Source organism: Chitinophaga sp. (genome assembly GCF_036569185.1).
Classification (GTDB): Bacteria; Bacteroidota; Bacteroidia; order Chitinophagales; family Chitinophagaceae; genus Chitinophaga.
On sequence record NZ_DATCRD010000201.1, the window covers coordinates 1 to 55,323 of the forward strand.

Annotated in this window: 39 protein-coding genes and 1 other RNA gene; 20 read left to right on the forward strand and 20 right to left on the reverse strand. The window is 46.6% G+C overall.

The window, feature by feature from the left end:
• Window positions 1-33: 33 nt before the first annotated feature.
• Window positions 34-4,089, reverse strand: a complete 4,056-nt coding sequence (locus tag VIM72_RS15215; RefSeq protein ID WP_332003680.1) for a PKD domain-containing protein — start codon at window positions 4,087-4,089, stop codon at window positions 34-36.
• Between the two features lie 476 nt (window positions 4,090-4,565).
• On the opposite strand from VIM72_RS15215, the gene VIM72_RS15220 reads away from it, so the two are divergent.
• Window positions 4,566-5,906, forward strand: a complete 1,341-nt coding sequence (locus tag VIM72_RS15220) for a lipopolysaccharide biosynthesis protein (RefSeq protein ID WP_332003681.1) — start codon at window positions 4,566-4,568, stop codon at window positions 5,904-5,906.
• An 11-nt stretch (window positions 5,907-5,917) separates the two neighbouring features.
• Window positions 5,918-6,763 (forward strand): beta-1,6-N-acetylglucosaminyltransferase, encoded by an 846-nt coding sequence (locus VIM72_RS15225; RefSeq protein WP_332003682.1) that lies wholly within the window; start codon window positions 5,918-5,920, stop codon window positions 6,761-6,763.
• A gap of 58 nt (window positions 6,764-6,821) precedes the next feature.
• On the opposite strand, the gene VIM72_RS15230 is transcribed toward VIM72_RS15225, so the two are convergent.
• From VIM72_RS15230 to VIM72_RS15260, 7 genes are read right to left on the reverse strand one after another with little or no spacing between them, the layout of a single operon-like run.
• The gene (locus tag VIM72_RS15230; RefSeq protein WP_332003683.1) at window positions 6,822-7,592 is read right to left on the reverse strand and encodes a class I SAM-dependent methyltransferase; all 771 of its coding nucleotides are present in this window, start codon (window positions 7,590-7,592) and stop codon (window positions 6,822-6,824) included.
• Window positions 7,593-7,613: 21 nt separating this feature from the next.
• Window positions 7,614-8,741, reverse strand: coding sequence for a glycosyltransferase family 4 protein (locus VIM72_RS15235; RefSeq protein ID WP_332003684.1), 1,128 nt, complete (start codon window positions 8,739-8,741; stop codon window positions 7,614-7,616).
• A 1-nt stretch (window position 8,742) separates the two neighbouring features.
• Window positions 8,743-10,644: an asparagine synthase (glutamine-hydrolyzing) gene (gene asnB / locus VIM72_RS15240; RefSeq protein WP_332003685.1), complete on the reverse strand. Its 1,902-nt coding sequence runs from the start codon at window positions 10,642-10,644 to the stop codon at window positions 8,743-8,745.
• Window positions 10,632-11,555, reverse strand: a complete 924-nt coding sequence (locus tag VIM72_RS15245; RefSeq protein ID WP_332003686.1) for a glycosyltransferase family 2 protein — start codon at window positions 11,553-11,555, stop codon at window positions 10,632-10,634. Before VIM72_RS15245 ends, asnB begins: the two co-directional genes overlap by 13 nt.
• Window positions 11,539-12,747 (reverse strand): glycosyltransferase, encoded by a 1,209-nt coding sequence (locus VIM72_RS15250; protein ID WP_332003687.1) that lies wholly within the window; start codon window positions 12,745-12,747, stop codon window positions 11,539-11,541. Before VIM72_RS15250 ends, VIM72_RS15245 begins: the two co-directional genes overlap by 17 nt.
• Window positions 12,747-13,898 (reverse strand): sugar transferase, encoded by a 1,152-nt coding sequence (locus VIM72_RS15255; protein ID WP_332003688.1) that lies wholly within the window; start codon window positions 13,896-13,898, stop codon window positions 12,747-12,749. Before VIM72_RS15255 ends, VIM72_RS15250 begins: the two co-directional genes overlap by 1 nt.
• 41 nt (window positions 13,899-13,939) lie before the next feature.
• A complete protein-coding gene (locus VIM72_RS15260; RefSeq protein ID WP_332003689.1) occupies window positions 13,940-14,332 on the reverse strand; it encodes a response regulator in 393 nt (130 codons plus the stop codon).
• Window positions 14,333-14,754: 422 nt separating this feature from the next.
• Between VIM72_RS15260 and VIM72_RS15265 the strand changes: the two genes are divergently transcribed.
• From VIM72_RS15265 to VIM72_RS15300, 8 genes are all read left to right on the forward strand, one after another.
• The gene (locus VIM72_RS15265) at window positions 14,755-15,939 is read left to right on the forward strand and encodes a glycosyltransferase family 2 protein (RefSeq protein WP_332003690.1); all 1,185 of its coding nucleotides are present in this window, start codon (window positions 14,755-14,757) and stop codon (window positions 15,937-15,939) included.
• 371 nt (window positions 15,940-16,310) lie between these two features.
• Window positions 16,311-22,424 carry a fibronectin type III domain-containing protein gene (locus VIM72_RS15270; RefSeq protein ID WP_332003691.1) on the forward strand — a complete coding sequence of 2,038 codons (6,114 nt, stop codon included), beginning with the start codon at window positions 16,311-16,313 and terminating at the stop codon, window positions 22,422-22,424.
• A 390-nt stretch (window positions 22,425-22,814) separates the two neighbouring features.
• Window positions 22,815-25,001 carry a hypothetical protein gene (locus tag VIM72_RS15275; RefSeq protein ID WP_332003692.1) on the forward strand — a complete coding sequence of 729 codons (2,187 nt, stop codon included), beginning with the start codon at window positions 22,815-22,817 and terminating at the stop codon, window positions 24,999-25,001.
• Between the two features lie 9 nt (window positions 25,002-25,010).
• Entirely contained in the window at window positions 25,011-26,090 is a 1,080-nt protein-coding gene (locus VIM72_RS15280; protein ID WP_332003693.1) for an acyltransferase, read from the forward strand.
• A gap of 120 nt (window positions 26,091-26,210) precedes the next feature.
• Window positions 26,211-27,644, forward strand: coding sequence for an O-antigen ligase family protein (locus tag VIM72_RS15285; protein ID WP_332003694.1), 1,434 nt, complete (start codon window positions 26,211-26,213; stop codon window positions 27,642-27,644).
• Entirely contained in the window at window positions 27,641-28,357 is a 717-nt protein-coding gene (locus tag VIM72_RS15290; RefSeq protein WP_332003695.1) for a TolC family protein, read from the forward strand. The genes VIM72_RS15285 and VIM72_RS15290 overlap by 4 nt, the downstream gene beginning before the upstream one ends.
• A 58-nt stretch (window positions 28,358-28,415) precedes the next feature.
• On the forward strand, window positions 28,416-29,183 hold the full coding sequence (locus VIM72_RS15295; RefSeq protein ID WP_332003696.1) for a prolyl oligopeptidase family serine peptidase: 768 nt from the start codon (window positions 28,416-28,418) through the stop codon (window positions 29,181-29,183).
• A gap of 6 nt (window positions 29,184-29,189) precedes the next feature.
• Window positions 29,190-30,131: an alpha/beta hydrolase gene (locus VIM72_RS15300; protein ID WP_332003697.1), complete on the forward strand. Its 942-nt coding sequence runs from the start codon at window positions 29,190-29,192 to the stop codon at window positions 30,129-30,131.
• Between the two features lie 70 nt (window positions 30,132-30,201).
• Here VIM72_RS15300 and VIM72_RS15305 read toward each other — a convergent pair whose 3' ends face one another.
• From VIM72_RS15305 to VIM72_RS15320, 4 genes are all read right to left on the reverse strand, one after another.
• Window positions 30,202-31,608 (reverse strand): right-handed parallel beta-helix repeat-containing protein, encoded by a 1,407-nt coding sequence (locus tag VIM72_RS15305; protein ID WP_332003698.1) that lies wholly within the window; start codon window positions 31,606-31,608, stop codon window positions 30,202-30,204.
• Between the two features lie 555 nt (window positions 31,609-32,163).
• Window positions 32,164-33,420: a methionine adenosyltransferase gene (gene metK, locus VIM72_RS15310; protein ID WP_332003699.1), complete on the reverse strand. Its 1,257-nt coding sequence runs from the start codon at window positions 33,418-33,420 to the stop codon at window positions 32,164-32,166.
• A 21-nt stretch (window positions 33,421-33,441) separates the two neighbouring features.
• Window positions 33,442-34,803 (reverse strand): DUF4270 family protein, encoded by a 1,362-nt coding sequence (locus tag VIM72_RS15315; RefSeq protein ID WP_332003700.1) that lies wholly within the window; start codon window positions 34,801-34,803, stop codon window positions 33,442-33,444.
• Between the two features lie 97 nt (window positions 34,804-34,900).
• The gene (locus VIM72_RS15320; protein ID WP_332003702.1) at window positions 34,901-35,719 is read right to left on the reverse strand and encodes a glycogen/starch synthase; all 819 of its coding nucleotides are present in this window, start codon (window positions 35,717-35,719) and stop codon (window positions 34,901-34,903) included.
• Window positions 35,720-35,829: 110 nt separating this feature from the next.
• Between VIM72_RS15320 and panC the strand changes: the two genes are divergently transcribed.
• The 9 genes from panC to VIM72_RS15365 all read left to right on the forward strand — a co-directional run bounded on the left by panC (window position 35,830) and on the right by VIM72_RS15365 (window position 46,455).
• A complete protein-coding gene (gene panC, locus VIM72_RS15325; protein ID WP_332003703.1) occupies window positions 35,830-36,693 on the forward strand; it encodes a pantoate--beta-alanine ligase in 864 nt (287 codons plus the stop codon).
• A 114-nt stretch (window positions 36,694-36,807) separates the two neighbouring features.
• On the forward strand, window positions 36,808-37,152 hold the full coding sequence (gene panD / locus VIM72_RS15330; protein ID WP_133811105.1) for an aspartate 1-decarboxylase: 345 nt from the start codon (window positions 36,808-36,810) through the stop codon (window positions 37,150-37,152).
• A 47-nt stretch (window positions 37,153-37,199) separates the two neighbouring features.
• On the forward strand, window positions 37,200-38,237 hold the full coding sequence (locus tag VIM72_RS15335) for a lysylphosphatidylglycerol synthase transmembrane domain-containing protein (RefSeq protein ID WP_332003704.1): 1,038 nt from the start codon (window positions 37,200-37,202) through the stop codon (window positions 38,235-38,237).
• Between the two features lie 274 nt (window positions 38,238-38,511).
• On the forward strand, window positions 38,512-40,659 hold the full coding sequence (gene ppk1, locus VIM72_RS15340) for a polyphosphate kinase 1 (protein ID WP_332003705.1): 2,148 nt from the start codon (window positions 38,512-38,514) through the stop codon (window positions 40,657-40,659).
• Window positions 40,660-40,703: 44 nt separating this feature from the next.
• Window positions 40,704-41,591, forward strand: a complete 888-nt coding sequence (locus tag VIM72_RS15345; protein WP_332003706.1) for an exopolyphosphatase — start codon at window positions 40,704-40,706, stop codon at window positions 41,589-41,591.
• Between the two features lie 95 nt (window positions 41,592-41,686).
• Window positions 41,687-42,502, forward strand: coding sequence for a 3-methyl-2-oxobutanoate hydroxymethyltransferase (gene panB / locus VIM72_RS15350; RefSeq protein WP_332003707.1), 816 nt, complete (start codon window positions 41,687-41,689; stop codon window positions 42,500-42,502).
• Window positions 42,503-42,925: 423 nt separating this feature from the next.
• Complete coding sequence (locus VIM72_RS15355; RefSeq protein ID WP_332003708.1) at window positions 42,926-43,996, forward strand: saccharopine dehydrogenase family protein; 1,071 nt, start codon at window positions 42,926-42,928, stop codon at window positions 43,994-43,996.
• An 18-nt stretch (window positions 43,997-44,014) separates the two neighbouring features.
• Window positions 44,015-44,905 (forward strand): DUF1338 domain-containing protein, encoded by an 891-nt coding sequence (locus VIM72_RS15360; RefSeq protein ID WP_332003709.1) that lies wholly within the window; start codon window positions 44,015-44,017, stop codon window positions 44,903-44,905.
• A gap of 23 nt (window positions 44,906-44,928) precedes the next feature.
• Window positions 44,929-46,455: an aldehyde dehydrogenase family protein gene (locus VIM72_RS15365; protein WP_332003710.1), complete on the forward strand. Its 1,527-nt coding sequence runs from the start codon at window positions 44,929-44,931 to the stop codon at window positions 46,453-46,455.
• Between the two features lie 349 nt (window positions 46,456-46,804).
• Here VIM72_RS15365 and VIM72_RS15370 read toward each other — a convergent pair whose 3' ends face one another.
• A complete protein-coding gene (locus tag VIM72_RS15370) occupies window positions 46,805-47,338 on the reverse strand; it encodes a histidine phosphatase family protein (RefSeq protein ID WP_332003711.1) in 534 nt (177 codons plus the stop codon).
• Window positions 47,339-47,696: 358 nt separating this feature from the next.
• Between VIM72_RS15370 and VIM72_RS15375 the strand changes: the two genes are divergently transcribed.
• On the forward strand, window positions 47,697-49,394 hold the full coding sequence (locus VIM72_RS15375; protein WP_332003712.1) for a S8 family peptidase: 1,698 nt from the start codon (window positions 47,697-47,699) through the stop codon (window positions 49,392-49,394).
• Window positions 49,395-49,472: 78 nt separating this feature from the next.
• On the opposite strand, the gene VIM72_RS15380 is transcribed toward VIM72_RS15375, so the two are convergent.
• The 7 genes from VIM72_RS15380 to VIM72_RS15410 form a co-directional block, all read right to left on the reverse strand.
• Window positions 49,473-49,883 (reverse strand): DUF4870 domain-containing protein, encoded by a 411-nt coding sequence (locus VIM72_RS15380; RefSeq protein WP_332003713.1) that lies wholly within the window; start codon window positions 49,881-49,883, stop codon window positions 49,473-49,475.
• Between the two features lie 68 nt (window positions 49,884-49,951).
• An RNA gene (rnpB, locus tag VIM72_RS15385) (RNase P RNA component class A) lies at window positions 49,952-50,326 on the reverse strand.
• A 24-nt stretch (window positions 50,327-50,350) separates the two neighbouring features.
• Window positions 50,351-51,400: a Smr/MutS family protein gene (locus VIM72_RS15390; RefSeq protein WP_332003714.1), complete on the reverse strand. Its 1,050-nt coding sequence runs from the start codon at window positions 51,398-51,400 to the stop codon at window positions 50,351-50,353.
• A 229-nt stretch (window positions 51,401-51,629) separates the two neighbouring features.
• Window positions 51,630-52,094: a DoxX family protein gene (locus VIM72_RS15395; protein WP_332003715.1), complete on the reverse strand. Its 465-nt coding sequence runs from the start codon at window positions 52,092-52,094 to the stop codon at window positions 51,630-51,632.
• A gap of 47 nt (window positions 52,095-52,141) precedes the next feature.
• Window positions 52,142-53,776, reverse strand: coding sequence for an amino acid permease (locus tag VIM72_RS15400; protein WP_332003716.1), 1,635 nt, complete (start codon window positions 53,774-53,776; stop codon window positions 52,142-52,144).
• 182 nt (window positions 53,777-53,958) lie between these two features.
• Entirely contained in the window at window positions 53,959-54,930 is a 972-nt protein-coding gene (locus VIM72_RS15405; RefSeq protein WP_332003717.1) for a polyprenyl synthetase family protein, read from the reverse strand.
• A gap of 24 nt (window positions 54,931-54,954) precedes the next feature.
• Window positions 54,955-55,323 (reverse strand): hypothetical protein (locus VIM72_RS15410; RefSeq protein ID WP_332003718.1); only part of this gene is annotated, 369 nt, incomplete at its 5' end.

Consider the following 55,323-nt stretch of genomic DNA (forward strand, 5'->3'; position numbering starts at 1 on the left):
GTATCAGCCATCCAGTGGTACCTGGGAAAAAATCTAGTTGCTTATTTTTATAAAACGTCCTTTCTTATTATAGCTGTTGTCCTGCGACTTCACCTCCACTATAAAATGTCCGTTTGATAAATTACTGATGTTTACATCCGACTGGAATGAGTCGGGCGTGGTAAACATTAACTGTTGCCGTATGCGGCCATTCATATCAAAAATCCTGACCTGCAAAGGCTGTTCGCTCTTGCGGACAATCTTCAGGCGTATGAAGTTTGTTGCAGGATTGGGAGATATGGCCAGCGAATCATCTGCATGAGAAATGATATCGTTGCCTATTACCGTTAAGTTAAAGGTAGTGGTAGCTGTTGCGTCCCTGTCATCTGTAACGGTGAGCCGGAACTGGTACAGCCCTGCCTGCAGGCCATTGATCAGGGTTTGTACCTGGTCGGGGCTCTTCAGATTAGCGCTGGTGGGACCGCTTACCTGCGTCCATTCATACTTCACAATAGTACCATCCGGGTCATAAGAGGAGCTGCCATCGGCAATGAATGAATTCATAGGCTGCTGAATGCTCCTGTCGCCCTGTGTTTGTGCCACCGGCGCTTTATTCTCTGCCCGTAATACCGTAATCTTAATGGTGGCATTGCTTGTAGCGCCGTTGTTGTCTGTAACCGTAAGGCGGAAAGTGTATGTTCCCTCCTGCAGGTTAGTCACGTTTGTTTTAGCGGTAGCTGCACTGGCAATGTTGCCACCGGCAGGACCGGCAGTTTTCTCCCACTGCCAGGTGGCGATTTGCCCATCGGCATCACTGGAAGCACTTCCATCCAGGGCGGCGCTGCTTACCGGCAACTGTACGGTAATATCAGGGCCCACAACAACTACCGGCGGCTTGTTAACAGGGGCCGCTGTTACCACTACATTTACAGTGGCGGTACTTGTAGCGCCGTTGTTATCTGTAACCGTAAGGCGGAAAGTGTATGTTCCCTCCTGCAGGTTAGTCACGTTTGTTTTAGCGGTACCTGCGCTGGCAATGTTGCCACCGGCAGGACCGGCAGTTTTTTCCCACAGCCAGGTTACAATTTGTCCGTCCGCATCTGTGGAGGCACTGCCATCCAGGGCGGCGCTGTTTACGGGCAATTGTATGGTAATGTTATTGCCGGCATCTGCTACCGGCGATTGGTTGGGCGCTGCTGCCAGCACCAATATGGTTACAGTAGCCGTGGCGGTAGCGTTATTATTATCTGTTACGGTTAGCTGGTAAGAGTAAGTGCCCACAGCAAGATTGTTCACGGCAGTTTGCGCAGCATCGGCTGTGGCCAGGTCGCCACCGGCAGGACCGGCAGTTTTCTGCCATAACCAGCTTACGATCTGTCCATCGGCATCCGTAGAAGCGCTGCCATTAAGCGTGGCAGTGTTTACCGGCAATTGTACCTGGATGTTTTTCCCTGCATTGGCTACGGGTGGTTTATTAGCGGCAGCCAATACCGTCACTTTCACGGTGGCGGTATCTTTTGCACCGGCATTGTCTGTAATAATGAGGCGATAGGTATATGTGCCCGCTACCAGGTTGCTTACATTCGTTTTTGCGGCGTTGGCAGCGGAAAGATCCCCCCCGGCCGGGCCGGCGGTTTTGGCCCAGGCCCATGTTGTGATCTGACCATCCGCATCGGAAGAAGCGCTGCCATCCAGCGAAGCAGTGTTTACCGGTAACTGTACCTGGATATCGCTTCCTGCGCTGGCTACCGGTGGTTTATTGGCGGCAGGCTTAACGGTAACGGTTACACTGTCGGCATCCGTAAGGCCGTTTTGATCGGTTACCGTTAATGCATATACGTAGCTGCCCTGGGTAAGATCGGTTACATTTGTTTTCACTGTATTGGGGCTCACAATTGTTCCCGCTGCCGGGCCGGAGATCTTCTTCCAGGCATAGCTTTGAATGGCACTGCCGGAAGAAGCGGTGGACAAAGCGCCATCAAGCGTTGCATAGTCAACCGGTAAGGTGATGGTTATATCACTGCCTGCATTTGAAACAGGCGGGGAAGTGGTGCCGCCGGACTTAAATTCAAACGCGCCAACATCGTATTTACTTTGCTGGGGCCTTGCGGTATTGTCAAAATCCGTTTTCAGTGCAAAGTCGCTCATATCCCTGCCCGTGTTTACGGCAGTGGAAGTAGATAGCAACCGGTAGTTTTTAGCTGCGCCATCCACGAAATTAGCGGAGGCTACATCGGTATAACAAAGGTTGTTTCCTGAAGTGAGCTTAATCGGCTGATCTCCTTTTATATACAATCCTTTTGAAGGGTAATCGAAGGCAGTTCCGGTTTCCACCAGGAGGTTATTATATACCTGGTGACCGATGGGGGTTAAATAGGCAAATATTTTGATACCGTTCTTACCTGCATCTGTATTAACGATGGTGTTATTGTAGATAATAGCAGCGGGAGGTGGAAAAAGATCTGCGGTGGTATTTTCGGGTATCTTATCTGCCACATTGATCCCTTCATAAAAAATATCGGAGATCACGTTATTATATATTTCGCTTACACCTGAACCGAAAACGGTTATTCCCGGCATGTAGCCTGTGGTGATCGTATTATTATACACTTTCAGGCTGGAGCCGGAACCGATGAGGATACCGTAGCCATGTGCAGAATTTTTTGACGTGGCATAATTTACGAGGCGGTTATTAAACACGCGGTTATCGCCGTTTTTAGCCATTGATATCTGTATCCCGTCGCTCCCGATATTCTCCAGGTCGTTGTCGTACACCCAGAGGTTTTCAATCCAGTGCGATCTCATATCCACACAGGTGCCTTCCGTCCAGTAATAATGCGTGTTACCAATGTAAAAGCCTTCACCTGAAGAGTTGCGGCATTTAATATGATGCAGTTTCACATTCTTCATTACGAAGGCGCCTTCAAGATACTGCGGCTGGGCGCAGGTTTGCAGGGTTTTAGCCTGTAACAGGATGTTGCCGTCGTGGATGTAAATATTATGTACGTCGAAGTCGGATGCTCCTACGCCCAGTGTAAGACCGAATATTTTAAGACCGGAAATGTTAGTGCCGTTGAGGTCAAAACCAAATTCATAATTCTTATCCCCGCTCCCGCTGATTTCTACAAACCGGCAGGTAGGCGCATTGAACACTGCCGCAGTGCCCTGGTTCTTTACGCCCAGTTTTACCTGGCCACCGCAGTTGATGATCACAATAGGTTTATCGGCTGTTCCGGTAAGATTGCCGAGATGCAGGTATTCATATTCCCCTGCCGGTATGCATAAAGTATCGCCCGGGCTTACATTAAATGTTTTCATGGCGTCGGGGTAATATATTTCCGCCCTGCCATTGGCGCTGTTGCTCATGGGCACCACGATGCGCTTCCCGCCTGTAACAGGAGGTGTTGTTACCGCCCCATTTTTGGTATACTGCAGCATCCACTCATACATGTTCTTACCATCTTCCTTCGTATCGGGATCATAGGCTTTGGTCCATGCATCATGCGAAGCGGAATTGTAAATAGTAAGCTTTGCCAGCGGATTGGGAGCCGGTACAGTAGCGTTGATATATTTTACCCAGTTCTTTGAATAGTCGGAAGGCACAGTGGGATCGGCATCATTGTGAAATGCCCATACAGGCGTGTTATTGGAAGCCACCACTGCTGCAAGCGTAGTGGTAGGGGGATACATACCGCAAACAACAGCGGCGCCGGCAAAAGCCTTTGCCTTCGTTTTATCTTCACAGAGTGCGCCCCAGGTTAATCCACCGCCCATACTTAAACCGGTGATATAGATACGATCGGGATCAATATCATATTTTGTAAGCAGGTAATTCTTAAACAGTGTTACATCGCCCGAACCTGGCCAGGTATTGAACTGGGGTGATATTACTATGAACGAATAGGTTTGATTATTCACCGTAAACGTGTTGGGAAATCTGCCATCTGCAATCACACGGGGCAAACCATTTCTAAGAACGGAAGATAAAGGGGAACCATAGCTGGCCAATTCGCCGTTGCCATGAAAGAACATAATCAGGGGATATTTCTTACCACTTCCCTGGCTGTAACCTGCGGGAAGATATTCATAGAAGCCTTTTATGTTAGACATGGTCGGATCACTGAAAGATCGCGCTGTCTGCACCTGGCTGAAAACAGGGACGGATCCGAAACAGGATATTATCAGTATAGCGCCTAGCCTATAAATATTGCGGCAAAAAAATTGCCTAAGCAATAGCAGATGGTTTATCATATAAATATATGGCTTGTGCAGTAGTTTTTAAAAGTCTATTCTCATACACGATACTTAAAAGTTCCCGGGAAAAGGGTTTTAATTATTGCAAAGAAAGCTATTTTTTTAATTCACATAAGAAAAAAAATTAACATATATCATTACAATAAATAAAGTATAAATATTTTATATCTATATTTATTTGTCTATTTTAAATATAACATCTCCCGGAATCTTATTATTATCAATAAAAAAATTACCTTTGCCCTTCCGGATATATCTGATATTCCTTCTTTTTTAACCTCATCCTGTAAAAAGCCATTATTATTCATACTACTTGATGTAATTAATGGTTCATGGCATTTAAACTTCTGGCGATTGTTCGTAACAGGCATTTCCATTCTCTTCTTGGAAATGTTATAATGGCTTTTTTCAACGTACTTTCCTTTGCGCTGCTGGTCAGGATGCTTTCCCTGAGCGCTTTTGGAGAATGGGTATTGTTCCTGGCCACTTATAATATCCTGGACCAGGTACGCACGGCCATGCTGCAATCAGGCATTATAAAATTCAGCGCCGGCACCGATATTACAACCAGCAGGCAGGTAACCGGGGCCGCCTGGTATATTTCCCTGCTGCTTACCTTATCCTTTATTTTATGTTCCCTCCTGGTATATGCCGTTGCTTATCCTTACTTCAGCCCTACCTGGCATTTCTTCCTGGGCTGGCTGGGCATCATGACCTTACTTTCGCTACCCTTTAACTTTGCTACATGGGTGTTGCAGGCAGCGCACCGCTTCGATAAAATTGTGCAGATCCGTATGTTGCAGAACGGGTCATTCCTGGTGTTGCTGGGTATCTTGTTTTTTATGAGACAGGTGACGCTTCATAATGTATTGTATACTTATTCATTATCCCTGCTGATCACCAGTATTTACTGCATGATATTCCGCTGGACCGCCTTAACCACTATGGCTGCCAGAACAAAGGCGCAGGCTATAGAATTGTTTCATTATGGAAAGCTGATTGTAGGCAGCATGTTTTCTTCTGCCCTGCTGAATTACTCTGATAACCTGGTGCTCAGAACTATGCTAAGCCCTACTGCGGTAGCGGTATACAGTATTCCCCAGAAATTTATGGAGGTGATAGAAATTATATTGCGCAGCTTTGTTGCTACTTCGCAGCCCACTATTTCTGCGGCCGCCAACCGGAACGACTGGAAAGAAGTGTCCAGGGCTTTTTGCAGGTACACCGGCACCGTTACTATTCTTATTCTTCCGTTTGTGATAGGGTTGCTTTTATTTACAAAACCGCTGATACTTTTGCTGGCCGCCAAAGCTTATCTTCCTGCTACGGATATTGTAAGGATATTCCTGTTTTCCGCCATCCTCTATCCTATCGACCGGTTTATTGGCGTAACGCTGGATATGATCAACAAGCCGCTGATCAATTTCTATAAAAATCTCATCAAGCTGATATTGAATATTGTGCTGGATGTTGTGCTGGTATTACTCTTTGCAGATATACGCGCTGTAGCCATCGCCTCCAGCCTGAACCTGTTGTTTGCAGTGGTATTCGGATATATCTTCCTGCGGCGTTACCTTCCTGATGTGCACCTGAGAAGCGTCATTTATTACGGTTGGCTGGAATGCAAAATATTGTTATCAAAGATTAAACTGTTCCGTTTACAGTATAAATAATTTTCAGTTTTATGAAACTAGCTTTTATTATACTGAGTCATAAAAATCCGGCACAGCTGTGCCGGTTGCTGAACAGGCTGCAGCACCCGCTCATTGATTGCTATGTACATCTTGACGCCAAATCTGATATCAATGAATGGCAGGCTGCGATGAATTTGCCGCAGGTATATTTTGTAGAGAAACGTGTGGATGTAACCTGGGCGGGATACGGCACCATACAGGCTGCCCTGAATGGCATAGAGTTCATTGAAAACTCGGGGAACCAATATGGCTTTATCCATCTTATCAGTGCGCAGGATTACCCGCTTACAGCGATGAATGTATTTTATGATTTTTTCAGCAAACGCGCAGGGCAGCAGTTCCTGGACCTGCTTCCCCCCGATGCGCTGAAGCTGATGATGCCCAAAATTACCGCTTATCATTTTGAAGATCTCCGGCTGCCGGGAAAATACCGGATCACTACGTGGATCAATAAACTGCTGCCGAAAAGAAAGCATCCCCTGAACCTGGAAGTGCATGGAGGGTCGCTCTGGTGGAGCCTTACACAGGAATGCGCCACCTGGTGTTTACGTTATATAAAAGCTCACCCTGAGTTGGAGCGTTTTTATAAATATACCTGGGGAGGAGATGAATTTATTTTCCAGACGGTGATCATGAACGGGCCGTTTAAAAACACCGTGCAAAATGATTATCAACGTTACATCGACTGGTCCGAGGGGCACGCACATCCCAAAACATTTACCATGGCCGATCTGCCCGCAATACTGCAGTCGGGTAAATTACTGGCCCGCAAATTCGATATGAGTAAGACGCCGGAGCTGCTTGACCGTATAGATGCCGCAGCGGACCGCGGATAAAAAGATAAGGCTGATCATCGCTGATCAGCCTTTCTCTTTTTTGTACCAACATTCGAAATCAACCGGCGCTTTTTCTCCATAAGGTATTAAAGCCACCGGTAAAATTGTAAGGCAATATTTCTGCTACCTGGCAATCGAGCGATTGCAGGAATTTAAGCCGTTTTGTAAGCAGGGAAAAAGGAAACACATCTTCCACGAAATTGGTTTTCGCAAACCGCACGATCTTAAAATCACTTGCCTGCGCCAGTTCCTGGAGATCTTTCCGCGTGAAGAACTGCACATGGTCCAGGTTATCGGCCTGCGACTGGGCGGTAGTACCTTTAAACCCGAGCGCGCGTTTCACTTTATTGATGTTCTTCCATAAAACCGGGTTGTTGCGCGCTTTAAGCATGGGCCTTGTTACACACAATTCCCTGGGGCCATTGCCGTTGGGCACAGTTACCACCAGCAGGCCATCATCCTTCAGCGACGCATGAATGGTATTCAGCAGCAGCTGCGGCTGATCAAGATGTTCCAGTACTTCGCTGCAGATCACGGCATCATAGGTTTCCCCCTGGGCTGTAAGCGCTTCCGCGCTGATGGCGGCAAATTTTACATTGGGGTAAGTATTGCGCTGCTGTGCTACTGCAATTGTTTTTTCGCTGATATCTATTCCCAGCACTTCATAGCCAAACTGCCCGAGATGCCGGCTGATAACGCCATTACCACATCCTACATCCAGCACACGGCCTCCATCTGGAATGTTGCTTTTCAAACTATCCGTTATAAAATTCAGTCGTTTTATATCGGTAATCCGGTCGTATTCGTAGGTGATCACGGTTTTTGTCATTTTGCAATTGATAAAATGTTATTATTTACAAAGCTGTTGATATACAGCCGCAATTTTTTCTGTCATGCCCGCCACGTTAAAATTCGCTGCAATGGCGGCTTTCGCATTGTTCTGCAACCTGGCTCTCAGTGCGCTGTCGCCCGCTACCTTCACCATCGCCGCAGCCAATGCCGCCGGGTTGCCTGATGGTACCAGCAGCCCGTTCTCTCCATCCTGCACTGCTTCTTTGGTACCATCCACATCGCTGGCAATAACGGCTTTTCCCATCGCCATTGCCTCGAGTACGCCAATGGGGAAGCCTTCCCACAGGGAGGGTAAGCAATAGATGTCGGCTGCATGCAGCACTGCCGGTACATCCTGTCGGAAGCCGGCAAATGTTACCTGCTTTTCAATGCCTGCTGCCGTCGCAGCAGCTGTTGCAGCGTCCATCAACTCTCCATCACCTATCATCAGCAAATGTAGCTGTGGCGCCTGTTGCAGTGCCGCGGCAAAACCCCTGATCATCCCTACCGGGTCTTTCTGGTAAGTCATGCGTGCAATAAAACAAACCAGCAGCTTATCTTCCGGTATGCCATATTCCGCGCGCAGATCGGGGTATTGCGCATCCGGATTAAACTTCTGCAGGTTGATCCCGTTCCTCACCACGATACCGGAAAACCCTTTCAGGGCTTTGATACCGGTTTGCCGGTTGGATTCAGACACACAAATATTCACCTGCGTTTTACGGGTAATAAATTTTTCGGCGGCAATACGTAAACGTTTTGCCAGCGGATGTAATCCATCGTGAAAAGACCAGCCATGAATAGTGTACACCACCGGTAAACGCAGCTGGCGTGCAGCCCACAGCACATTTGTATTGGCGCGGGTACCGTGCACATGCACAATGTCTATCTGCTGGTCTTCCATCAATTTCTTCACCTTTTTCCATACGCTGATATCAAATGCTTTCTCACTTTCGATAACAAACGCAGGAATATTCATTTTCTGTAAAGCCGTTATCATAGGGCCTTCTGTAAAGGAAAGCACAATGGGATCAAATGCTGTTTTATCCAGCGACGCCACCAGGTCAAGTACATGACTTTCTCCCCCGCCGATCTTACCCTGGCGGATGGTTTCAAGTACCCTTGTTTTGCCATTCATGTTGCCCATACTATAATTTTTCTATCCAGCGGCTGTACCATAACTGGAAAACCAGCATATTCCATAATTTCTGATGACTCACTTTACCACCCGACAGGTAATTCTTCAACAAACCTTCCACATGCGGCACATTGAAAAGCCCTGATTTTGCCAGGCGCTCCCCGGAAAGATAATATTGCATCTGCTCCTTCAGCTCATCCCTGAACCATTCCTGCAACGGCGCAATAAAAGGTCTTTTGGGACGCTCCATCAAAGACTTTGGAATATACTTATGTACAATTGTTTTCAGGATATATTTATTGATACCGTCTTTGACTTTAAGCCCTGCGGGCACCTTTGCCAGGAACTCCACCAAACGGTGATCCAGCATCGGTTCGCGGCCTTCAATACTTACCGACATGGTGGCCCGGTCTACCTTCACCAGGTTGTTATCTACCAGGAAAGTTTTATAATCCACTGCCAGTAAACGGTTCAGCGGATCGTTCATGCTGTCCAGTTCCCCGTTCATGTCGAAGTTGGTTTTATATCCATCTGCCGGTACGGCGGTATAATAATTCACTTCATTTTCAGTAAGGTACTGGCTGATATATTTCAGGGCATGCTGCGGCTTACCGCTGGCCCATATCAGTTTCATTTTCTCATAGCGGGAAGCGAAGTTATACTGCTTGTTAAAATAAGGGATCACTTCCGGCGATACTACCGACATGGCCGCGCTGAGCGTGCGTTGCAGTGGTTTGGGAAAGCTGCCGGTATAGCGGAGCGACTGGTTAAATTTATTATATCCTGCAAACACTTCATCTCCCCCATCTGCAGAGAGCACCACTTTTACTTCCTTACTGGCAAACCTGCTCACCAATGTGGTAGGTACCGTGGAGTTATCAGCAAATGGCTCATCGTATATTTCCGGCAGGTGATGCAATACCTCTTTTGCTTCAGCCGGGCCAACTATCCATTCATGATGTTCCGTACCCAGGTGCATGGCGATTTTCTTTGCTTCTCTCGACTCATCCCACTGTGGCTCCTTGTAGCCAATGGTAAAGGTTTTGATGCGGCTGGAAGTATCAGACTGCAACAGGGCCGCAACGCTGGCACTGTCGTATCCCCCACTGAGAAACACCCCCACCGGTACATCGGACACCATGCGGTAATTGTATGCACTATGCATGAGTTGCTCCGTATGTTTGATCACATCAAATTCAGACAATCCAGTAAGCGGCTGCCGGTAAGCATCCAGCACATTCCAGTACTGCAGTTCTTTCACCGAAGCATCGTTCAGCGACAACTTCAACAGGTGGCCGGGTTTCAGCTTATGCGTGTTCCTGTAAATAGTATAAGGAGCAGGAATATAACTGTATTGGAGAAAGAGGGATAAACTTTTTTCATCGATCTCTTTCCTGAATGCGGGGTGTTCACAAATGCCTTTCAGTTCGGAGGCAAAAAGCAGGGTGCGGTTATGCCAATAATAATATAATGGCTTAACACCGGCACGATCGCGGAAAAGGGTTACCTCTTCCGCCGTGCGGTCATAAATCACAAAGGCAAACATGCCGATGCATTTATCGAGGATCTTTTCCTTCCATTGCGCATAGCCTTTCAGCAGTACCTCCGTATCGGCGCCGGAATGAAAGTGGTGGCCCAGCTTTTCCAGCTCTGTACGGATCTCCTTGAAGTTATATATCTCGCCATTGAAAATAATGGAATATTGTTCGAAGTGCATGGGCTGGTGGCCGGACCGGGAGAGATCCAGGATGGACAAACGGCGCTGCCCCAATCCTACAGCGGCCCGGGGATGTTCGTATACTTCATAGCCGGCATCATTTGGCCCGCGATGCGCCATTACATCTGTCATGCTACGCAGGATGTCTGCGTCTGATTTTTGGGTAAAATCAATAAACCCTGCTATGCCACACATAAATTATCCGGTTTTGGGTGTTTAAGATTCCAGAATATTCCTTTCCAGAATGCATTCATATGAACTGATTCCCTTTTTAGTAAAAACTGAACTGTGTTTTTGGGAATAGTGAGAAAAATAAAATACAGTATGAAGAACATCCTGGCAGGAAGCTTTACGTTCCGGCGCATGAATAATATCCTGTTACGTGTAATATAATAAGTTTTCAGGGGACTGTTCTTACCAGTGGTCATAGACTCTTTATGATAGATCAGCGACTTGTACTGGTAGTAAATTTTGTAGCCCTGGCGTTTGAACTGCTCGCACCAATCGAATTCCTCGTAATAGAGGAAATATACTTCCGGCATCAGTCCTACTTTGGCGAGGGCGCGCGCAGATACCATCATCGCTCCCCCGTGTGCATAATGCGTTTCCGATATTGCGTCGTACTGGCCATTATCCTGTTCCCGGCAGCCTATCATGCTGTTTCTGCCGGTAAGCGTATCTACTGCTTTATAACCTGCGTACTCTATGGTTCCTTTCTGGAAAAAGTAATGAAACTTAGGGCTTACCACACCAGCGTCGGGATGTTTGGCAAATACTTCCAGCAGCCCTTCTATCAATCCTTCGGTAAACTCTGTATCATTATTCACCAGGAAAAGATATTCGCCGCGGGCGGCTTTAATACCCAGGTTATTTCCTCCTGCAAAACCCAGGTTATCTTTGCTTTCAATAACGATAGCCGATGGGTATTCGTTCTTTATGGCCGTAGCAGGGCTTTCTGCAGAGGCGTTATCCACTACAATCACTTCCAGGTTAGGATAGCTGATCCTGTTAAGGGAGGCCATTAGCTCCACGGTTACCTTTGCATTGTTATAATTAACAGTGATAATGGATACCAGCGGATAATATGTATTACTTTCTGGCTGCATCTAATAAAGGATTATCAATACCTGTTTGTGTATGGGTAGTGTGTATAAATGTTTTATCTGCTCCTTTCAGGCGGAACAGCAATAATATCATGATGCCAACAGCGCGTGGTAAGGTAACCATGGCTGTAAGAAGATATTTTGTAAAGAACTTTCCCGGGATGGGCAGTAAGAGGCTAAGTATATTCAGTATAAACAAAGCCACCCACCAGTAAAAAGGAACAGGCGAAAAACGCTGCAGCAGGAAACCGGTGGCCGTACAAACCGTTAATGCTGCCAGCAGCAGCATACGCGGCAGTAATGCGTTCTGGCATACCGCCAGGTTAAAATAATTCACGTTGCCTTTGAATAAAGCAGCCCATCCCCTGCCCCAGAATGTGCGCAAATATACCAGCTGGCTCGACATCCAGCGTTTCCGCTGGTTTTCAAATACGGCCGCATGTGTAATCTTTTCATCATACACATAAGCATCTTCCAGGTATAAAATACTATGTCCTTTTGCGATCACCAGTAATTGCAGCACTTTATCAAACCCGCCGGTAGCCTGTATTTCACTAAGAATCTGTTTGATAAGCGGGTAATGAAAGGCCATACCGGAACCAATTACAGAAGACGACAGCCCCAATGCGTTGGCGCCTTTGCGGTAAAGATGATTGGCAATGATTTCATTGGCAGCATCCAGGATGGCAAACGGTGTATTCAGGTTCTTGGCAACCCTTTGCCCCTGGATAGCATAATGCCCCTGCTGGTAAGCATGATTGATCTTTAAAAGAAAATCTGCTTCCAGCATATTATCCGCATCACAGATCAGCGCCAGGTCGTAATTGTCTCCTAATCTTTCAAAAGCCGCATTCAGCGATTTAGCCTTGGTGCTTTTATCGAACTTAACCGGTATCACGTTCACACCAGTAGCCGCCAGCTCCTCCATGGTCCGTGACTGCAGGGAATCTGCAATCACTACTACTTCAAACTGGTGTAAAGGATAGTGCAGGCGGTTATAACTGTTAACAGTGGATAAAATAATACTGTCTTCCTTATAAGCCGGGATGAGAATGGCAATCTTCGCATAAGTAACCGTTTCCTCATATGCAATCTTCTTTTTCCGGCTCAAGCGGCCGGCGATGGCTAACAAAAGATTGTACAGTACGCAACCGGCCAGGTAAACAAACAGTATTACTGCTATAATCGTTATCATTATACATTGTCTTTTTGTACAAGCGCGAATGGCGTGCTTGCCATCAGCCACATATCGTATCTCAGCGAGCGTTTATGGGCGTAATCAATATCCAGGTCTATCCTTTCTTTTACGGACATATCTTTCTTACCTCTTTTACTTACCTGCCATAAGCCTGTAATACCGGCGGGGGCGAGGAATCTTTCCACCCATTCGTCGGTAGTGAGGGTATTGGCTTCATATAAAGGCAAGGGGCGGTTCCCTACCAGCGACATATCTCCTTTCAGTACATTAAGCAACTGCGGGATCTCATCCAGGCTGGTATTGCGCAGGAAGCTTCCGAGTTTGGTTACCCTTGGATCGTTGGATACTTTTATGAAAACAGGACCGTTTGTTTGTCCGTCGTATTGGTTGAGGTGTTTGATTTTATCCAGCTGCCTGTCTGCATCCGGTACCATGGTCCGGAACTTGTAAAACTTAAAGACCCGGTAATTCCTGCCGGCGCGTTTGGCGGCGTAAAATACGGGGCCTTTGGATTCCAGCCTGATAAGGATAGCAATTACCAGCATTACAGGGCTCAGCACCAGTAAGCCTCCACCTGCCAGCGCTATATCAAGGGAACGTTTCAGGAAGTTGCTGTAGAACCTGCGGGTATATAACCGTGTACGCAGGCTGCTGCTTTTATATACCGGGAAGGTGCGCATACGTTTTACCTTACTCACGATGGCGATTTTATTCCCCAGCACATGCCAGGCATCCTGTGTGATAATATCATCAATAAAGGCATGCCTGCTTACCAGCGATTTCATTTCATCAAACCCTTTATCTGTATATACAAAAAAGGGAATAGAGCAAAGGAACTGGTGTGTTTTAAAATAGGTATTCCATTCCGACAGGGCCGATTCATAGCCGCTGTCGAACCGGTAAATAATGGCTGCGGGCACTTTCTTAAAAATGTGCTGCAACTGGTTGATCACTTTCTCTGCATCTGCTACATCCTCCGTCACTATACATCTGAATTGGTTGTTTTCAGCCTGCATCCCTTTATGCGGTGCTCCTACAAAAAGTAAGATGCTTTCTGCATCCGGACCTTCGTAAAGCAATGTGCTTTCACCGGTATCGGTTCCTCTGATGCTTTCTACCTGCAGTGAATTTTGGGTAAAGATATTCATCGGTTAAAAATTAGTAGTGTATTCGTAGGTGACAATAACATTTATACAGCAGCCGCAGTCAATTGTTTTTCCAGTATAAAATTTACTTTATCCAACAATTGCATCGGGTCGAAAGGCTTTTGGAGCACTTCTCTCACATTGTTATATTTTGTTGACAGATCATTTATTTTATCGGGATAGAACCCGGAAAGCACCACCACCGGTGTATCCTGGTAAAGATAGCTACCAGACAGGTAATCCAGTAATTCCCAGCCATCAATATTTGGCATCTGCAGGTCTGTAATGATCAGGTCTGCTTTATTACCTTTCAGCAGCCAGGTAATTGCTACCAGTCCGTCCTGTGCGGAAACCACGGAATATTCTTTTCCTAAAAGCGCCTCCAGCAAATAACGCATTGGCATACTATCATCTATTATCAAAATTGTCTTTTTCATTTATACCTTCTTTACAAACAATTACTTAAAACCGTTAATATGGGCTATGCAAAAAAACATGCAAGCTACCGAAGGCTTTTGATGGGATGTGGTCAATTATTAGTCAGGTAAGTTACCTTCTGCGGTTTTAGCAAGGGGATATGAGAGAGGAAAAATGGTTTTTACATTTCAATGTTCGTTACCGGATTTGTTACCAGATGAACATGGAAGCAAAAGTATTATTTTCAGGATATCATAAATACTTTTTTTGGTAAACGACTTAATTTTTAGGGTAAGTGTTGGAATTTTTACTGTAAACGGTGACGAACATCTCAAAAAAAGGGATAAACAAACATCCGATACAAAAATTCAATTGTGTATGACCCAAATTATGATACTTTTGCATTGAAAATATACGTACCCCCATAAAAGTATCGTCCGCTATGTCAATTTTGTCTGTGATCTTCTGGCTAAGTGTTTTTATTGTATGCTACAGCTATATAGGATATGGCGTGCTCCTTTATCTTGTTATCCTCGTAAAACGTTTACTACAGGGCAAACCAGCTGATAAGCCTGCAGCATTTGTGCCGGATGTTACCTTTCTGGTAGCTGCCTATAATGAAGAAGATTTTATCGGGGAAAAGATAAAAAACAGCCTGGCCATGGATTATCCTGCCGGGAAAATACAGTTCATTTTTGTGACAGACGGATCTTCCGACAACACCAATGAAATTATTTCGCAGCATCCGCAGATAACGTTATTATATGAGCCTCAGCGAAGGGGAAAAATGGCTGCCGTAAACCGTGCGATGGGATTTGTGAACACGCCGTTTGTAGTATTGTCGGACGCCAATACATTGCTGAACCCCGCTGCTGTATCATTGCTCATGCAACGCTTTGCCGACGAACGGGTGGGTGCGGTAGCCGGCGAAAAAAAGGTGATGCCCACTACCGGGGGCGCAGAAGCGCAGGGCGAAGGCATGTACTGGAAATATGAGTCCCTGTTAAAGAAATGGGATGCGGAACTTTATAGTGTAATGGGCGCTGCCGGCGAACTGATAGCTCTACGTACCAGCCAGTACGAACATCAGCTGGAAGATACCATACTGGACGACTTCATGATCTCTTTCCGGATAAATATGAAAGGCTATACCGTGATGTATGAGCCTGCCGCCTACGCCATGGAAACCTCATCAGCGTCCCTGCAGGAAGAATATAAACGTAAAGTACGGATCAGTGCAGGCGGTTTTCAATCGATGGGCAGGCTGCTTCCTTTGCTGAATCCTTTCAGGTATCCAAAAATCACCTGGCAATATATCTCCCATCGCGTGCTGCGCTGGACGCTGGCGCCTTTATCTCTTTTACTGGCGCTGGTTTCCAATATTTTTCTTATCATGTCAGGAGCTGGTACCATATATATGGCCACGGGTATTTTGCAGTTACTTTTTTATGCCGCAGCGCTTACCGGCTATCTGCTGGCCAGGAAGCAGATCAAGGCTAAATATTTCTACATCCCTTTCTATTTTGTATTCATGAACGTAGCGGTTTACATCGGTTGCATACGCTTTTTCAGGAAACGGCAATCAGCAGTTTGGGAAAGGGCGCAACGTAGTATCGCAGTTCAATAAGGGTTCGCCTCTATATTTCACCCGATAAAAATTTGCGTTTACCAGCAAAAAAACGCCGTTTGCAAAAAAAATCATAATATATAGAACCAGTTATTTACTTTAGCGGTGAATATATAAAAACCAATTGTCGTAAATGGGCTGAGAATACAAATATGCCATCAATAAAGTGATGATTTACCTACAGCCATTTTCTCCAAAGACCTCATCCTTCGATAAAGCCACGTTTGCTTTGGATCTATATCCCGAGCGTATTTAATTTTACCATCTCCTCTGAATTACAGGTATTTCCGGCTTCCCGGATCAGTGCTTGTTTATACTTTTTTCCTGCAGCAACCGAATAACTGCAGGATAACCATACATAATATATGTCCATGAATCGAACTTTACACCGCATGCTCCTTTTGATGCTTTTGGCATTATGCTGCCTTCCGGCAGTAAAAGCCCAAACAGCATTAAACCCCAGTGATCCCGTAATCACTTACAACGCTGCCAATCCTCCTGCAGCCCCTACCTACGACAAGATCACCAAATGGGTGAGAACTGTCCGTATGAGTTACAATACGGACTCTTATAAATCCTACATTTATAAGAACATGGCGTTTCGCCTAAAATTCCCTAAAACCTATGCCCCTGGCGTAAATGACGGGAAAAAGTATCCCATTTACCTGTTCTTTCATGGCGTGGGTGAAAAAGGAACGATCTATGATAACGAATACCAGTTATTATGGGGAGGACAAACATGGGCAAACCGGGTTGATAACGGAACTTTCGACGGCTATCTCATTTATCCCCAGAGCCAGGGCGGCTATTGGGGCCCCAACGATTATGACAACCTGAAAGAGGTGATCGATTCTATTGTGACCAGCGCAAAAGGAGATCCCGACCGGTTGATCGTAAATGGCTTGTCCGGTGGCGGATGGGGCACCTGGGAATTCACCATGCGCTACCCGCAGTTAACCGCAGCCTCCCTCCCTATGAGCGCCATGGCAATTGACTATGGCAATCATATTGATACCTACAAGTTCACGCAGATGTGGCTTTTCCAGGGAGGTTTAGACGGCAACCCCGCCCCCTATACCACCAACCAGGTGGTAGCCCTCATTAATGCCGCAGGCGGTAATTTTAAACTCACTACTTATCCCAACGATGAGCATAATACCTGGATCGATGCCTGGAATGAGCCGGACTTCACCCCCTTCATGCTGAGGGCCAACAGGCTGAATCCTTACCCGTTATTTGGCTCGTCCACTTTTTGCCCGGGTGAAACTATCACCGTTGGTATAGCCCCGGGATTCCAGCAATATGAATGGCAGAAAGACGGTGTTACTATCTCTACCGGTACCTCCAATTCCATCGTGGTAACCGCGCCTGGCAGCTACCGCGTAAGAGGCCAGCTGCCAAACGGATGGACAGGATGGTCGCCTACGCCACTGGTGATCAGCTACAAGCCTGCTTCTCCCAAACAAACCATTACTACATCGCCGGCACTCGCCAGTAATGTGCTCCCTGCTCCGGACGGATCTACCAGCGTTACGCTGCAGGTACCTTCCGGCCTGATCAGTTATGAATGGATACGTGGAGGCAGCACTACTGTGCTCAGTACTACCAATACCTTAACCACTTCTACCCCGGGCGCTTATGTAGTGCGGGTAACCACACAGGGAAATTGTATCGGCACTTATTCCGATACTTTCAGAGTGATAAACAGCACCGGTGTAAATGGCCCTGATCCTATCAGCAGCCTGGCGGTAAACAGTTTCACCAAAACGCAGATCGTTTTGTCGTGGACAGAAAACGCTACTCCTGCTTACAACGAAAAATACTTCGAAGTATACCGTGCCACCCAGGCCGGTGGCCCGTATACGCTTGTAGGAAGGAACAATGCCAACGTGGTTACGTTTACAGATAATAACCTGGTTCCAAACACCAACTACTTCTATAAGGTACGGCCTGTAAACGATAATGCAGCCGGACCTCTCTCTGCAGAAGTAAAAGGCACTACTGCATCAGACAGCTCTGCTCCTTCTGCTCCTCCGTCTCTGACCCTCGGCAGCTATACCAACAACCAGGTAATACTGAACTGGCTGGCCGCTACAGATGATGCAGGTATTGCAGGCTATGATATATACGCCAACAACGCATTGAAAATGTCGGTTGGCAACGTGCTTACCGCTACGGTAACAGGGCTTGCAGATGGTACCCTGTACAACTTCTATGTAAAGGCAAAAGATGTGTCGGGAAAATCATCTACCCCTAGTAACCAGGTAACGGTGAGAACCAAAAAGGCTAATCTTTCCTATAAATATTATACTGGCAGTTACAGTAACCTGCCCAACTTTACCAATCTTACGCCAGCCCAGACAGGTAAGTCTTACGTGCCGGATCTTTCCGTTGCACCCGCAGGCGTTGCTAACTACGCGGTGATGTGGACTGGTTACATCCGCATCCCGGTTACCGGTACTTATAAGTTTGAAACCTATTCAGACGATGGCAGCAAGCTATACTTCAATAAAACGTACAGCAACAGCGCTACGGCTACCGTGAATAACGACGGCTCACATGCGGCCACTTACGCATCAGGTAGTGTAACTGTAAATGCAGGCGTATACCCGATTACGGTTACTTACTTCCAGGGAGGCGGCGGTTCCGCCATGGGCGTATACTGGACCAGCACTGCTGCCGGTATCAATACCCGCACACAGATCCCGGCTGAAGCCTTTGTGGATACATCTGTTGTAAACGGTACGGCACCAACTGCTCCAACCACCCTGGCAGTGGCAGTAAACAATTACAGTAAGCTGAACCTTACCTGGGCAGACAAGAGCAACAACGAAACCGGCTTCGAAATTTACAGAAGCACCAGCAGCGGCGGAACCTACACAATTGTTGCTACTACCGCAGCCAATGCTGTAAGCTATACAGATACTGCGCTGAACGCCTCTACTGCTTACTATTATAAAGTAAGGGCTATCGGCCTCTATGGTGAATCTGCTTATACCAGTGTAGCAAATGCCACTACAGCGGCGAAACCGTTGCCACCGGCAGTACCTACCAACCTGGTTACACAGGCGCTTTCCACACAGGTGGTGAAACTGACCTGGACAGATAACAGCACCATTGAAACAGGTTATGAAATACAACGCTCCCTTGCAGACAGCCTGCATTTCAGCGTGCTGAAGAGCGTAGGCCCTGTGGCATCCGGACAGGGAACCTTCTCTGATTCTTCCCTCGCAGCCAATACAGTAGTGTACTATAAAGTAAGAGCTTATGGAGAAGGCGGCTACTCTGCCTTCACAAAAGCAGTGATGGCAAAATCACTGAATAATCCGCCGGTGATAGCTGATATCAGCAGCCGCACCATCCGCTATGGTACCACCCAAAGTATACCATTATCGGCTACTGATCCGGATAATGATGCCATTACTTTCAGTCTTTATAATGCACCGGCATTTATTACACTGCAGCAAAACGCCGGCGTTACTTCCCTGAACCTGGCGCCAACTGCTGCACAGCAGGGCACTTATAACGGCGTGGGGGTAATTGCCACAGACGCCAATGGCGGAAAGGATACTGCATTGTTTAATCTCATTGTAAATGATAACTATCCGCCGGTGATAGATTCTGTTGCAGGATGGAGTGTAGATGAAGGCACACAGAGAACCGTAAAGGTATCCCTGCACGATCAGAACCCTGGTAATACCTTCACCTGGACAGCGCTTCAGATTCCTTCTTTTGCTTCAATAACCAGCAATAACGACACCTGCTTAATTACCCTGCAACCGGGCTATGGCGCTTCCGGCACCTATACCGTTAAGTTACAGGCAACAGATAACCAGGGTGGTATTGATGTTCGGAGCTTTGTATTAACCGTGGTGGATAAACCAACACCAAACTACAAGCTGCTCCTTAACTTCACATTGAACGCCCCTGCACCTGCACCGTGGAATAATATCACCGGCGCTACCTCCAACCTGAAAGATGACAACGGACAAACAACCAGCGTTGGCTTGTCGTTCGACGAATCATGGTGGGCCGCAGGAACAGAAGGCGCTACCACCGGTAACAACAGTGGTATATACCCTGATGTGGTAATGAGCCAGTATCTCTACTTTGGTTCGCTCCCTGGCTTCTTTACAGGAGCTCCATCTATGCACGGGCACATCACCGGGCTGGAAACCAACAGGACTTATTCTATCAAGTTCTTCTCCAGCAGCAAATGGTGGGCGCCACAGCCGGATAACGGCAGCACTCAATACACTATTAACGGTGTGAGCAAAACCCTGAACGTTCAGAATAATACGACCAATGCAGCGGTATTTGAAAACCTGACTGCAGATGCCAACGGCGAAATTAAATTTACGCTCAGCATACCTGCCGGTGGACAGGTAGGTTACCTGAATGCGATGGAAATAAATGCAGGCGGAGCAGGCGATACCAATGTGGTAGTAAACCAGCCTCCTGTAATTACGGCCATTCCGAATAAAACATTAACAGCCGGAGACACCCTGCACGTAGCGCTTTCAGGTACAGATCCTGAAAATGACGCGATCACTTATACCGGTTATAACCTTCCTGCCTTTGTTTCCGTGGTACAGTCGCCAGGTGCGCCTTATCTCCTGGTGTCTCCTGCTACCAACAATGCGGGCCAGTACAACAACATCGGTGTAATTGGCGCAGATACGCATGGCAACAGCGATACAGCCGTATTTAATCTCACGGTAAATGCACCGGCAGGTGGAGATACCAGTGGTTATAAACTGCTTATCAGTATCAAACAGAATTCTACGGCACCAGCGCCATGGAATAACGTAACCGGAAGAGTGACCAACAACCTGAAAAATGACCAGGGACAAACAACTGCATCCAGCCTGGTATTTGATGAAAGCTGGTGGGCTACCAACGGCGAAGGCGCCATTACCGGCAACAACAGCGGTGTGTACCCGGATGCCGTGATCAACGACTTCCTCTACTTCGGCTCATTGCCTGGCTTCTTCACAGGAGCGCCAAGCATGACCGGTCATATCACAGGACTGGAAGCCGGTAAGAAATTTACCGTTAAGTTCTTCTCCAGCAGTAAATGGTGGGCGCCACAGCCAGATAACGGCAGCACCAAGTTCACCATCAATGGAGTGAGCCAGACCCTGTATGTACAGAACAATTCCCAGAGCGTGGTGAGCTTCGCCAACCTCAGCCCTGATGCAAATGGTGAGATCGTATTTACGCTGAGCATCCCTGCTGGCGGACAGGTAGGTTACCTGAATGCCATTGAAGTAGTGGCAGGTACTTCTACAGCACCAACAGTCAATCACGCACCGGTAATAGCAGATATTGCCAACCAGAGCCTGGAGGCAGGTTACAGCCTGAATATCCCTGTGACGGCAACAGACCAGGACAACAACCCGATTACGTACAGTACCGTCAACCTGCCTTCCTTTGTGACCCTGGTACAATCAGGTGGTAACGTATCACTTTCCGTGGCGCCAACCATCAGCGATGCAGGCACTTACAATAACGTAAAAGTTATTGCCAGAGACAGCTACGGCGCTGCAGACACCACTACGTTCAATATTACCGTAACGCCTCCGCCTAATACCAGCGGCAGCTACAAACTGTTACTGAACTTCAAGCTCAATAACACTGCACCGGCGCCATGGAATAATATCACAGGCGCAACATCTAACCTGAAAAACGACCAGGGCCAGACCACTACCGTTGGATTAAGCTTCGATGAAACATGGTGGGCAGCAGGCGTAGAAGGCGCTACTACCGGTAACAACAGCGGCGTGTACCCGGATGTGGTACTGGCTGAATACCTCTACTTTGGCTCACTGCCAGGCTTCTTTAGCGGCGCACCGGTAATGCACGGCCACCTTACAGGATTAAACGCCAATACCACTTACACCATTAAGTTCCTGTCGAACAGTAAATGGTGGGCGCCTCAGCCTGATAACGGCAGCACCCAATTCACTATCAATGGTGTAAGCAAAACCCTGAGCGCACAGAACAATACCAGCAACACGGCAGACTTTACCAATCTTACTGCTGATGCCAACGGTGAAATTGCCTTTACACTCAGTATTCCTCCGGGCGGACAGGTAGGCTACCTCAACGCCATGGAAATAGTAGCTACCACCAACATCCAGAACCTGAACAACAATACCCAGGCGATGGGATTAGGCAACAATATCATAACCACCAACAATGCCCTGAAAGGCAGCATGGAGGTGAACGTTTATCCTAATCCTTATGTAGATAACCTGGCGATAGATATGACACTGCAGAAAACAGCACCTGTAATGCTCATTGAAATCATGGACCTGAGCGGCAAACGCCTCTACGGCGAAACAAGGAAAGAAGTTCCGCAGGGTAAAAACCTGATCAGGATCAATACCCAACGCACGGTTACCTTGCCAGGCGTGTATTTCCTGAAAATCACTTCTTCTACCGGTGAAACGAAGAGCGTTAAACTTGTCAGGCAGAATTGAGTTGTAACTGAATGATTATGATAAAAATAAGACCGTTCCGGGGAATATTCCGGAACGGTTTTTTTATAAAATATTCGCTTTACCCGGAAAACTTCAACGGTTACCAACTAAATTTTATGTTTCGCTTAAAAATAAAGTGTCTTTTAATATAATCTTTTACCTTTGAGCCATAACCGGATATACCAGGATAGCTTTGCTCCCCGGATATCTCTCCATTAACCTCATCCTCGCCAAAAACCTGATATATTGTAAGGCATCTTGCCAAACATTATCTTTTTTTTACCATCTCCTCTGATATGCCAATCATCACGCCGGGACAAGGCAGATATACAGCAATGTATGTATATCCCCCCTCTGCGTATCAATTAAAGTTTAAAGGAAAATTTCTATATGGACATCGTGTATTTTATAAAGGCATTGCTTAAAAAGAAATGGTGGATATTATTCAGCACCATTGCCGCTGTTGCAGCAGCTTTTGCCTTTACCATCGGCAAACCCAAATTGTACGCCTCCACCGCCCAGATGGCAACCGGATTCACTACCAATGAACAGATCAAACTGCGCGACGAAAATGTAAACCTTTTTGAAGCAGACGTTAAATTTGATAACGTTATTGAAACCATGAATTCCCCAATGGTGATCGGGCTTCTCGCCTGCGACCTTATAATACATGATCTTACCAGCAATAAACCATTCCGGAACCTTTCAGAAAAAGACCTGAAGGATCCTCATTATACCAGCGCCAATAAAGAAGAAGTAGTACGCATCTGCCGGCAGAAAATTGACTCCCTGCAGATACTCTCTTCTTCCTTGCCAAATGAAAGAAAAGTACTGGAGTTTATGAAGGTGTACCGGTACGACTATGAGTCTATCCGCAAAATGATGTATGCAACACGTCTCTCCCGTACAGACTACATCAATATTATCTGTTATTCAGATAACCCCGATCTATCTGCCTACACCGTTAACACCCTTTATAAAGAATTTATCCGCTTTTACCGCAGCTCACGTTCAGAACGCTCTGTTGAAAACGTGGAAACATTTGAAGCGTTGGTAAACCAGAAGAAACGGGAACTGGATCAGAAAGTGGAAGCACTCAGGGGTTATAAAACGCAACAAGGTGTATTAAACGTAGAAACTGCCAGCGGTAACGAATGGGACCTGATCAAACAGTTTGAAAAATCTGTATCAGATGAAAGGGCCAATTACAACAACCTGCAGGCATCTCTTAATAATATCAACACACAACTGGCACAGGTTGGCAGTGGCAAACCCGCCTACTCCAATTCAAATGGGGAAATAATTGCCCTGAGAAAACAGATCAACGATCTGAATGACCAATACGTAAACTCCGGCTCCACTGATAATGTATTAGCAGAAAAGATAAAGACCCAGCGCGCCAGGTTGCAGAAAGTACTGCTGGATGCATCCAGTCCCACCGGCAAAGTAAGTACCCGCGAAGAACTGATCCAAAGCAGGGATGCACTGGAAGCGCAGTTAAGCGCATCAAAGCTCAATATCAGTACCCTGGAAGGAAAGATCCGCAACCTCCGTTCTTCCGTTGGCTCTTATGCCAATAAAGAAGCCACTGTTACCTCCCTGCAGCAGGAAGTGGAACTCGCGCAGGATGAGTATAACAAACTGAAAGAAAAACTGGGCTCCGCACTGGATAACAGGAATGTGCCACAGGATAACTTCCGCCAGACGTTGAAAGGACAACCTGCTTTTACGCCTGAATCATCCAAGCGACTGGTGATTATGGGCATGTCCGGCATGGCGGTGTTTATGATCTGCTGTATCGGGATCCTCTTCAGGGAGTTTATGGACAACTCACTGAAATCGCCTTCCGTGTTTAACCGCAACTCTAACCTGAAGCTGATTGCCACTATCAATCATACTAATCTTCAGCGCTATAAACTGCTGGAAATATTACAGCGTAAAACTGATGAAGCACAGTGGTTAAAAAGACAAAATGTTTTCCGTGAATTGTTGCGGAAACTCAGGTATGAGCTGGAAAGCAGCGGCAAGAAGATCTTCCTCTTTACCAGTACAGAACCGCAGCAGGGCAAAACCACGCTGTTGCAGGCCGTTGCCTACAGTCTTAGTTTAAGCAATAAGAGAGTACTGGTGATTGACACCAACTTCTGTAATAATGATGTGAGCGTACAAATGGAAGCAAAACCAACACTGGAATATTTTTCAGTACCACCTTCCGAGTTCACTATTGAAAAGGTAAAAGCAATTACCACTACTTACGAAACACCAGGTATTGAAATCATTGGTTGTAAAGGTGGCGACTATACGCCATCAGAGATACTGCCTCCCAACCACCTGCTCAATTACCTGCCCGAACTGAAAAAATATTATGATTATATACTGATGGAAGGCGCGCCGCTGAACGATTTCACCGACAGCCGTGAACTGTCTGCCTACGCAGAAGGCGTGGTAGCGATCTTCTCCTCTCATCTGAAAATGAAACAGATCGACAGGGAGTCTTCTGAATTTCTTGAGTCGCTTGGCGATAAGTTCCTGGGAGTTGTTTTGAATAATGTAAAAGAAGATTATATCGAGCTTTGATTTTTAAACATGCATCAGCTGACTTTTAAAGACATATTTAGTTTGCGCCCCGAAAAAAGCGAATCGCGTTATGCCTGGATCGACTATGCCAAGGGAATAGCCATTATACTGGTGGTTTACCGGCATTTGGCCTATGGTCTGGTTGCAGCAGGCGTATCTATGCCCAAGGGAGTGCTGGCTACAAATGATATGCTTTACAGTTTCAGGATGCCTTTGTTTTTCCTGCTGTCGGGTTTGTTTTTCGGGAGAAGTGTTGCCAAGCGGGGCGCGTTGAATTTTGGAATATCGAAGGTGAACACCCTGCTGTATCCCTACCTGCTTTGGGCAGTGATACAGATCAGCCTGCAGATTTTCTTCCCGGAATATTCCAATGCAGACCGGTCGCGCAGGGATTTCATGAATATTATCCTGCAACCCAGAACACTGGATCAGCTATGGTACCTGTTTGCATTATTTAATGTAACCATGCTGTACCTGTTTACATCACAGTTGATCAAGGGAAAGAAGGGCTGGCAGTTATTGGTTGGACTGGCATTACTTGGCGTGGCTCCTTTTGTGCAGAGCAGCAGCGCACTTTACGACATTGCATTGCATTACATCTACTTTGCCATCGGGGATATTCTTGCCGTATATTTTTTCCGGAGCGAAATACAGGACATGCTGTCCAACCCGGTGAACCTGCTTTTGCTCACGCCCGTTTTTTGTTTACTGCAATGGTATTACCTGTATCATCAGCAAATGAACCTATATATACTAATGCTCATTGCGCTTAACGGATGTTTGTTTGTGATCATGCTGGCGTCGTGGCTGGCAAAGCTGCAGAAGCTGCAGTTCCTGAATGTAATTGGTCATTATTCTTTGTATATCTACCTGCTGCATGTTACCATATTTGCAGGGCTGCGGGCCGCACTGATGTCTATTGGCATTACCAACGGCATCACGCTGCTGCTGATCTGCATACCATCGGCTATCCTGCTTTCCATCATCGCATACCGTATACTGGTAAGGGTTGGATGTAGCTTCCTGTTCAAAGGTAAATTTGGTATTGGCCGTTTAAATAAAAATATAATGACGCATAGTTTTATATGAAAATGCAACCAAAGAAAAAGCCGATAGACCAACATCTTCACCAGGTGCTGATTCTCATCTTTATAGCGCTTACAATTATCGCTATGGCTGTTAAAATAGTATTCTTATAAATTGGCTTAAGTGGAAATTGCTAAAAAAAATATCTTCAACATATTTATCATTACCGGCTGGGTAATACTGATCCCGGCAATTGCCTACATCAGCGCACAGGAGATAAAATATGTTGCATTGCTCATCGGGCTGGTGATAGGAAGCACCGTGGCAGCTGTTTCCCTGCTGAATTACCGTGCAGGTTATTTTATATCCTGTACCGTGGCGCTGACCGTACGCTTACTGGAACGGATGTCCGGCACCGAAATACCTGTGGGCGTACTGATAGATGCCATCCTTCTAATAACGCTGCTGGGCAGCCTGCTGAAGGCCGGCGACGACAGTATTAAAAAAGTGGATTTTCTCCGGGACCCGGTGCTGATCAGCTTCTACATTTACGCCGGCTATATTGCGCTGCAGTTCTTTAACCCGGCGTTTGTATATGACCGGCATGGCTGGACCACCTTCGCCAGGGTGTTTGTGCGGAACATGATCTTTATGTACCTGATCATGAAAATGATCCGCAACATGAACGATCTGAAACTATTCCTGAAGTTCTGGATCATCATACTTACCATCGCGGCGTTTTACGCGTGTATCCAGCAATGGTTTGGATTAATGCCCTTTGAAAAGGCGTTTATTGCAAAGTATCCTGAAAAATTCAAAACAGTTATTATTCTCACCGGCATACGTATTTTTTCGTTCGTGTCTGATCCCGCTGTATTCGGTGTGATCATGGCCTGTGGCTGCATAATCAATATTGTATTGCTTACCAGCTCCAGCAAAATGATAACAATGTCAAAGAAAATATTCCTGGTGATATCTCTGGCGCTCCAGTTTATGGCGTTGGGTTTTTCAGGTACCCGCACGGCTTATATCATGGTGCCTATGGGTCTTATTATGATGCTGTTCGTAAACCTGCGGAACAGGAATACGGTGATAGGCGCTGTGGTGTTTGTATTTGCTTTTCTTGTACTGATGTTTGGCCCTTTTCACGGCAACTCAACCGTGGTCAGGATGAGAACCGCCTTTTCCGGTTCGGAAGACGCATCCCTTAATGTGAGGGAAGTGAACAGGCACCGTATACAACCTTATATCTACAGCCATCCTATTGGCGGCGGTTTCCTGAGCTGTGAGCCAGGGTCCGGCAGTGAGCTGGATGGGTTTCCTCCGGATAGCGGTTATCTGCGCACCGCACTTGAACAGGGATGGGTAGGCTTATTGCTCATCATAGCAAATATTTACCTGGTTATGCAATACATGGTGAGCAATTACTTCGCCAGCAGAACAGAAATGGAAAAACAGTTTACACTGGTGATCCTTTGCGTAATGTTTGCACTGGTAGTAAGTATTTACGCCCAGGAGTCGTCTGGCCTCATCGAATCAGCCCTGCTTTACTATGCCCTCAATGGCATCTCTATAAAATTAAAATATTTATTATCATCTCCAAATATCACAACATGAAACGAGTACTATTCTTTTTATTAGTAGCATTAACAGGTACAATGGCAAAGGCCCAAAGAGCCGATACCAGCATTGTGCTTCGCCTGCCGGCCGACCTGCCAACAGTGGCCAGGTTAAAAACAAGACTGGTGGAACTTGCCATGGAAAATCCACAGATCAAAGCACTGGACATAAAAAAACAGATCACCAAATACGATGAGAACAGGGCCAAAGCCGGCTGGCTGGATATGATTGTGGCCTCTGGTAACCTGAACGAATTCACGATTAAAGGAGGCGGCACTACTACCAACAATACTTTATACCCCAGGTATAACTTTGGTATCAATGTACCGCTCGGTCATTTAATAAGCATTCCTAACGAAGTAAAAACAGCAAAAGCCAACGGTAAAGTTTTTGAACAGCAGAAAGAAAGTGAAAAACTGGCGCTGAAATCTGCTGTACTGCGCGCTTACGAAGACTACTCCACCAACAAACAACTGTATGAGCTGCAGCTGCCTTTACTGGAAGACGCTTATAACCATTACAAACAAACCGAACAGAAATTCTCTAAAGGAGACCAGAACACTGCTGTAGAAGGTTTGAACGAAGCATACCGCATTTATAACGCAGAAATGGTGCGCAAGGTAAACCTGGAGAGAGATGTAAAACAATCGAAGTTGGTACTGGAAGCCATTATCGGCACTACTATGGAAGAAGTATTGCTGCATTTATAATATAGTGGTTAGTGAACATGGTATCCGGCAATGCGGATCACTGAAAATAAAATCAAGAATGAGAGTATTTCTTATTATCGCACTTATGCTGCAGACAATATCAGCGTCTGCGCAGGATTTAAAACCATTCAAACAGATTGAGGTGCAGATCACACCCTGGCACCATATACCGGCGTTGTTAAAACTGCCGGACAATCCGAAAAGTGGGAAAAGATATCCGCTGCTTATTTGTCTTCATGGCAGAAGCATAGCCGGTACTGATGTTACGAAGATCTTCAGACAAGGTGTGGCAAGACAAATGCATGAAGGAAAGAATATTGATGCTGTGAATAAACTGGACGGCAAAAAATATGAATTCATTGTAATGGCGCCACTGGCCACCAGCTGGTCGCTCGGTCCTGAACACCTGGATGTCGCTATTACAGATGTATTAAAAAGATACCCGATCGACTCATCCCGTATTTATATCACGGGATACAGTGCCGGCGGATGGTCTGTAGCGATGGCCGTAACTGATAAAAGGACAGCAAAAAGGGTGGCTGCAGCAGTAAATATGTCGCCTGCCACTATTGATGCAGAAAACCTGAAGAGCTTCCAGGTAACTGCCCAGAACAATATTCATGTGTGGTATTTTGGAGGAAGTGATGAGCCGGTTTTCCTGGGCAACTGTAAACTTTATGCCGACAGTACAAACAAGTACAAACCGGGGCTTACAAAACTGAGCATCGGGAATCATAAACACTGCTGCTGGGAACAGTATTACAACCCCTCCTACCGGGAAGACGGGATGAATATTTACGAGTGGCTGCTGCAGTTTAAAAGATAAACAGGAATGGCTGCGCGCACTAAATGGACCTTAATATTAACAGGGGGTGCAGCGCTGCTGCTGGCGGGGGTTTTCCTGTTCATTAAACAGCAACAGGAAACCACTCCCCTTAACGATATCACGCGCAGGGCGGCGCCGGGCTCATTTATACAGCTGAAGCAGGGAACCGTTCATTACAGCCTGGCTGGTCCGGACACTGCGCAGCTACTGGTATTGATACATGGAGGCGGCTGCACCGGTATAGAAGTATGGAAGAACAATATTCCGTATCTCCTCTCCAAAGGTTACCGGGTATTGTGTTACGATCTTTATGGGCGGGGGTATTCCGACAGGCCGGAAACGGTATATGATCTCAAACTGTACCGGGAGCAACTGGTGGCCCTGCTCGATACGTTACAGCTCCGGCAGCCGTTTGATATGATTGCAATGTCGATGGGAGCGCCTATAGGATTGGACTATGCAGCGGGGCATCCGGATCGTGTGAAGCAGATTATACTGTTGGGCCCCGCAGCCAGCGGGGATCTTCAACCGAGTAAGTTACTGCGGTTCCCGGTAATAAGAGATCTGCTGATGAGCGGTTACTGGTATCCCCGTGCGGTAGAAAACCAGCGGAAAGAATTTGTGAACCAGCCATTGTTCAACAGTTATGCAGAGCGATTAAAATACTTTATGAATTTCAAGGGGTATAAACGCATCACGCTTTCATCCTGGATGAATATGTTGAATCAAAGCCAGCTTTACCTGCTGGAAAAAATTCCGCCCAAAAAAATATTCCTCATCTATGGGAAGCAGGATCCCTTCTTCCCAAAAGAGAAATTAAGTTCTTATACTGCTTTATACCCAACTTTAGAAGTACATGAAGTAGACAGCGCCGGGCACATGCCTCATTATGAGCAGCCACAGGAAGTAAATGCACTGATGTGGAAGTATCTCGAAGGGAAAAAATAATGCCCGGTAAAAAGAAAACAGCCGTTCCGGTAAAACCGGGCGGCTGTTTCATTATCTGGTGATAGTATTATCAGTTGGTTCTGTAACCGGTGGTCAGCAGTGCCGAACCGGATGTAGGCTGGTAGAAATTATTGGTATCTACACCTGCAGCCGCCACGGTTGCGAATTTGGAATTGGCATCAGCACCGGTTCCTTCTGTAACAGAAGCGCCGTTTTCTGTATAGATATATGCGTTAAGCGCGATGGTGCCACCATTTACCCTTGGCTGGATAAAGGCATTGTCTTTCACGATCTGCGCTGCGGTCATACCAAAGTAACCATTTACACGAAGCGATACGCCGCCTGTTCTGGCAATGGTATTGTTAGTGATCTGAACAACCGCTTTATCAGTTCCTCTCAGGCTCACGCCATCTCCCTGGTTATCTCTTAACAGGTTGTTGTGAATGATGTGGGTAGCGCCATTTTCGCCGGATCCGTAAAACTGGATCAGTTCACCCCAACCATCGTGTACGTAATTGTCGTGCACATTGGTATTGGTAGTACGGCCCCCGATCAGGATACCGCCGTTATGGCCTGAGTTATGCTGACCGCCCCAGCTGGTAACGGTGTTGCCATAGATCTCCAGTTTATCAATAGCAGCAGTTTGGATACCATCTGCACCGCCGTTTGACACGCTGTTGTTATAGATCTTTACATTGCGCCATTTGATGGGCTGTACATACTGCTGTCCGCTTACAAAACCGGAAGGATCGCCGTAGTAAGGCGCGTTAGCAGTCAGGTTCCAGTAAAGGGCAGTATGGCCAATGTAAAACGCCTCGTTGTTGGTACCGCTGATAGCCACATCGTGGATCAGCAGGTTGTCCATATAAGAGTTAGGATATTGGGTAGACAGATCTCCTTTTACCGGGTCTGTTTTAGCCCAGATACCTGTTCCGCCGTTATGTATGGTAACATTGGCGATCTCGAAGTTATCGGTATGCTGGCTGAGGGTAAAGTCGAAATATGCTTCTCTTCCTGCCTGGGTGCTTCCTTCTATTACAAATTCAGATTTGGATTTTTCACCGCCTGCTTTTACATAGTGGCAGTTTACAAAACTGATGGCAGTAGCCCAGGAGCCACCGCTCCAGGATGGATTGCCAATTTTAACTACGGTGCCGCTGGCGTTTTTAACTATAATAGGACTGCCTGCAGCGCCTTTCAGGTTATTAAAAACGATAGCGGAAAACGTTCCCTTCAGATTCAGGATTTCACCTGCTTTATAAATGCTGCCGTCTACCACCAGCCTGCCGTCCTTATCAGGAACAAGCGTATACTGCTTCCCGCCAACAGGGGGCTTCGCTGCAGTTTCAGTTGGATTATTTTCTGGTACTAGCTGGCTTATTTGATCCTTATTGCAACTTTCTGTTGTGATAACTAAAGCCAGTGCAACGGATACGAATGTGAACATAGACAATCGTGCGGTAATGTTGTGCCTCATGGTTTTTCAGATATTATATGGTTTCAATAAAAAGCTCACAATTACGCTAAGTAACTGCAATTGATTCAAGTGATATGGATTCGGTCATTCAAGAAATAATGCACTGCATACAATTGTCTCCGGAAACAATTTCAACGGTCCATCTTAATTTATGGCTGCGAATATCCAGAAAATCCGGACATAAAACAGCATCTAAACGGACGTCCTCCGCGAAATATTATATGCCCGAAACGGGGCAATATAAGTTATAACGGATTTCGGTAATCCAATTGGCGCCACCATGCATTTAACGGCAAATAGACCGAACCTACAATGCGCTTATCTGGCCTGAAACGCAGGCCAATCAATAATATTACTATTAAATATACTATATTTTTAACAGTAATATGTAACTTTTTTTGAAATCTTTAGAAAAAAAATGAAAAACTTTTCCACATTTATAAAACGTGGTAAAAAGAGGCATCAAAATGAATAAAAAGATACAAGGCTTTAAACAAAAAAGCCGTCTCAAAAGTTGAAACGGCCAGTTTGTAATTATATATACTTCCGGGGCGATTATAAACCGAAAGCGGCTTTTACTTTGTCTACATAGTCCAGCTTCTCCCAGGTAAACAGCTCAACTTCCACGCTCTTTTCGTGCTTTTTGCCTTTGTTGAACACCTTGGTTACCACCTTTGGTTCGCGGCCCATGTGGCCATAGGCGGCAGTTTCGCTGTAGATAGGATTACGGAGTTTCAGTCGTTGTTCGATAGCATAAGGGCGCAGGTCAAAGATCTCTTCGATCTTCTTAGCAATTTCACCATCAGTCAGTTTCACTTTGGAAGTACCGTTGGTATTCACATAAATACCACAGGGCTTGGCCACACCAATGGCGTAAGATACCTGTACCAGTACTTCATCGCACACACCGGCAGCTACCAGGTTCTTCGCAATATGACGGGTGGCATAAGCTGCAGAACGGTCTACTTTGGAAGGATCTTTACCGGAGAAAGCGCCACCACCGTGGGCACCTTTACCACCGTATGTATCCACGATGATCTTGCGGCCTGTTAAGCCGGTATCGCCATGAGGACCACCGATCACAAATTTACCGGTTGGGTTGATGTGGTGATTGATATCGAAGCCTTCGAACAGTTTTTGCAGTTCCGGTTTCAGCTGGGCTTTCACGCGGGGGATCAGGATATTGATCATATCGTCCTTGATCTTTGCCAGCATTTTCTCGTCGCTGTCAAAATCATCGTGCTGGGTGGAAATCACGATAGAATCGATTCTTACCGGTTTGTTATCATCAGAATATTCAATAGTTACCTGTGATTTGGCATCGGGGCGCAGGTACTTGATATCTTTATTTTCGCGGCGGAGCACTGCCAGTTCCAGCAACAGTTTATGAGCCAGGTCCAGTGCCAGCGGCATATAGTTTTCTGTTTCACGGGTAGCATAACCAAACATCATACCCTGGTCGCCCGCACCCTGTTCTTCAGGGGATTTACGATCCACACCCTGGTTGATATCCGGAGACTGCTCATGTATGGCTGAAAGAATTCCACAGGAATTCGCTTCAAACATATACTCACTCTTTGTATAACCAATTTTACGGATTACTTCTCTTGCAATATCCTGCACATCGAGGTATGCCTCTGATTTCACCTCACCTGCCAAAACAACCTGGCCGGTAGTTACAAGCGTTTCACAAGCTACTTTAGATTTTGCATCATATGCCAGAAAGTTGTCGATCAAAGCGTCAGAAATCTGATCAGCTACTTTATCAGGATGTCCTTCTGAAACGGATTCAGATGTAAATAAATAAGGCATAAAAAACTGGGATTAGTAGTTTTATGGTTTAGTGTAAATAATTCTGAGCTTGATATTATACTGGGAGAGGTTGCTGCCTCCAACTTTCACACGGTTCAGGTCCATGTACAGGGGCGAGTATCCTTCGAGCCTGAAACCTTTGTTGGCATCCAGTTTCCTGATAAACCGCTGTACGGTGTTGGCAAGGTTAAAGGTATACTGAACTACCTGTACGCCTCCAAAGTTGGTAATCACCTGGCGGGTGCCGCCAAAATAGGCTGCGCCTCCTCCTGTATAATAATCTGCGGGGATCTTGGTGGTATCACCGTTTGTATACTGGCGTAAAGATAAGCTTCCTGGTTCAATAAATATATTATTCATATCACCCGGCCCGGAAGTTATTTGTGTGATCACCAGTTCCGCTTTATTGATCAGCACATTCGGGAAGTTCTCAAGCCCAGGTATGGTCAGGTTAGTGAACAGGCCGGGAGCAGCGTTCAGGAAGAGGATACTGTCGCCGTTCGGGTTATTGGTATTAATAAACCTGGAAGCCTGTGATCCGTTATAATTGCGGGTGAAATAATTCGCATGGGCGCTGGCATACTGATCGAACGCCATGGTGGCACGGAGCGAATCATCGGTGCTGTTTTTATAGAACACCGTGAGTTTGGTATTGGTATTATTAAGATTCAGGTAGATCATGTTCCGGTTGGTACCAAGATTGGTATCAGGAACAATCGCAAAACCTTTCAGGTAGGCACGGAAGGCGGAATCTGTGGCGAAAGCGCCATCTGATTTCTGGGCGAGCAGGTCATTACCGAAGGCATTGCTCAGCTTAATACGCAGCTGGGCGGTTTCCTTGGTGCCGTAAACGCTTACAGAGTCGCGGAGCGACAACGGCGTAACGGTAGCAGTACCCAGCAGCTCACCGGGGTTATAAGCCAATGGCTTGTTATATGGATAGCTGGAATCAATCTTGAAATTGGTTTCAGTCATCCGGTAAACCCGGAAAGTCTGAGGTGCAGCAGAATCGCCGGTATAACCGGTATAGCTCAGCGACAGCACCACGGAATCCAGCGTTTGCCCGGTACCTTCAAATGTAAAGGCGCTTTTTGGCAGTGATACCTGCGTATATACGAAGGCGTGGGTTCTGCCAAAAACCGGGTCGGTGGTAACTGATCCCAGGATCTTGTTATAGGCGTTTTGTCCGTTTAAAATGGAGGAATCATACCGGAGTATGTTGTTGGCGATAATACCGTTGAGCGTTGTGTCCTGTGCATTTACAAAATCACCGGGAGGAATTAAGCCACTTCCGAGAATAGTGGATTTGTTACAACCGGTGGCGCCGTACAACAGCGTAATATAGGTGGCTAAGAAGCTAAGGTTCCTGAAATTGATCTTCACGCGTTATGTTGTTAGTGAGTATTGGTTTTACTGCCCGAACATGCTTTTTATACGCTTTAAATACGCTTCAACTACGCACTAAAGGTGGACTTGATGGTTATTTACCCAGCAATTGATGATATAATTGCAGGTAATCGCCCAGGTCCTCATTGTCTTTTTTAAATGGCAGGATGATCTTTCCTTTTTCCGCTTTCACTTCATCCACTACTTTCTTTTCCAGTTTATCACCGGCCAGTACAACAGCGTCCGCATATTTGGCCGCTCCCCTGTTCAGCGCTGTATTGGTACCATCCTTGAACAGCTCCATATCTTTTTCCTTGATCTGGTTACTGATCGTGGCCTTCTTCACAAAGGTAGTGCCTAACTTTTCCTTGAATGTGTTGGGAGTCAGCGAATAGATGATCTTTGAATTGGCAAATACCGGCTCTTTTTTATAGGCCGTTTTCAGATACATAGGTATCAGAGAGGTCATCCAGCCACTGCAATGAATGATATCCGGAGGCCATCCGAATTTCTTTACCGTTTCCAGGGCTCCTTTACAAAAGAAGACAGCTCTCGCTGCATTGTCGTCAAAAAACTCATCGTTTTCATCGGCAAACACAGTTTTCCGCTTAAAATAATCTTCATTATCCAGGAAGTAAACCTGCAGGCGGGCGTTTGGAAGCGATGCTACCTTGATAATCAACGGATAATCGTCCCCGTCAATCACAATGTTGATCCCCGACAATCTTACGACCTCGTGCAAACGGTGTCTTCTCTCATTAATAATTCCAAATCTGGGCATGATCACTCTCACTTCCAGGCCAGCCTCATTGGACTTAATTGCCATTTTATTGACCATTGCCGCGTAATCACTCAATTCCAGGTACGGCGACATCTCTTGGGCAATAAAAAGAATTCTTTTCTTTGTGGACATTTAACGCTGATTATTAATGCAGTAATTTTTAATTTGGCTTGCAAAATTACGGATTTTTTACGGAATATTGGTCAATCTGTCAGTTTTAACATCCTTTTAAGCAATGATTTATGTATCTATTTAAGCGCAGCGCGGACCTGAAGAAGCACCTGGACCTGGTAAGAAAAAGCAACAAAAGCATTGGTTTTGTGCCCACTATGGGAGCGCTCCATGCCGGTCACCTGTCACTTATTCAGGCGGCCAGGCAGGAAAATGAAGTGGTCGTTTGCAGCATCTTTGTCAATCCAACTCAGTTTAATGATCCAAAAGATTTTGAAAAATATCCTATTACTATTGAAGAGGATATAAAGAAATTAAATAACGTATCAACAGATATTCTTTTTTTACCATCAGTGGAAGAAATGTATCCTGAAGGCCTTAAAAGTGATCTGCATTACGACTTCGGCAACCTGGAAACTATTCTTGAAGGCAAATTCCGCCCCGGGCATTTCCAGGGCGTGGGCCGCATTGTTCACAAGTTACTGGATATTGTGCAACCGGACCAGCTTTTTATGGGACAAAAAGATCTGCAGCAATGCCTGATCATTCGCCGCCTCCTGGAAATAACCCACTCCCCCGTGAAACTGGTGGTATGCCCCACCGAAAGGGAAAAAGACGGCTTAGCCATGAGCAGCCGCAATACACGCCTCTCTCCCGCTGCCCGGAAAAAAGCCACAGGCATTTACCAGGCGCTCATTCATATCAGGGATAATTTCGGAAAGGGCCTTCACTTCCTGGAAGGCGCCCATGAAGCTTTTGATGCGCTCAAAAAACAGGGCTTTGAGCCCGAATACGTAGATATCCTCCGGCTGGAAAATGGCAGCCTCGTTCCCCTGGACCAGCCACCCGGAAACGCCACGGTAGTGGTAGCAATTGCCGCCTGGCTGGATGGCGTTCGCCTGATCGATAATATGATACTGCAGGGAAGTTTGTAACCTCACTCCGCGGGGGATGCGGCAAACACTGCATTACTGCTGCATCCCCTGTTCGATCTTCCATATTTTTTCCCTAGCTTTGCAAACGCTCTATAGCGATAAGCCAGTATAATTATGCAAATCGAAATTTTAAAGTGTAAGATTCACCGCGCAGTTGTTACGGAAGCCAATCTGCAATATGTTGGAAGTATTACGATTGACGAAGACCTTATGGACGCCGCTGGTTTAATCGAGTATGAAAAAGTGCAGGTATTAAACGTAAATAACGGGGAACGCCTGGAAACCTATGTGATCAAAGGAAAGCGCGGTTCCGGCGTAATCTGTATGAATGGCCCGGCCGCCCGCCTTGTTGCCCCGGGTGATATAGTGATCATTATTTCCTATGCCACTATGGATTTTGAAGAAGCAAAAAAATATACGCCTATTGCCATTTTCCCGAAAGAAGGAAATAAACTGTAAACCCATACTGTACCTGTTTTATTAACGCCCTAAAACAACTTTGGATCATGCCCAAAATGCTTAAGAACGTCATTAAGTTTATTTGCTTTTTCGGCATAGGAGTGCTGTTGATCTGGCTTTTTACCAAAGATATTACTACAGAACAATGGGAGCAGATCAATACCGCCTTCCGCAGGGCCAACTACTGGCTGCTGATCCCCACCATGACCATCGGTATTGCCAGTCACTGGTTCAGGGCTGTAAGATGGAAACTGCTCATGAAACCACTGGGCCACCAACCCTCTACACTGAATACCTTTTTTGCCGTAATGGTAGGCTACCTGGCCAACCTCGCCGTACCCCGCCTGGGGGAAGTGACACGCTGCGGGATACTGGCCCAATATGAAAAAGTGCCGGCCGATAAACTGGTAGGTACCATGATCGCTGAACGCGCAGTAGACATGGTATGCCTGCTGTTGCTCATGGCCCTTACTGTACTTACACAGCTGGACGTTCTCGGCTCTTATGTGAATGAATCCATTTTTATACCATTGTCGCACAAAATAGCCCGGGCCAACGGCGCACAGCTGCTCACCGGCATCATTATACTCGCCGCCGTTATCCTCCTGCTGCTCTGGCTCCTGAAAAAATTTGCCAGGTCCAAAGTGGCCATCACCATAAAAAACCTCGCAAGAGGCATCATGGAAGGAATTCTTTCCATCGGCAAAATGGAAAAGAAGGGCTGGTTCCTGTTACATACCGTATTGATCTGGTCATGCTACCTTTCACAGGTATACATCGGTTTCTTCTGCCTGAAAGAAACCAGTCACCTGGGCATCAGCGCCGCCCTTGCCGTACTGATGATCGGTAGTGTAGGCATGATCGTTACCCCCGGCGGTATAGGCGCCTATCAACCCCTGGTACAAAAATCCCTTGAACTGTACGGCATCCCCCTGGCCATCGGCTTCGCCTTCGGCTGGATCATCTGGGTAGCGCAAACCGTACTCGTGATCCTCCTCGGCTTTATCAGCCTGGTGGGGTTACCGCTTTACAACAAAAAATCGCCTTCGGCGATGCGGAATTTGTCTGACTCAGGATTACGCTGATTATATTGATTAATTTGATTTGATCCTATTGATTTTAATGGATTCGGGGAGATATAGCATTCGCTTATATCTCCCCGAATCTTTTATTAATTATTTTTAAAATCCAAAAAATAAAATCCAGCTAATCAGTATAATCAGCGTAATCTTGTTCCAAGACAATTTTCATCGCCGAAGGCGATTTTTCTTTAACTTTAATTTAATACTTCAATTAAAGCGAAAGCTGTATCATCGTAGTTCAGATGATGTGATTTTTATTGAATGTAAATAAGTTCGTATGCGTTTGCCGAATGGTGAGAACCTTGATACTATAACAATGCCCGAAGTAACAGTACAGAAAAAAACAACCACAAAAAAAAGCCTTACAGAGAAGAAAAAAATGATTGCCAGGGATATCAGCTGGCTCTCTTTTAATGCAAGGGTATTACAGGAAGCAGCAGATAAAACCGTTCCACTGCATGAGCGTATCCGCTTCCTGGGCATCTTCTCCAACAACCTCGATGAGTTTTTCAGGGTGAGGGTAGCTACTCTCAAACGAATGATGTCTTTCGGCAAAGCCGGTAAAATGCATCTCGAAGAAAACCCTGATAAAATACTGGATGAAATACAAACCCGTGTGATTGAACAGCAACGGGAGTTTGACCTGGTATGGAAGGATATAGCCGAAGAACTGGAAGCCCAGCACATCTTCATGCGGACCGAAAAACAACTTAACCGCGAGCAACAGAAATTTGTACTCAACTACTTCAACGAACAGGTACGCACCAACATCATTCCCCTGATGATTGAAAGCATACAACAGTTCCCTATCCTGCGCGATAAATCTATTTACCTCGCCATTGTACTGGCCCGCCAGGATAATTCCGTACGACAAAAATTTGCGCTCATAGAAATACCCACCACGGTGCTTCCCCGCTTTATTATCCTGCCCTCCAAACCCGGAGAACATGATATTATCCTGCTGGAAGACCTGGTGCGCTTTTGTCTTCCCAACATCTTTTCCTATTTCGGCTACGATAAATTTACTGCGCATATTATCAAAGTAACCCGCGATGCGGAACTGGATATTGATAACGATATCTCCGACAGCCTTATCCACCAGATTGAAAAAGGGCTGAAAGACCGTCGCAAGGGTAAGCCGGTAAGGTTTGTATACGACAAGGACATAGATCCGCTGTTATTGGAGTACCTGATGCGCAGACAGGGCCTCTCCGGAAAGGATAACCTCATCCCGGGAGCCCGTATCCATAACTTTAAAGATTTTATGGATTTCCCGGAATCCATCTTCCCACCTCATTTACACCGTAAAACATTTACCCATCCGCTGTTTGTAAATGCGCCCAGCGTAATGCACGTTATACAACGGCAGGATGTAATGCTGCACTTCCCCTATCACTCGTTCGATACCATCATCGACCTGCTGAGGGAAGCCGCCATAGATCCTAATGTATCTTCCATAAAAATAACTGCGTACAGGCTTGCCCGTAATTCCAAGATAGTAAACGCACTGGTGAACGCCGTTCGTAACGGAAAACAGGTAACTGTAGTGCTGGAATTGCGCGCACGGTTTGACGAAGCGGCCAATCTCGACTGGAAATCACGCCTGGAAGAAGAAGGCGTTAAAGTACTGCTGGGTATCCCTAATATGAAGGTCCATGCCAAATTGTGCGTGATCAAAAAAAGGATTGGCACCAAAACACTGCAATGCGGTTTTATAAGCACCGGTAACCTCAACGAAAAAACGGCAAGGGTGTACGGCGATCACTGCCTGCTTACCACCAACCGGGCCATCATTGCGGATATGAACCGTATCTTTTCCTACCTGGAAAGCGCGCGTCATGATATCAAGATCCTGGAAGGCTGCAAAACGCTGCCTGTTAGCCCGCTTAACATGCGCGATACCTTCCTTCGCCTGATCGACCGGGAGATCAAGAATGCAAAGCACAAGAAGAAAGCCGCCATCACTATTAAAATGAACTCGCTTTCCGATGCCGCCCTGATCGCCAAATTATATGAAGCTGCCAAAGCCGGCGTGGACGTAAAAATGGTGATCCGGGGTATCTGTTGCGCCTATACGGAGAATAAAAAATGGAAAAAGAACATCACTGCGGTAAGTATCGTGGATGAATACCTGGAACATGCCCGCGTATTTATTTTCCATCATGGCGGACAAGAGAAGGTGTTCATTGCTTCCTGCGACTGGATGATCCGTAACCTCGACCACCGCGTGGAAGCCGCTGCGCCTATAACGGACCCGGCTATACGACAGGAGCTGATCGACATAATGAACATCCAGCTGAGCGGCAATGTAAAAGCCCGTGTACTGGATAACGAACAGAAAAATGAATACCGTAAAGATGGAGATAAAAAGATCCGCACACAAATAGAGATCTATAAATACCTTCACGAAAAACAATACCATTAACGCTGAAAAGTTATACTTTTGCCCTTTGATCTAACGACTGACAGATGAAATTAGCTGCGATCGATATTGGCTCCAATGCTGCCAGACTGCTCATCTCTGAAGCATCGCCGAATAGCGCGGGCGTAATGGACTTCACCAAGCTAAACCTTGTGAGAGTACCGCTGCGACTGGGTTTTGACGTGTTTAACAACCAGGTTATTTCAGATAAAAAGGCGACGCACCTGATAGATACCATCCGGGCCTATAAGTTGCTGCTGGATGTGTACGAAGTAAAATATCTCAAAGCATGCGCTACCTCCGCCATGCGCGACGCCAGCAACGGCACGGATATACTCCAGCAGGTAAAAGCACAAACCGGTATCGACATCCGGATCATTACCGGCCAGGAAGAAGCTGCTTTCATTTACGAAAACCATGTGGCTGAAAACATGGATAAAACAAAGTCGTACCTCTATATCGACGTAGGCGGCGGCAGCACTGAGATCACCCTTTTCAGCGCCGGCAAACAGGTTTTTAAGGAATCCTTCAACATAGGCACTATCCGCCTGCTGCAGCAACAGGTGACTGAAGCCCAGTGGCAGCAGCTGAAAGATTTCCTGAAACAACAGCTCAAAGGCATAGGCGCCGTAACCGCCATTGGTTCCGGTGGCAACATCAATAAAATATTCTCCCTCTCCAAAAGAAAAGAAGGCAAGCCCCTTTCACTGGATACGTTGAAAGATTATTACAAGGAATTCAGCGCATTCACCGTGGAAGAACGTATTCACCTGTATAATCTGCGGGAAGACCGGGCCGATGTTATCGTTCCTGCACTGCAGATCTATGTGAACATTATGCGCTGGGCTGATACGCCGGAAATTTATGTACCGAAGATAGGGCTGGCAGATGGTCTTATTCATGCCCTTTACGAGGAGATCGCCGTCAGTTCCTGATCCCTGGCCGTACATAAAAAACATTTCCTTTTATCTTTTTATATTACCACCTTTGCGGTTATTGCTAACAGCTAAATGCTAAATGCTCACTGCTTATGTCTGTGAATAAAGAAATAAAGCGTGTCACTACGCATATACTGCAGAAGATGAAAGTAGACGGGGAAAAGATCTCCATGCTTACTGCGTATGATTATTCCATGGCCCGCATTTTTGATGATGCCGGCATTGATATCCTGCTGGTAGGAGATTCTGCATCCAATGTAATGGCCGGTCATGAAACCACGCTGCCTATTACACTGGACCAGATGATCTATCATGCTGCTTCAGTAGTAAGGGCCATTAAACGCTGCTTCGCAGTGGTAGACCTGCCCTTTGGTTCCTACCAGGGCAACTCCAAGGAAGCACTGGGATCTGCCATCCGTATCATGAAGGAAACCGGCGCCCATGGAATTAAAATTGAAGGCGGCGAAGAAATCATTGAATCCGTAAAACGTATTATCTCCGCCGGCGTTCCGGTAATGGGCCATCTGGGCCTCACGCCGCAATCCATCTATAAATTCGGCACCTACGCGGTACGCGCCACCGAAGAAGCCGAAGCCAATAAACTGATCAACGATGCAAAACTGCTGCAGGAAGCCGGATGCTTTGCCATTGTGCTGGAAAAAATTCCTGCTGCCTTGGCCAAAGTAGTGGCAGAAACGGTGGAAATTCCTATCATCGGCATCGGCGCCGGCAGGTATGTAGATGGCCAGGTGCTGGTGATGCATGACATGCTCGGTATTAATAAGGAGTTCAAACCACGTTTCCTCCGTCGTTACCTCGACCTTTACAGCGAGATCTTTGGCGCCACCCAGGCCTACATCCATGATGTAAAGTCCAAAGATTTCCCGAATGAAAACGAACAATACTGATTGAAGAAATAAGCATGACGGATTTGTAAAGAGATCTTTTATCTCTCTGCAAATTCGTCATTTGCATTTAATATAAATTCCCTATATTCGCTTCGCACTTTATAAGTTGATGAACTACCTGTTAAACATACAGCTTTCTCTACTCTCCTATCTGCGGAGCACCTGCTCCCATGTGCCATAGGTAGCACTTCCTCTTTTATATCTTTCCTGTAAAGCCGCACAGCGGCTTGTAAAACTATTGTATCCGCAATACTGGCATTCATCATGACAGGTGATTTGCATTGGTCTGTTTCAGCCAATCTGCAAGTACATTTATTCATGTATAACAGTGACGTATATACGTAGTTAGGGGAAACGTCATTTGTTTTCATTTACCCGGGAGATATAAAAATTCTCCCGCTTCACTATAATTCCAAACAGATTATGAAACGTGTAATGATTATCGGCGCCGGCAAGATCGGCGAAACTGCTGCTTTTTTACTGCAACAGTCCGGCGACTATGAAGTAACGCTGGCCGACAGCAACAATGCCCTGCTGCAAAAGTGTACAGACGCCCGCATCCGCAAAACGATACTGGATGTAAACAATGCCAACTCTCTTCAGCAGGCGTTACAGGAGCAGGACATGGTGCTCAGCGCCTGCCCTTTTTTCCTGAATGTAAAAATTGCCACAGCAGCGGCCAAAACCAACACCCACTATTTTGATCTGACGGAAGATGTGGCCACTACCAATGCGATCCGCGGAATAGCTGCGGAAGCAAATGTAAGCTTCATGCCGCAATGCGGACTGGCCCCGGGTTTCATCAGCATTGCCGCTCATGATATTGCCAAACAGTTTGATTCGCTGGATGCCGTTCGCCTCCGTGTAGGCGCCCTGCCCCAGTTTCCTACCAACAGCCTTATGTACAATCTTACCTGGAGCACGGATGGGCTGATCAATGAATACTGCAACCCCTGCGATGCCATTCATGAAGGCGAACGCAAAGAAGTAATGCCTATGGAAGGCTATGAGCGCTTTGCACTCGACGGCGTGGAATATGAGGCATTTAATACTTCCGGCGGACTTGGCGCGCTGGCCGAAATACTGGACCGTAAAGTGTATAACCTCGATTATAAAACCGTACGTTATCCAGGTCATTGCCAGCTGATGAAGATCCTTCTCAATGAACTGAAGCTCAATAAAAAGAGAGAAATACTAAAGGAGATAATGGAAGATAGCATACCTTTCACCCCGCAAGACGTAGTATTGGTTTTTGTATCTGTTTCCGGGATGGTGAACGGCCGCTCTGTGCAACGGTCTTATTCCCGCAAGATCTATAACCAGGCAGTTGGAGGCAGGGACTTTACAGCCATTCAGCTTACCACCGCCGGCGCTGCCTGTGCGGTAATAGACCTGCACGCCAAAGGAATGCTGCCTGCCAATGGCTTTGTACGCCAGGAAGATGTGGTATTCGATGACCTGATCAACAACCGCTTTGCGGTATATTATAACTAGCCCTAAAAGCTGTATGTCATGTTAAAAGATGTTTTAAACGGGCTGATGGAACGCTATCAGCAAAGGGTTCCGGATGTTGGAGCTGTTATTGCCGCCATGGTAAAGGAAGGCATTATTGCCAGCGCAGATGATATTGAAAATGATCACATCGCCTTTCGTACCATGGGCGTACCACAGCTGGGGGTGCAGTCGCTCGAGAAAATATTTCTCCATTACGGCTATACGAAAATGGACCCCTATCACTTCCCTGCCAAAAAACTGGATGCGTGGTGGTATGCTCCTCCCGAGCCGCAATATCCCCGCATCTTCATCAGCGAGCTGCGTGTAGCCGATCTGAGCAGCGCTGCACAGGCCATCATTCACCGCTATACAGATGAAGTAACAAGCGATCCTGTGAATGCACTGAACCTGGACGATAGCAAAGCCGTAGATACCTTCCTTCACAGCGCCCTGTGGCAAACCCCTACCCTGGCGGATTACAAGGTACTGGCTGCAGAAAGTGAATATGCTGCATGGGTGATCTATAACCGTTATTATCTCAATCACTTCACCGTAAGCGTACATAACCTTCCGGCAGGATATAATACAGTGGCTGATTTCAACCGTTTCCTGGAACAACATGGATTTCATCTCAATGATGCAGGAGGTAAAATAAAAACAAGCCCCGACGGCAACCTGCTGCAAAGCGCCACTGTAGCGGGAATGATCACTGCCACCTTTGCCGGCGGCGAAGAATACGCCATTGCCGGTTCATATGTGGAATTTGCCGAAAGAAAAGTACTGCCTGCATTTGCACATCTGCCGGCAGGCGAAATACGACGGGAACACCGGCGGGAAGGGTTTGAAGCCGGCAACGCCGATAAGATCTTCGAAAGCACCTACTCCGCCCAAACAAAAAAAAGTTCCTAATTTTAGTCCTTAATACACCAACAATGGAAGATATCTTAAAAGCATTTGGCATCACCGCGGCGCAAAGTGGCATCAGCACGGGAACGCACTGGTTGCCGGCTCACGGGGAAGAGATCAGCTCGGTTTCACCGGTAAATAATAAAAAGATTATTACGGTTAAAAGCGCCAGCCGGGAAGATTATGACCAGGTGGTGGCCATTGCACAGGAAGCCTTCAAAGAATGGCGTGCCTGGCCGGCTCCCAAAAGAGGTGAAATAGTACGGCAGATCGGGGTTGCGCTCCGTGAACATAAAACAAACCTGGGCAAGCTCGTATCCTATGAAATGGGAAAAAGCCTGCAGGAAGGATATGGGGAAGTACAGGAAATGATCGATATCTGCGACTTTGCCGTGGGACTATCGAGGCAACTGCATGGGTTAACCATGCACTCCGAGCGCCCCGGGCACCGGATGTATGAGCAATGGCATCCGCTTGGCATCACCGGTATTATTTCCGCTTTCAATTTCCCGGTTGCGGTTTGGAGCTGGAACTCCATGCTGGCATGGGTTTGCGGAAATGTATGTATCTGGAAGCCTTCTGAAAAAACACCTGTTACCGCACTGGCCTGCCAGCATATTGTAGCCAATGTATTTGCCGCGAACAAGGTGCCGGAAGGGGTTTGCTGCCTGGTGACCGGCAACAGGGACGCCGGTGAATGGATGTCGCACGACAAGCGTATCCCGCTGGTATCTGCCACCGGTTCCACCCGGATGGGTAAAGCCGTAGGCGCGGCTGTTGGCGAGCGCTTGGGGCGCTCCCTGCTTGAGCTGGGCGGCAATAATGCCATTATCATCTCCCAGGATGCCGATCTTGATATGTCGCTTATAGGGGCCGTATTTGGCGCTGTAGGCACCGCCGGGCAGCGCTGCACTTCCACCCGCAGGCTGATCATCCACGAAAGCGTGTACGATGTCTTTACAGCGCGGCTGGTAAAAGCATACGCGCAACTGCGTATCGGTAATCCGCTGGATGAACATAACCACGTAGGCCCGCTGATCGATAAAGCGGCTGTAGATGCTTATCTCAGCGCAATTGAGCAGGTAAAGCAACAGGGCGGTTCCTTCCTGGTGGAAGGGGGCGTATTATCAGGTCCGGGTTACGAATCAGGATGCTATGTAAAGCCTTGCATTGCAGCAGTGGAAAACACCTACTCCATTGTACAGCACGAAACCTTTGCGCCTATCCTGTATGTTATGAAATACGCCACCCTGGCCGAAGCCATTGCCATGCAGAATGATGTGCCGCAGGGGCTATCCTCCGCCATCATGACGCTGAACCTCCGGGAGGCAGAACAGTTCCTTTCCAATGCAGGATCCGACTGTGGTATTGCCAATGTAAACATCGGCACTTCCGGCGCCGAAATAGGCGGCGCTTTCGGGGGCGAAAAGGAAACAGGCGGTGGCCGTGAAAGCGGCTCCGATGCGTGGAGAGCTTATATGCGCCGGCAAACCAATACCATCAATTATTCCAATAGCCTTCCACTGGCCCAGGGTATCAAATTTGATCTCTAGCACAAATCAACCGGCTATCTCTTTCATAACAAAAGCGATAGCCGGAAACAATATATTTCTACAGTAAATTTTTGTGGATTATCCAGCTCCGAGGCGCTTGCCCCGGAGCTTTTAATTTTCGTGACAGGAGACGCTACCCGATCAGATTTTTAAAAGCGGTTGATAAAATAACTAGGTTGAAATATTCCCGGTAACCTTTGTTACCTTTCTCTACATACACCGATGGCTGCATGGTTTTTAAAAATAGTAGCGAGGTTAGAGAACCCCGCTTTTCGTTAAACGGAAACCATGCTTATGAGAAAAGTCAGCAATGGCGGGAAGCCATCAATAACTTTTCCGGATATAAATATTAGACTTTTTTTTGAATATTCATATTCAACTTTTGTGCTACTGCCGCGCCACCGCCACTGTGCTTTACCACTAAAACCTGCCCACATCCTTTATCATACAGTGTTTTCATGGTTTTCCCCCTCACGCCCGCATGCTGCAACATTGCAGTAATATTTTCGGGAACACTGCAAATGACAATGGTTTTGCCCTTATTTTTCTTTATCATGTCTTTAATAACAGCCATGGTCTGGTCCGGATCACCGTTTAAACGGAAATAGTCCAGCTGCTGCTGGCGTGCTTTTGAGAGCGGAGTCACCGTTTGTACAGAACGGTTCAGGTAAGTGGTATAGATGGCGGAGATATCCATTCCTTCCAATGAAGACGCCAGCTGGGAGGCTTGTTCCTGTCCTGTAGCGCTAAGACCGGGATCTGCAGACGGAGATGCTTCCACTTCCGCGGCATTCACAAAAATAAGGGTGGTTACTTCCGGTTCCGTAGCAGACGCAGGAGTGCCGGTAGCCAGCAAAGTGGCCATGAGAACAGCTTTTAACATGATGGGTAGATTTAAGTAAATGAAATACGATACCTGTAAAAATCCCGAACGTAGATCTGGCAGATGAGGGGTATGAGGAATAAGAACAGGTTGAAGTTAAGACAGTCCGTAACAATTGTAAAAGGGATTGTGACAGGTGGTTACCGGCTATGGCCAGCAAGCAAATCAGGATAAGATCGCCTATGGACGGGCTGGCCACCGGCTGATAAGGCAATGATCAGAAACCCCCTCCAATCTCCCAATCAACCAACAAATAGCGCGTTTATCATTAATATTTAATGTTATACCGCTTTTTCTATACCTTTAATCTTATCATCATGATATTTTTAGTTGTTTTTTATAGGGAAAATTATTGAACATGAAATTGTTAAGCCGAGAGGTTGCAGTCCTGGCAGGGTGTGTTGCATTGGTGACTGCATTTACAACAAATACTGAAGCGCAAAGTAAACCCCAGATACCTAAAAACTGGCAGTTGCTCAGTTACAACACCGATAGTGTTTATGGTACGTCGACAGAAAAAGCCTACAAGGAATTGTTAAAAGGGAAGAAAAGCACCCCCGTTATTGTGGCGGTGATCGACTCAGGTATTGACACTACTCATGAGGATCTGAAAAGCATTTTGTGGACGAACACCCGCGAAATTCCCGGTAATGGCAAGGATGACGACCGGAACGGGTATGTGGACGATATTCACGGCTGGAACTTCCTGGGTGGTAAAGACGGCAGCAGCCTGAAAGAAGATTCTGAAGAAGCTGCCCGCGAATACTACCGGTATAAAAGCCTTTATGGCAACCCTGATTCCGCATTGGCCAAAGATTCAAAGGAATATGCCATCTGGCAACAGCTGCAGGCAAAAATTGAGAAGCCTAATTCCCAGTTTAAGATGCAGTATAAAAGCATGTCGAAGCTCCAGGAAAACGTAAAAAAATGTGAAACCATCCTGAAGAACTATCTCGGTAAGGATGATTTCAATGTAGGGCAACTGGACAGTATTCAAACTACCAACCAGGATGTACTGCTGGCACGCAATTTCATGAGCCGTTTGCTGAAAAGCGCCGGTGATGAACCTGCTACTTTCGGCGAGTTCAAAATGGAATTTGATGAATACATGAATGAACTGAAGCGTAAGGCAGAAAGCACCGAAGTAGCGCCAAACGCCAACAGGGAAAGGATTGTGGGCGACAACCTCGATGATATCAACGATAATAAATACGGTAACAATGATGTAATGGGCACCTTTGGGTTCCATGGCACGCACGTTTCCGGCATTATTGCCGCAGCCAGGAACAACGGCGTTGGTATGGACGGCGTGGCCGATAACGTGCGCATAATGGCTGTGAAAGCCGTTCCTGATGGAGATGAAAGGGATAAAGATGTGGCTTTGGCCATTCGCTATGCGGTAGATAACGGCGCACAGATCATCAATATGAGCTTTGGTAAACCGTTTTCCCCGCATAAAGACTGGGTAGATGCCGCCTTTAAATATGCCGAAGAGAAAGGCGTGTTACTGGTACATGCAGCCGGTAACGATGGCAGCAATAACGATTCTGTTGCCAACTACCCTAACCCCAACTATCTTGATGGCACAATAGCCACCAATGTGATCACGGTAGGCGCCAGCAATACGGGTCTTGGTAACGATAAAGTAGCTCCTTTCTCCAACTACGGCAAGAAAACCGTGGATCTATTTGCACCGGGTGTACAGATCTATTCTACCATTCCCGGCGGTAACAAATACGGCAGCGCCAGCGGAACCAGTATGGCCAGCCCGGTGGTAGCCGGTGTTGCAGCGCTGGTGCTCTCTTACTATCCTGAGCTTAGCGCCAAACAACTGAAATATGTACTTGAAAAAAGCGCTACACCGCTGCCAGACGGGACTACAGAGGTAAATAAACCAGGTAGTTCCGGCGAGAAAGTAAATTTTGCAGATCTTTCGGTGACAGGTGGAATGGTAAACGCTTACGAGGCATTAAAGCTGGCGGCTACCATCAAAGGTGAAAATGTAAAGGGCAAAAAACAACACAAATCAAAAGTGAAGGCCATCAGGAAGAACTGAATCCTTCAACATCCATAAAAAGCGAGCGGGAATTTTATCTTTCAGAAAGATAAAATTCCCGCTCGCTTTTATACACTATTATTTTACAAGGCGCACACTCAGCGGATACCTGTAAGACTGGCCGTTACTGGCTTTTACGGCCGCAATGATGCTGAAAATAACGTTCAGCAGCCATAATACGCCTAGCAGGTTTGTCCAGCCCCAGGCATTATAAAACTCTCCCCTGGTATGGCGCCAGAAACTGGTGATCGACCAGAAACCGGTGGCGATATTATTGATCAGGTTTACAATTACCGCGGCAATGCTCAGCGTGATCTGGAAATTGATAGCTTCTTTTCCCTGGCTGTCTACAAAAGTGGATTCATTTTTTTTGATCAGCCAAAAGACCAGTACCCCGATAATATTACCAACAGTAGGAAGTATAAGCATCCCGATAATTCCTCCCAGGTGTACAAGGGCTGCCCAGGTTCGTTCGTCTTTCTGATTCATAAAATAGAGATTAAATATAATACGGGAAGTTAACAGGATATTTTAGCATATCAAAAAAGAGAGAAGAAAAAAACTACAAACCTGTAAGCCGGATTCTGTTCCTGCCCCGGCAAGCCGGGACAGGCTGCTATCATTTATCTGCGGCAACGTTCGCACGTTGCCTGTATCTGCCTACCCTCGGTCATCGGGCGAGCAGCCCTCAAACGACCGTATACATGGCATTTCAGCACGCAAGGTTTACCCGCACAAACAGTTACCTGCCTGCACCGTGGGCTCTTACCCCACATTTTCACCCTTATCTGCATGGCAGACGGTTATTTTCTGTGGCACTGGCTGTACCCGGTTTGCACCGGGCCCCACCCGTTAGGTGGTGCGTTGCTCTGCGCTGTCCGGACTTTCCTTCCCGTTGCACAAGTCAGCGGAACGATAGCACGGTTTGTAGTTGAAGCGCGAAGGTAATGAAAATATTACCTAAACGTTATTTCGGTGGCGCCATAGCCGTATTTGGCGTGGTATTGATTCACAAAGGTGGCCACTTCAGGCGTTTGCCGGAGGATCTGGTGGATCTCATCTTTGAGCTTGCCTTTTCCCACTCCGTGAATCACAATCAGGTTATGCTGGTGGTGACTGATGGCCAGCTCCAGGTAACGCTGGAAAGCGTTCAGCTGTATAGCCAGTATAGCAATATTGCTCAGCCCTTTCCAGTTCTTCTCCAGCGCCTCAATATGCAGGTCCACTTCGTGTTTGGGTTCCAGGGAAGTTTCCGGCTGCAGTTGTATCTTGCTTAACAGGCTGGCAAAATTGCCGGATCCTATCGTGGTAACAGGTGCCTTCTTTTTCGTCTGCTCCACAGGTGCAGGCGGTTCGGGCGCCTTCTCCGGAAATTTATCAAACAGTGGGTAAGTAATGGTGGCTTCTGCTTTGGTACGCAGTTCCTCCAGCTGTATAAACATTTGTTTGGGCTTGATCTTCCAGGTTTTCTTAACAGAAGCAGCCAGCTTTGGTTGTGGTTCCTTCAGGAAAAAAGTGAACTCAAACCGCGGGTTGTCATTGAGCGATTCAAAGAGGAGATCTGCAAGATAGAAATGATTATATGGATGTATTTCATTCTTGATCTCCAGGTCCAGCTGGTTATTCAGCCATATCTGGAAATAGAAGCGCATGGTGTGCGGGGTATCATTGAACAGGTTAAACTTCATCAGCTTCACTGTTTCATCATATCCATCCATCTGGTATACCGGTAAAACAGACAGGAACATCCCTTTATCTGTTTTAAACACTTCATACTTCCTCCTGTCTACTTTGATCTCATCCCCGGGGATCAGTTTAGGCTTTTCTTTGACCAGTTTCTGCTGGGTAAACCGGTGGAAATAGGGAAAGTCGATCTGATCCAGGTATACCGGGAAAGACGTTCCTTTCACCTCTATCATCACCATATTATCATTCACAATGTCAACAACCGTTCCTTCTTCTTTTGAACTCAACAACAAGATGTTGTCGCCTTTTTGGTATTTCATAATTGCATTCTTCAACTGCAAAAATAAATTATTGGAGGGACATACCCGCCTCTATCTCCCCGGATCCTTTAAAAATCCAAAAGAAAAACTCCACGAAATCATTATAATCAACATAATCCTGAGTCAGACAAAATCCGCATCGCCGAAGGCGATCCACAGCAAACACGAGGTCCCATTGCCATTAAAATTAAAATGGTAACACTCACCTGCACGGCTATATGAAGAATAGCTAATCTGCGTATTTCCTTGACCGGGCCTTTTCGGGGTGCCGGCGCATATATTCATCCACTGAAATACGGCCGCTGCCTTCAATCAGGAAGAATATCAACAGGAACAATACCAGTAAGGAGATACCCATTACCGGGTACACGGTAAACAGCCCTGTTGGAGAATGAACAAAAAATACAGCACCCAGCAATACGGGGATATTCACCAGCACAGAGAACCTGGTAAGCAGTCCCATAGCGATGAACAACCCTCCTACCGTGTGCGCAAATACAACATAATGTCCCAGGAATATGGACAGGGTGGCCAAAGTGGGGTTCTGGTTAATCATGGAAATCAGTGCATCGCGGTCCTGTACAAACCGCACACCAACGTACATGAGAAATAGCCCCAGCAGAATGCGGACCACGCTCAGCCAATTCGGGTGATGTGTATCACCCCAGTGTTCAACCCGTTGTAGCATGTTCATAAAATATAAATTTTAGGATCAAAGAGCTACACTGAAGTTACGAAGATTTAAGCTTTTGTGGCCAGCTTGCTGTTGGTATAGCTGTAGAGGAAATAAATGGTTAATCCTACCGTGAGCCACACAGAAAAAACGATCCAGTTTTTAAGGGCAATTTCCGTCATCAGGTAAAAACAGCTGAGCATGCCTAAAACGGGTATCAGCGAGAGTTTGCGGGTAAGTGAGAAAAAGGCAAGCGCGATGCTTACCACCACGAATATGTAGAAGGGAATGTTATGCTTCCATACGTCCCAGCCACCGGCCAGGGAAAGTTTGGCGGCAATTTCCTTATGGAATACGAAAACAAGCGCCACTATAATACCCGGAACAATGAACTGCCCGTTAATGTAAGGCAGCTGAAACCGTTTTACCGTGGCTTTTTCTTCTCTTGGCAGGATGAGCACCCCTCCGCAAACCAGGATAAAGGCAAACAGGGTACCGATACTGGTAAGGTCAGTAACGATGGTCAGGTTCAGGAACAGCGCCGGGATACCTACCAGTATACCTGTGATAATAGTAGCGAATGAGGGCGTTTTGAACCGGGGGTGTATTTTGCTGAAACGCTTTGGTAACAGGCCATCGCGGCTCATGCTCATCCAGATGCGCGGCTGTCCTATCTGGAATACCAGCAATACGCTGGTAGTGGCCACCACCGCACTGATGGAAATGAGATAGCTGATCCAGGGCAGGTTTACTTCGTTAAAAACGTAAGCCAGGGGATCATTTACCTTCAAATTGTAATACGGCACCATACCGGTAAGCACAAAGGAAATAAGGATATACAACACGGTACAGATAATCAGGGAATAGATCATGCCTTTGGGCAGATCCCGTTGCGGGTTGGCGCATTCTTCCGCCGTGGTGCTTACCGCGTCAAAGCCAATATAAGCAAAAAATACGGCCGATACCCCCTTCAGCACACCAGAGAACCCATTGGGCATAAAAGGCTGCCAATTGGCCTTATTTACATAAAAAAAGCCCACTACGATCACAAACAGGATCACCAGGATCTTAAGGGCCACCATAAAGTTGGCGCTCTTTTTACTTTCCTGGATGCCTACATAGGCCAGGTAGGTGACCAGCAGCACGATAAGGAATGCCGGGAGATTTACAATAAAGGGAATGCCTGCAATATGCGGCGCCGCAGCGATGATCTCCGGTGTGGCGCTGTCGTAGTTGCTGGCCAGCCAATCGGGTAAGCTCAGACCTATGCCGCTCAGGAGATTATTGAAATATCCGCTCCAGGAGATGGCGACGGCGATATTACCAATGGCGTATTCCAGGATCAGGGCCCAGCCTATCACCCAGGCGGCCAGTTCCCCGAAAGTAACGTAAGAGTAGGTATAAGCGCTGCCCGATACCGGTACACGGGAAGCAAATTCGGCATAGCAGAGTGCGGAGAACCCGCAGGTAACCGCTGTAATAACAAAAAGCAGGGATACACCCGGGCCACCGTGGAAAGACGCCTCCCCAATGGTGGAAAAGATACCGGCCCCGATTACTGCCGCAATTCCCATAGCGGTAAGGTCTTTCACCTTCAACACCTTATGCATTCCTCCTGTTTCATGGCCATCTGACAAACCGTCCCTGGCATCTTTGATAATGGCAGTAAGTGATTTCTTCCGAAACAGCGAATTTGATGACATTGGCTAAGGAATTACGTTTAGATTTGTTGTCTTTAAATTTAAGGAATATGATTGTCTTACTGCTTAAAAATAATAAAGCTGATTGCGCTGATTAATCTTTCAGAAATAATCAATGCAATCAGCCATATCACTTCATCCTGAATAAGACAAACGCGAATATAATGCGAATTTGAATACGAACCTTATTGCTGACGGTTTAAGAGGAAGTTAGCCACTTCTTTCAGCGCCTCCTTGCGGCTGGACAATACAGCCACGTTATCCAGGCTTTGGAAGGCCAGTTGCTGGAAACGTTCCTTTTCCCTTTCTGCCCATTCATCTACTTTACAGCTGCGGAACAACGCCAGTACACGTTCTACTTTATCTGCCGGCGATGTGTTCAGCAGCATTTTCAACTCCTCCCGTTGTTCCGGGGTGCATAGCTCCAGTGCTTTCAGGAGCAGGAATGTTTTCTTATTTACCAGGATATCTCCCCCCTGCTGTTTGCCAAATTTTTCGGGGTCGCCAAAAGCATCGAGGTAGTCGTCCTGGATCTGGAAGGCAATTCCAACGTTTTTACCAAAGGAATAAATGTGCTGCTGGTTACCTTCCCCGGCGCCACCAATAATAGCGCCCAGTTGCAGGCTGGCCGCCAGCAACACAGATGTTTTCAGGCCAATCATATGCACGTAGTCATCGTATTGCACCTTTTCAGGGTCCATGCCTTCAAAGTCCATATCAAGCTGCTGCCCTTCACACACCTCAATGGCGGCTTTATTAAATACGGAAATGATCTTTTGCTTATAATGGGCATCTATTTTATTGAGACGTTCATATACATAGATAAGCATTACATCGCCGGCCAGGATAGCTGCCGGCTCCCCATACACGGTATGAACAGTAGGTTTGCCGCGGCGGATGGGCGCTTTATCCATGATATCATCATGCAACAATGTGAAATTATGAAAAAGCTCTATTGCACTACCTACTTCGAATGCATCCGTCCGCAGGTCGTCAAATAATTCATTTCCCATCAGGCATAATACAGGACGGATCCTTTTCCCGCTTATTCCCAGGATATGGGAAGCTGCATTATATAATTTACTGGGTTGTTCCGGGAACTGTTGTTTTTCAAAATGCTGACTGAACTGCGTTGTTAATTCTTTGAATGAATGCATTGCTGTTGGCTAGTGTTTTATTATTTACTTTTTCTTTGACTTGTTTTTAGCTGCGGCCTTCTTCGCTGGTACCGCTTTCTTTGCTAACGGTTTAGCAGCGGCTTTCTTTGCTGGTACTGCCTTCTTTGCCACCGGTTTGGCAGCGGCCTTCTTTGCTGGTACGGCTTTCTTTGCCAACGGTTTAGCTGCAGCTTTCTTCGCTGGTACGGCTTTCTTTGCTACCGGTTTAGCAGCAGCTTTTTTCGCCGGTACGGCTTTCTTTGCCACCGGTTTAGCAGCGGCTTTCTTCGCTGGTACGGCTTTCTTTGCTACTGGTTTAGCTGCGGCTTTCTTCGCTGGTACGGCTTTCTTTGCCACCGGTTTGGCTGCGGCTTTCTTTGCTGGCGCTGGTTT

Excerpts from the sequence above, each read along its gene's own strand:
- VIM72_RS15405 (WP_332003717.1), bottom strand. The coding sequence starts at position 54,930 with ATGCATTCATTCAAAGAATTAACAACGCAGTTCAGTCAGCATTTTGAA.
- VIM72_RS15245 (WP_332003686.1), bottom strand. The coding sequence starts at position 11,555 with ATGCAGCCAGAAAGTAATACATATTATCCGCTGGTATCCATTATCACT.
- VIM72_RS15355 (WP_332003708.1), top strand. The coding sequence starts at position 42,926 with ATGAAACGTGTAATGATTATCGGCGCCGGCAAGATCGGCGAAACTGCT.
- panC (WP_332003703.1), top strand. The coding sequence starts at position 35,830 with ATGTATCTATTTAAGCGCAGCGCGGACCTGAAGAAGCACCTGGACCTG.
- VIM72_RS15305 (WP_332003698.1), bottom strand. The coding sequence starts at position 31,608 with ATGAGGCACAACATTACCGCACGATTGTCTATGTTCACATTCGTATCC.
- VIM72_RS15345 (WP_332003706.1), top strand. The coding sequence starts at position 40,704 with ATGAAATTAGCTGCGATCGATATTGGCTCCAATGCTGCCAGACTGCTC.
- VIM72_RS15295 (WP_332003696.1), top strand. The coding sequence starts at position 28,416 with ATGAGAGTATTTCTTATTATCGCACTTATGCTGCAGACAATATCAGCG.
- VIM72_RS15370 (WP_332003711.1), bottom strand. The coding sequence starts at position 47,338 with ATGTTAAAAGCTGTTCTCATGGCCACTTTGCTGGCTACCGGCACTCCT.
- VIM72_RS15225 (WP_332003682.1), top strand. The coding sequence starts at position 5,918 with ATGAAACTAGCTTTTATTATACTGAGTCATAAAAATCCGGCACAGCTG.
- VIM72_RS15250 (WP_332003687.1), bottom strand. The coding sequence starts at position 12,747 with ATGATAACGATTATAGCAGTAATACTGTTTGTTTACCTGGCCGGTTGC.
- VIM72_RS15270 (WP_332003691.1), top strand. The coding sequence starts at position 16,311 with ATGAATCGAACTTTACACCGCATGCTCCTTTTGATGCTTTTGGCATTA.
- VIM72_RS15380 (WP_332003713.1), bottom strand. The coding sequence starts at position 49,883 with ATGAATCAGAAAGACGAACGAACCTGGGCAGCCCTTGTACACCTGGGA.
- VIM72_RS15275 (WP_332003692.1), top strand. The coding sequence starts at position 22,815 with ATGGACATCGTGTATTTTATAAAGGCATTGCTTAAAAAGAAATGGTGG.
- VIM72_RS15290 (WP_332003695.1), top strand. The coding sequence starts at position 27,641 with ATGAAACGAGTACTATTCTTTTTATTAGTAGCATTAACAGGTACAATG.
- VIM72_RS15400 (WP_332003716.1), bottom strand. The coding sequence starts at position 53,776 with ATGTCATCAAATTCGCTGTTTCGGAAGAAATCACTTACTGCCATTATC.
- VIM72_RS15365 (WP_332003710.1), top strand. The coding sequence starts at position 44,929 with ATGGAAGATATCTTAAAAGCATTTGGCATCACCGCGGCGCAAAGTGGC.
- VIM72_RS15260 (WP_332003689.1), bottom strand. The coding sequence starts at position 14,332 with ATGAAAAAGACAATTTTGATAATAGATGATAGTATGCCAATGCGTTAT.
- asnB (WP_332003685.1), bottom strand. The coding sequence starts at position 10,644 with ATGTGTGGCATAGCAGGGTTTATTGATTTTACCCAAAAATCAGACGCA.
- VIM72_RS15220 (WP_332003681.1), top strand. The coding sequence starts at position 4,566 with ATGGCATTTAAACTTCTGGCGATTGTTCGTAACAGGCATTTCCATTCT.
- VIM72_RS15265 (WP_332003690.1), top strand. The coding sequence starts at position 14,755 with ATGTCAATTTTGTCTGTGATCTTCTGGCTAAGTGTTTTTATTGTATGC.
- VIM72_RS15215 (WP_332003680.1), bottom strand. The coding sequence starts at position 4,089 with ATGTCTAACATAAAAGGCTTCTATGAATATCTTCCCGCAGGTTACAGC.
- VIM72_RS15230 (WP_332003683.1), bottom strand. The coding sequence starts at position 7,592 with ATGACAAAAACCGTGATCACCTACGAATACGACCGGATTACCGATATA.
- VIM72_RS15390 (WP_332003714.1), bottom strand. The coding sequence starts at position 51,400 with ATGAAATACCAAAAAGGCGACAACATCTTGTTGTTGAGTTCAAAAGAA.
- VIM72_RS15375 (WP_332003712.1), top strand. The coding sequence starts at position 47,697 with ATGAAATTGTTAAGCCGAGAGGTTGCAGTCCTGGCAGGGTGTGTTGCA.
- panD (WP_133811105.1), top strand. The coding sequence starts at position 36,808 with ATGCAAATCGAAATTTTAAAGTGTAAGATTCACCGCGCAGTTGTTACG.
- VIM72_RS15320 (WP_332003702.1), bottom strand. The coding sequence starts at position 35,719 with ATGTCCACAAAGAAAAGAATTCTTTTTATTGCCCAAGAGATGTCGCCG.
- VIM72_RS15335 (WP_332003704.1), top strand. The coding sequence starts at position 37,200 with ATGCCCAAAATGCTTAAGAACGTCATTAAGTTTATTTGCTTTTTCGGC.
- VIM72_RS15255 (WP_332003688.1), bottom strand. The coding sequence starts at position 13,898 with ATGAATATCTTTACCCAAAATTCACTGCAGGTAGAAAGCATCAGAGGA.
- VIM72_RS15395 (WP_332003715.1), bottom strand. The coding sequence starts at position 52,094 with ATGAACATGCTACAACGGGTTGAACACTGGGGTGATACACATCACCCG.
- panB (WP_332003707.1), top strand. The coding sequence starts at position 41,687 with ATGTCTGTGAATAAAGAAATAAAGCGTGTCACTACGCATATACTGCAG.
- metK (WP_332003699.1), bottom strand. The coding sequence starts at position 33,420 with ATGCCTTATTTATTTACATCTGAATCCGTTTCAGAAGGACATCCTGAT.
- VIM72_RS15280 (WP_332003693.1), top strand. The coding sequence starts at position 25,011 with ATGCATCAGCTGACTTTTAAAGACATATTTAGTTTGCGCCCCGAAAAA.
- ppk1 (WP_332003705.1), top strand. The coding sequence starts at position 38,512 with ATGCGTTTGCCGAATGGTGAGAACCTTGATACTATAACAATGCCCGAA.
- VIM72_RS15235 (WP_332003684.1), bottom strand. The coding sequence starts at position 8,741 with ATGGGCAACATGAATGGCAAAACAAGGGTACTTGAAACCATCCGCCAG.
- VIM72_RS15300 (WP_332003697.1), top strand. The coding sequence starts at position 29,190 with ATGGCTGCGCGCACTAAATGGACCTTAATATTAACAGGGGGTGCAGCG.
- VIM72_RS15360 (WP_332003709.1), top strand. The coding sequence starts at position 44,015 with ATGTTAAAAGATGTTTTAAACGGGCTGATGGAACGCTATCAGCAAAGG.